At 40.4% G+C, this 57,671-nt stretch carries 52 protein-coding genes (1 of these 52 running past the window's edge); 34 read left to right on the plus strand and 18 right to left on the minus strand.

Annotated features, from left to right (window positions below; genetic code table 11):
• From BLS33_RS24830 to BLS33_RS24835, 7 genes are all read left to right on the plus strand, one after another.
• Window positions 1–1,332, plus strand: a 1,332-nt coding sequence (locus tag BLS33_RS24830; protein ID WP_176801367.1) for a hypothetical protein, incomplete at its 5' end; no start/stop codon positions are given.
• Between the two features lie 9 nt (window positions 1,333–1,341).
• Window positions 1,342–2,469 (plus strand): hypothetical protein, encoded by a 1,128-nt coding sequence (locus BLS33_RS10140; RefSeq protein ID WP_089888218.1) that lies wholly within the window; start codon window positions 1,342–1,344, stop codon window positions 2,467–2,469.
• A gap of 19 nt (window positions 2,470–2,488) precedes the next feature.
• Complete coding sequence (locus BLS33_RS10145; protein ID WP_245731378.1) at window positions 2,489–3,652, plus strand: T9SS type B sorting domain-containing protein; 1,164 nt, start codon at window positions 2,489–2,491, stop codon at window positions 3,650–3,652.
• Between the two features lie 133 nt (window positions 3,653–3,785).
• Window positions 3,786–4,247: a GNAT family N-acetyltransferase gene (locus BLS33_RS10150; RefSeq protein ID WP_089888220.1), complete on the plus strand. Its 462-nt coding sequence runs from the start codon at window positions 3,786–3,788 to the stop codon at window positions 4,245–4,247.
• A 3-nt stretch (window positions 4,248–4,250) separates the two neighbouring features.
• The gene (locus BLS33_RS10155; RefSeq protein ID WP_089888223.1) at window positions 4,251–4,988 is read left to right on the plus strand and encodes a M15 family metallopeptidase; all 738 of its coding nucleotides are present in this window, start codon (window positions 4,251–4,253) and stop codon (window positions 4,986–4,988) included.
• Between the two features lie 41 nt (window positions 4,989–5,029).
• A complete protein-coding gene (locus BLS33_RS10160) occupies window positions 5,030–5,794 on the plus strand; it encodes a M48 family metalloprotease (RefSeq protein ID WP_089888225.1) in 765 nt (254 codons plus the stop codon).
• A gap of 201 nt (window positions 5,795–5,995) precedes the next feature.
• Window positions 5,996–6,163, plus strand: a complete 168-nt coding sequence (locus BLS33_RS24835) for a DUF6747 family protein (RefSeq protein WP_176801368.1) — start codon at window positions 5,996–5,998, stop codon at window positions 6,161–6,163.
• A 113-nt stretch (window positions 6,164–6,276) separates the two neighbouring features.
• Here the strand turns inward: BLS33_RS24835 and BLS33_RS10165 are convergent, their stop codons facing one another.
• Complete coding sequence (locus BLS33_RS10165) at window positions 6,277–6,672, minus strand: ankyrin repeat domain-containing protein (RefSeq protein WP_089888227.1); 396 nt, start codon at window positions 6,670–6,672, stop codon at window positions 6,277–6,279.
• Window positions 6,673–7,047: 375 nt separating this feature from the next.
• Between BLS33_RS10165 and gpmI the strand changes: the two genes are divergently transcribed.
• Genes gpmI through BLS33_RS10180 form a run of 3 tightly spaced genes read left to right on the plus strand, consistent with a single transcriptional unit; the run spans window position 7,048 to window position 10,197 of the window.
• Window positions 7,048–8,565, plus strand: coding sequence for a 2,3-bisphosphoglycerate-independent phosphoglycerate mutase (gpmI, locus tag BLS33_RS10170; protein WP_089888229.1), 1,518 nt, complete (start codon window positions 7,048–7,050; stop codon window positions 8,563–8,565).
• A gap of 34 nt (window positions 8,566–8,599) precedes the next feature.
• Window positions 8,600–9,415 (plus strand): type I methionyl aminopeptidase, encoded by an 816-nt coding sequence (gene map / locus BLS33_RS10175; RefSeq protein ID WP_089888232.1) that lies wholly within the window; start codon window positions 8,600–8,602, stop codon window positions 9,413–9,415.
• 17 nt (window positions 9,416–9,432) lie between these two features.
• The gene (locus BLS33_RS10180) at window positions 9,433–10,197 is read left to right on the plus strand and encodes a class I SAM-dependent methyltransferase (RefSeq protein ID WP_089888234.1); all 765 of its coding nucleotides are present in this window, start codon (window positions 9,433–9,435) and stop codon (window positions 10,195–10,197) included.
• A 77-nt stretch (window positions 10,198–10,274) separates the two neighbouring features.
• Here BLS33_RS10180 and BLS33_RS10185 read toward each other — a convergent pair whose 3' ends face one another.
• From BLS33_RS10185 to BLS33_RS10220, 8 genes are all read right to left on the minus strand, one after another.
• Window positions 10,275–11,282, minus strand: a complete 1,008-nt coding sequence (locus BLS33_RS10185; protein WP_089888236.1) for an FAD:protein FMN transferase — start codon at window positions 11,280–11,282, stop codon at window positions 10,275–10,277.
• Window positions 11,275–11,643, minus strand: coding sequence for a Na(+)-translocating NADH-quinone reductase subunit F (locus BLS33_RS10190; RefSeq protein ID WP_089888238.1), 369 nt, complete (start codon window positions 11,641–11,643; stop codon window positions 11,275–11,277). Before BLS33_RS10190 ends, BLS33_RS10185 begins: the two co-directional genes overlap by 8 nt.
• Before the next feature lie 94 nt (window positions 11,644–11,737).
• Window positions 11,738–13,045, minus strand: coding sequence for an NADH:ubiquinone reductase (Na(+)-transporting) subunit F (nqrF, locus tag BLS33_RS10195; protein ID WP_089888240.1), 1,308 nt, complete (start codon window positions 13,043–13,045; stop codon window positions 11,738–11,740).
• A gap of 2 nt (window positions 13,046–13,047) precedes the next feature.
• Window positions 13,048–13,785: an NADH:ubiquinone reductase (Na(+)-transporting) subunit E gene (nqrE, locus tag BLS33_RS10200; RefSeq protein ID WP_089888243.1), complete on the minus strand. Its 738-nt coding sequence runs from the start codon at window positions 13,783–13,785 to the stop codon at window positions 13,048–13,050.
• Between the two features lie 21 nt (window positions 13,786–13,806).
• On the minus strand, window positions 13,807–14,454 hold the full coding sequence (locus BLS33_RS10205; protein ID WP_089888246.1) for an NADH:ubiquinone reductase (Na(+)-transporting) subunit D: 648 nt from the start codon (window positions 14,452–14,454) through the stop codon (window positions 13,807–13,809).
• A gap of 3 nt (window positions 14,455–14,457) precedes the next feature.
• Entirely contained in the window at window positions 14,458–15,210 is a 753-nt protein-coding gene (locus BLS33_RS10210; protein ID WP_089888248.1) for a Na(+)-translocating NADH-quinone reductase subunit C, read from the minus strand.
• 2 nt (window positions 15,211–15,212) lie between these two features.
• Window positions 15,213–16,481, minus strand: coding sequence for an NADH:ubiquinone reductase (Na(+)-transporting) subunit B (locus BLS33_RS10215; protein ID WP_089888250.1), 1,269 nt, complete (start codon window positions 16,479–16,481; stop codon window positions 15,213–15,215).
• A 2-nt stretch (window positions 16,482–16,483) separates the two neighbouring features.
• A complete protein-coding gene (locus BLS33_RS10220) occupies window positions 16,484–17,836 on the minus strand; it encodes a Na(+)-translocating NADH-quinone reductase subunit A (RefSeq protein ID WP_089888252.1) in 1,353 nt (450 codons plus the stop codon).
• Window positions 17,837–17,985: 149 nt separating this feature from the next.
• Between BLS33_RS10220 and BLS33_RS10225 the strand changes: the two genes are divergently transcribed.
• The 5 genes from BLS33_RS10225 (at window position 17,986) to BLS33_RS10245 (ending at window position 23,397) form a co-directional block, all read left to right on the plus strand.
• Entirely contained in the window at window positions 17,986–19,230 is a 1,245-nt protein-coding gene (locus BLS33_RS10225; RefSeq protein ID WP_089888254.1) for a type IX secretion system plug protein, read from the plus strand.
• 27 nt (window positions 19,231–19,257) lie between these two features.
• Window positions 19,258–20,373 carry a DUF3667 domain-containing protein gene (locus tag BLS33_RS10230; RefSeq protein ID WP_089888257.1) on the plus strand — a complete coding sequence of 372 codons (1,116 nt, stop codon included), beginning with the start codon at window positions 19,258–19,260 and terminating at the stop codon, window positions 20,371–20,373.
• 11 nt (window positions 20,374–20,384) lie between these two features.
• The gene (gene apaG / locus BLS33_RS10235; protein WP_089888260.1) at window positions 20,385–20,771 is read left to right on the plus strand and encodes a Co2+/Mg2+ efflux protein ApaG; all 387 of its coding nucleotides are present in this window, start codon (window positions 20,385–20,387) and stop codon (window positions 20,769–20,771) included.
• A gap of 83 nt (window positions 20,772–20,854) precedes the next feature.
• Window positions 20,855–22,483 (plus strand): L-glutamate gamma-semialdehyde dehydrogenase, encoded by a 1,629-nt coding sequence (gene pruA, locus BLS33_RS10240; protein WP_089888262.1) that lies wholly within the window; start codon window positions 20,855–20,857, stop codon window positions 22,481–22,483.
• 401 nt (window positions 22,484–22,884) lie between these two features.
• Window positions 22,885–23,397, plus strand: coding sequence for a DinB family protein (locus tag BLS33_RS10245; RefSeq protein ID WP_089888264.1), 513 nt, complete (start codon window positions 22,885–22,887; stop codon window positions 23,395–23,397).
• Between the two features lie 153 nt (window positions 23,398–23,550).
• Here the strand turns inward: BLS33_RS10245 and BLS33_RS10250 are convergent, their stop codons facing one another.
• The 4 genes from BLS33_RS10250 to rsmG form a co-directional block, all read right to left on the minus strand.
• Window positions 23,551–26,934, minus strand: coding sequence for a VCBS repeat-containing protein (locus tag BLS33_RS10250; protein ID WP_176801369.1), 3,384 nt, complete (start codon window positions 26,932–26,934; stop codon window positions 23,551–23,553).
• A gap of 250 nt (window positions 26,935–27,184) precedes the next feature.
• On the minus strand, window positions 27,185–29,038 hold the full coding sequence (locus BLS33_RS10255) for a RagB/SusD family nutrient uptake outer membrane protein (protein ID WP_089888269.1): 1,854 nt from the start codon (window positions 29,036–29,038) through the stop codon (window positions 27,185–27,187).
• Window positions 29,039–29,051: 13 nt separating this feature from the next.
• The gene (locus BLS33_RS10260; RefSeq protein WP_089888271.1) at window positions 29,052–32,243 is read right to left on the minus strand and encodes a SusC/RagA family TonB-linked outer membrane protein; all 3,192 of its coding nucleotides are present in this window, start codon (window positions 32,241–32,243) and stop codon (window positions 29,052–29,054) included.
• Window positions 32,244–32,787: 544 nt separating this feature from the next.
• On the minus strand, window positions 32,788–33,423 hold the full coding sequence (gene rsmG / locus BLS33_RS10265; protein ID WP_089888273.1) for a 16S rRNA (guanine(527)-N(7))-methyltransferase RsmG: 636 nt from the start codon (window positions 33,421–33,423) through the stop codon (window positions 32,788–32,790).
• Window positions 33,424–33,541: 118 nt separating this feature from the next.
• On the opposite strand from rsmG, the gene BLS33_RS10270 reads away from it, so the two are divergent.
• The 6 genes from BLS33_RS10270 to BLS33_RS10295 all read left to right on the plus strand — a co-directional run bounded on the left by BLS33_RS10270 (window position 33,542) and on the right by BLS33_RS10295 (window position 38,579).
• Entirely contained in the window at window positions 33,542–34,645 is a 1,104-nt protein-coding gene (locus tag BLS33_RS10270; RefSeq protein ID WP_089888275.1) for a fatty acid desaturase family protein, read from the plus strand.
• A 90-nt stretch (window positions 34,646–34,735) separates the two neighbouring features.
• Window positions 34,736–35,941: a pyridoxal phosphate-dependent aminotransferase gene (locus tag BLS33_RS10275; protein ID WP_089888279.1), complete on the plus strand. Its 1,206-nt coding sequence runs from the start codon at window positions 34,736–34,738 to the stop codon at window positions 35,939–35,941.
• Window positions 35,942–36,170: 229 nt separating this feature from the next.
• Window positions 36,171–36,563, plus strand: a complete 393-nt coding sequence (locus tag BLS33_RS10280; RefSeq protein ID WP_245731379.1) for a hypothetical protein — start codon at window positions 36,171–36,173, stop codon at window positions 36,561–36,563.
• Window positions 36,564–36,841: 278 nt separating this feature from the next.
• Window positions 36,842–37,336 carry a ClbS/DfsB family four-helix bundle protein gene (locus BLS33_RS10285; RefSeq protein ID WP_089888282.1) on the plus strand — a complete coding sequence of 165 codons (495 nt, stop codon included), beginning with the start codon at window positions 36,842–36,844 and terminating at the stop codon, window positions 37,334–37,336.
• The gene (locus tag BLS33_RS10290) at window positions 37,333–38,028 is read left to right on the plus strand and encodes a DUF3592 domain-containing protein (RefSeq protein ID WP_089888285.1); all 696 of its coding nucleotides are present in this window, start codon (window positions 37,333–37,335) and stop codon (window positions 38,026–38,028) included. The genes BLS33_RS10285 and BLS33_RS10290 overlap by 4 nt, the downstream gene beginning before the upstream one ends.
• Window positions 38,029–38,174: 146 nt before the next feature.
• Window positions 38,175–38,579, plus strand: a complete 405-nt coding sequence (locus BLS33_RS10295; RefSeq protein ID WP_089888287.1) for an OsmC family protein — start codon at window positions 38,175–38,177, stop codon at window positions 38,577–38,579.
• Between the two features lie 180 nt (window positions 38,580–38,759).
• On the opposite strand, the gene BLS33_RS10300 is transcribed toward BLS33_RS10295, so the two are convergent.
• Both BLS33_RS10300 and trkA read right to left on the minus strand, forming a co-directional pair.
• Entirely contained in the window at window positions 38,760–40,250 is a 1,491-nt protein-coding gene (locus BLS33_RS10300) for a TrkH family potassium uptake protein (RefSeq protein WP_089888290.1), read from the minus strand.
• A 92-nt stretch (window positions 40,251–40,342) separates the two neighbouring features.
• Window positions 40,343–41,692 carry a Trk system potassium transporter TrkA gene (gene trkA, locus BLS33_RS10305; RefSeq protein WP_089888292.1) on the minus strand — a complete coding sequence of 450 codons (1,350 nt, stop codon included), beginning with the start codon at window positions 41,690–41,692 and terminating at the stop codon, window positions 40,343–40,345.
• A 251-nt stretch (window positions 41,693–41,943) separates the two neighbouring features.
• Here trkA and ubiE point away from each other — a divergent pair, with 251 nt between their 5' ends.
• Both ubiE and porT read left to right on the plus strand, forming a co-directional pair.
• Window positions 41,944–42,672 (plus strand): bifunctional demethylmenaquinone methyltransferase/2-methoxy-6-polyprenyl-1,4-benzoquinol methylase UbiE, encoded by a 729-nt coding sequence (ubiE, locus tag BLS33_RS10310; RefSeq protein ID WP_089888294.1) that lies wholly within the window; start codon window positions 41,944–41,946, stop codon window positions 42,670–42,672.
• A 94-nt stretch (window positions 42,673–42,766) separates the two neighbouring features.
• Window positions 42,767–43,474, plus strand: a complete 708-nt coding sequence (porT, locus tag BLS33_RS10315) for a type IX secretion/gliding motility protein PorT/SprT (protein ID WP_089888296.1) — start codon at window positions 42,767–42,769, stop codon at window positions 43,472–43,474.
• Window positions 43,475–43,521: 47 nt separating this feature from the next.
• Here the strand turns inward: porT and BLS33_RS10320 are convergent, their stop codons facing one another.
• On the minus strand, window positions 43,522–44,241 hold the full coding sequence (locus BLS33_RS10320) for a TrmH family RNA methyltransferase (protein WP_089888299.1): 720 nt from the start codon (window positions 44,239–44,241) through the stop codon (window positions 43,522–43,524).
• A gap of 24 nt (window positions 44,242–44,265) precedes the next feature.
• Between BLS33_RS10320 and tamL the strand changes: the two genes are divergently transcribed.
• The 11 genes from tamL to BLS33_RS10375 all read left to right on the plus strand — a co-directional run bounded on the left by tamL (window position 44,266) and on the right by BLS33_RS10375 (window position 56,543).
• Window positions 44,266–46,866, plus strand: coding sequence for a translocation and assembly module lipoprotein TamL (gene tamL / locus BLS33_RS10325; RefSeq protein ID WP_089888301.1), 2,601 nt, complete (start codon window positions 44,266–44,268; stop codon window positions 46,864–46,866).
• A 67-nt stretch (window positions 46,867–46,933) separates the two neighbouring features.
• Window positions 46,934–48,001, plus strand: a complete 1,068-nt coding sequence (gene fbaA, locus BLS33_RS10330; RefSeq protein WP_089888304.1) for a class II fructose-bisphosphate aldolase — start codon at window positions 46,934–46,936, stop codon at window positions 47,999–48,001.
• 34 nt (window positions 48,002–48,035) lie between these two features.
• Complete coding sequence (gene accD / locus BLS33_RS10335) at window positions 48,036–48,896, plus strand: acetyl-CoA carboxylase, carboxyltransferase subunit beta (RefSeq protein ID WP_089888855.1); 861 nt, start codon at window positions 48,036–48,038, stop codon at window positions 48,894–48,896.
• 74 nt (window positions 48,897–48,970) lie between these two features.
• Window positions 48,971–49,240: a 30S ribosomal protein S15 gene (gene rpsO / locus BLS33_RS10340; protein ID WP_089888307.1), complete on the plus strand. Its 270-nt coding sequence runs from the start codon at window positions 48,971–48,973 to the stop codon at window positions 49,238–49,240.
• A 229-nt stretch (window positions 49,241–49,469) separates the two neighbouring features.
• A complete protein-coding gene (locus tag BLS33_RS10345; protein WP_089888309.1) occupies window positions 49,470–51,704 on the plus strand; it encodes a polyribonucleotide nucleotidyltransferase in 2,235 nt (744 codons plus the stop codon).
• Window positions 51,705–51,888: 184 nt separating this feature from the next.
• The gene (locus BLS33_RS10350) at window positions 51,889–52,752 is read left to right on the plus strand and encodes a sigma-70 family RNA polymerase sigma factor (RefSeq protein WP_089888311.1); all 864 of its coding nucleotides are present in this window, start codon (window positions 51,889–51,891) and stop codon (window positions 52,750–52,752) included.
• 182 nt (window positions 52,753–52,934) lie between these two features.
• Entirely contained in the window at window positions 52,935–53,177 is a 243-nt protein-coding gene (locus BLS33_RS10355) for a VF530 family protein (RefSeq protein ID WP_089888313.1), read from the plus strand.
• Between the two features lie 2 nt (window positions 53,178–53,179).
• The gene (locus BLS33_RS10360; protein WP_089888315.1) at window positions 53,180–53,632 is read left to right on the plus strand and encodes a tRNA (cytidine(34)-2'-O)-methyltransferase; all 453 of its coding nucleotides are present in this window, start codon (window positions 53,180–53,182) and stop codon (window positions 53,630–53,632) included.
• A 113-nt stretch (window positions 53,633–53,745) separates the two neighbouring features.
• Complete coding sequence (locus BLS33_RS10365) at window positions 53,746–54,798, plus strand: adenosine deaminase (protein WP_245731380.1); 1,053 nt, start codon at window positions 53,746–53,748, stop codon at window positions 54,796–54,798.
• Window positions 54,799–54,897: 99 nt separating this feature from the next.
• Complete coding sequence (gene rpe, locus BLS33_RS10370; RefSeq protein ID WP_089888858.1) at window positions 54,898–55,557, plus strand: ribulose-phosphate 3-epimerase; 660 nt, start codon at window positions 54,898–54,900, stop codon at window positions 55,555–55,557.
• Window positions 55,557–56,543: a YpdA family putative bacillithiol disulfide reductase gene (locus BLS33_RS10375; protein ID WP_089888320.1), complete on the plus strand. Its 987-nt coding sequence runs from the start codon at window positions 55,557–55,559 to the stop codon at window positions 56,541–56,543. Before rpe ends, BLS33_RS10375 begins: the two co-directional genes overlap by 1 nt.
• Here the strand turns inward: BLS33_RS10375 and BLS33_RS10380 are convergent.
• A complete protein-coding gene (locus tag BLS33_RS10380) occupies window positions 56,530–57,420 on the minus strand; it encodes a carbohydrate kinase family protein (RefSeq protein WP_089888323.1) in 891 nt (296 codons plus the stop codon). The genes BLS33_RS10375 and BLS33_RS10380 overlap by 14 nt on opposite strands.
• 60 nt (window positions 57,421–57,480) lie before the next feature.
• Window positions 57,481–57,671, minus strand: partial view of an HAD-IIA family hydrolase gene (locus BLS33_RS10385; protein WP_089888325.1) — the 3' portion only. It continues 589 nt past the right edge of the window; only the last 191 of its 780 coding nucleotides appear in the window; its start codon lies off the right edge, out of view — the gene reads right to left on this strand; it ends in the stop codon at window positions 57,481–57,483.

Consider the following 57,671-nt stretch of genomic DNA (forward strand, 5'->3'; position numbering starts at 1 on the left):
GAAGGAATGGGATTTGTCACCGGAGCGCATACAATTGATACCAATACACAATTATCAAAAACCGAAATCGAAACCATGGGCTTTGTTGATGGTGCACATACTGTTGACACCGATACCCACGCCGACCAGACCGAAATCGAAGGTATGGGATTTGTCACCGGAGCACATACTGTGGATACTAATACACAATTATCAAAAACCGACATTGAAACAATGGGATTTGTTGATGGTGCACATACAGTAAATACCGATGATCAGGAAATTGATTTTTTCGCCTTTAATGGTTCTACTTTTGAGTTACAAATTGGTATAGAATCCGTAGTCCCTCGTAGAACGGTTAATTTATCATCTTTACATGCGGATGGTACCGAAACCAAAATGGTAGCAGGTAATTCTGACATAATAATTACAGGAGATGGTTCCGCAACATTACCTTATGGTATTTACAATAATTTTACTGAAGTTGATGGAAGTATTTCGAATGAAACAAATACAGGTTTTTCCGCGGTAACCGTTTCTGGAACAGATTACTTGAGAATATCCGACGCTACTGGAGATTTAGATGTTCCGCTGTCTGATTTAGCACATTCTGGAACCACAGGTTCTGTATTTTTTGCAGGTGCTGATGGAAAACCGACCGATAATAACGGCCAATTATTTTGGAATAATAGTAGTAATAGTTTTGGTGTAGGAACTGCAAGTCCTACAAATAAACTTCACGTTTCAGGTGCTATTCGTTCTGAAGGAATTCTAAATTCAAATGGAACCGTTAATGAACCATCATATAGATTTCATGGTGACACCAATACGGGTATGTATAGACCTGCTGCTGACGAAATCGGCTTCACTGTTGGTGGAATCCAAGCTTTAAAAATTGACGAAAACTCAAGTAACACCAAAGTTATAGTGAATGAAACCTTAGAGCTGGAAGGCGCGGTATTAGATAGTAGTGACTCTCCTGGTACATCTGGGCAAGTACTTAGTTCTACCGCTACGGGAACACAATGGGTAAATTCAATGAGTCCGATCAAAGCCTTCGGAAAAATTGCATCTACAGGTACGGTTACCAAAGCAACACCTGGGGTTACCACCACTAGAATTAGCAAGGGCTATTATCGTGTTACGCTACCGAGCGGGGCCGTTTCAGATGCCAACTACATTATTCAATTGACTCAACCCGGGAGAGGTGGTGTAGGAAATGATGATCCCGGCATCTCGTACAACAACCAAACAACAACAAGTTTTGAGGTCATAATCGGGGACAATGATAATGGTGGTACCGATAGAAGCCGATTTGATTCAGAATTTATGTTTACCATTTTAGATTTATAAAAATATACCATGCAAAAAATTCACATTCTTCTATTTTTAGTGCTCTGCTGGGGTTCATCCAAAGCACAAATTGACGGTACCCTATTACTCGGTCTTACTCAGGCAACGACCACCGAGATGAATGCCATTTCAAATGCCGTAGAAGGTTCATTACTTTATAATACGACCGAAAGCAAGGTATTTCAATATAACGGGTCCAATTGGGGCGCCGTCGGAGACTCTAATTCTTGGGGTATTTCAGGAAATTCAGGAACCTCATCGGGATCGAATTTCATAGGTTCTAAAGATGCCCAAGATTTAATTTTAAAATCAAATAACACAGAAAAACTCAGATTGGTCAACAATCGTGGGCAGGTGCTCGTCAATCGCGCCAATATTTTCAATAACCATCCATTGGTGATTAGGGCCAATGGCAATGATGTATTGGCATTTCAAGACGCCGCAGGTACATCAAAATGGCACTGGAATATACTGGGCGGAGGTTTAAATTTTGTCGAAACAGGAATTGCCGATTACAGGCTTTTTTTACAATATGGGGGTAACGTCGGATTTAACACATCTACACCCGAGTATACCGCCGATATTAACGGAACTGCCCGTATTATAAATACACCAACCATATCGGCCGCAACCAAGGTCTTGGTAAAAAATCCTACTACCGGGCAAATAAGTGAGCAGGCCATTCCTGCTTTAGGTTCGGGTAAGCTATTGGAAACAATACACGGAAGGGCATATTTCTACAACAACACTTGGTATTCGACTCACGACCAATATGGTACTTCCTATCAAAATTGGAACCAGAATAAAGGCACATCGACGACCCCGTCTTATAGTACGGCCGGCCAATCAGGCATACCGATTACCTCGGATATGGAATTGGTCAAATTTACTATGAAGAACGATTTTAATTCAAATCCATCAGGTTCACAATATATAAATTTGTCAGTATTGCGTGGAGGCTCCTATACATCAATAGGTACCTACACTATAACTACTGGATCCACCGTTATTTCAATAGAATCGCATACAGTCAACTTTCAACTCCAGGAAAACGACCTGTTAGTATGGGCCTGTAGAACGGTCGGTGGGGCCAATAGGCAATCCTATACATCACTGACTTTTGAGTTCGGTTATTAAAACCTGCAAACCTAAATTCATGAAAGGAATTATATTAGCCCTGTTAACAACGCAATTGGCCATGTCGCAAGAAGCTTTGCACAACTTCGGTTCGATGCAGATTCATGGAACGACATCCGTCGGTTTTCATCTTGATGTGACCAATGATGGCCTTTTGAGTCATAATACGGGTTTGGTCGGTTTCTATGGCGACGACAGAAGTTTGACGGTATCGGGCACTACCCGACCCACACTTTACGACACTGAAATAATTGTCGACCAAGGACTCTATTTGGAAATACCCATAGATATTTTAAACAATGCCAATTTCATTACTGGAAACATATACACCCCAAGGAGTCAATCGGACACTTATTTGCATTTTATCAATAATGCCTTTTATGTAGGCGAAAACCAGGTTTCCCTGGTAGACGGGTACGCTGCAATGACGGGCAAGAGTACATTTACTTTCCCGGTCGGTGATGACGAAAGATTACGTCCGTTAAGCTTAGTCTCCGAAACAAACATACCTTTTGCCAATTGCGCCTATTTCTTTGAAAATGCGGCTTCCCCTTCGACCTTCCCTAAAAGCTTCGACCCAAGCAGTACCGAAACGGAATATTTGGCCGTAAACGCGAAGGAATTTTGGGATTTAGAGAGCGCCGTATCGGGCAAGGTTACATTGAGTTGGGACGAATGGAGCAATATCGATGCCATCGCAGGCTTCATAAGTGACTTAAAGGTGATTGGTTGGAGCAAAGACCAACAGCAGTGGATCAACCTAGGAAACACCGATGTCAAAGGCGGTATGGCCTATGGGTCGATAACCTCGGAAGCCTTTATACCCGACGAGTATGAAATTATTACCATCGGAGGAAACAATGACAAATTACAGACTTTTGCGACCATAGAACTAGACAATTATTTCCTTACACCGAACGGTGATGGTAAAAACGATTTTCTTGTCTTCGATGGTATTGAAAATTCTGCTAGCAATGAACTTCAAATTTTTAATCGCTACGGCATATTGGTCTATTCCAAAAAAAATTATGACAATGAATTTAATGGAATAGCAAATAACGGGTTGGTTATAACGCAAAGTGAAGGTTTGCCCACCGGAATTTATTTTTACATCATTACCTTCAACGACTTAAAACAGAAACATCAGGGTTACCTATATATTTCCTCCAATGAGCCAAGATAGAAATACGGGCAATGTCAAAAAAATCAATGGTAAGTACGCTACTATAGTTCCGGTACTATTGAACGAGTGAAATCTTTATTTTTATTAGTAGAGCGATAAAACCTAAAATCGCAGCTGAATACAATCAATTTCTATGGAAATCTATACGATACAACCTATTACGCACGAAGAAACATATACTGTACGTCTTCAAGAACTTCGAAAAGGCGGAACCTTGGAAGATTGCCGTTTTGAAGGTGATGAATTGCAAACTACGGTACACCTAGGCGGGTTTCATGATAATACCTTGGTCGCGGTGGGCTCATTCTTCAAAAAAGACCACATGACCCATTCCTTGACCGATGCCTATCAACTTCGCGGCATGGCCGTGTTGGAAAAGCATTGGAATAAAGGTTACGGACAACAGTTACTTTCGTTTGGTGAACAATTATTCTCCGATAGAAATATCGATTTCATCTGGATGAACGCCCGCAAAAACGCTTTTGGTTTTTACGAAAAACTGGGATATTCAAGAATTGGCAGTATTTTTGAAGTAGCTGACATAGGAACACATCAAGTTTTGTTCAAGGAATTAAATCAAAACCCTAAATTGTAACAGATGCAACGCAGATCTTTTCTCGAAAAAAGTATTTTTACAGGTTTGGCCCTCACAGTCTTGCCGAATGTAGCACTTTCACAAAAACGAGATTGGGAATACTCTATCTTGGAATTGATGGGAAAAGCCGATATTGAACTCTTTGGTAAAGGAATCAACCTTAGGGAAGCGGCACATAATGCTTTTTTGAAAATGAAAAAAGCGGCTTACAGTGACGGCATCGATATTAAGATTGTATCAAGTTACAGAAGTTTTGACAGACAGGCCGCTATTTTTGAACGCAAGTATATCTCCTATACCGATAAGGGCATGGAACCCTTGGCGGCCATTGATAAAATTATTGAATATTCTACGATTCCTGGCACAAGCAGACATCACTGGGGCACCGATATCGATATTATAGATGGATATCGCAAGGTAGATGGCGACGTATTGGTTCCCTCTAAGTTCGAGGCCGGAGGACCTTTCGAAGATTTCAAAAAATGGATGGATGAAAATTCAAAAAAATTCGACTTCTATTTGGTATATACCGATGAACCCAAGAGAAAAGGATTCAAATATGAGCCTTGGCATTACAGCTATGCACCGCTTTCCATACCAATGTTAACAGAATTCAGGGGTAAAAACATTCCTATTTTGCTTAAGGAAGAAGATTTTTTAGGCAGTGAACATTTTACCACAGGGTTTATCAGAGATTATATCCGAAATAATATACTCGATATAAACCCAGAACTTTTATAGGCTTTTCGTATATTGAAATATCATAGGTAACTACAACGAACATGAGAGGAGGCAATTGGAAAATACGCATTTTAATAGGATTGGCTATTGTCGCCTTCGCCTATGTTCAGCGCTGCAGTAACAAAGAAACAAATCCGTATACCGGAAGAACCCAGACTATTGACATGTCGGCAGAGCAGGAAATAGCCATTGGTCTGCAGAGTGCCCCTGAAATTGCCCAAGAATACGGTGGACTTTATCCTGATGAGGCACTTCAAGCCCAAGTTGACAAAATCGGAAACCGATTGGTGCAAAGTAGTATAGCCAGTGAAACACCCTATAAATATGAGTTTCATTTATTGGCCGACGATCAGACCATAAATGCTTTTGCCCTTCCCGGCGGCCCCGTTTTTATCACCTATGCCCTCTTCAAACAATTGAACGAAGCACAATTGGCTGGTGTTCTGGGCCATGAAATTGGGCATGTAATCGGGCGACACTCGGCCGAACGTATCGCCGAGAGCAGTTTTTGGAAAACCATATCGATGGGCGCTTCGGTAGGTGCCGATGCCGGTGGCATCGTTGGTAGTATCGGGCAGAACACCCTATTGAAAAATGGTCGGGGCGATGAACTGGAAAGCGATGAGCTAGGGGTTCAGTTTATGCTTCAATCAGGTTATGACCCCAATGAAATGATTCGAGTAATGGAAATTCTAAAGGCTGCCGCGGGTCCCAACCGGGCACCTGAATTTCAGAGTACCCACCCTGATCCCGAAAATCGGATAGAGAAAATAAGGGAAGCTATAGAAAAGTATAAAAATCAATAGTTTATCCGCCTTTTAATCCGATAAAAAGCTTGACAAACGAGGGGCAATACCGTTTTGGTATTTGTACCCGTTGTTCTACCGGTAATTTCGTTGAACGACCATCCATTTTAGCATAATTTCTTTACTTTTACGGCACCCAAGAATCTTTATCACCTCAGATTTAACCCTTATAGCTTTAATTAATCATTTAAATAAAACTATATGGGAACGCTAGTACATTTTAAAAACCTTTACACAGAGGCATTCGAGAATTGCAAACCGACCATTGCGGTCGTAATTTTAAAGGCCTATTCGGTATTTTGTGCCTTAATGTTGATGATGGCATTTTATGCGCTAACCGACAGAGCCATAAACGGCTTCGAATTTTAGCACTTTGACATTCGCTCTTTTACTTGAACACTATAGGAAGTGAATATTTTAATAAAAAAAACCTGAAGGCCTTGCCTTCAGGTTTTTTCTTTTGATTGATGATAATAGCAAACTTAAATACCCATGGCCGCTTCTATGACGGCAAGAGCATCGTCTGCATTTGAAAGTTCGGCATACTTTTTAACGGTAAAACCTTTATCACTTTTTATTTTCAGGTTGGCCCCATTCTCGATCAACAACTCCAAAATTTCGGCCTTGTTGTAGCGTGCTGCAAATATGGCCGGAGTCATTCCGAGCGATTTTTGGTTAACATCTTCACCGAGTTCTATCATACGTTTTACGGTATCATAGTCGCCTTCTAAAATAGCTTTACAAAAAGAAGATACATTTAACTTTTTAACCGGCTTTGTTACAGTGATAAGTTTACTTTTTTCGATTGTACTTTCTGCTTTTACGACGGTAGCCGTCAATAAACAGCAGGCGATTGCTGTAAGAATTTTTTTTTTCATGATGAATGAATTTTAATTGATGATGAATTTATGATTGTTTATTAAGAGACTTTTTTGATTCAATTTTGTTACGTCGAATCCCCTGAAATAACAAAATTTTAACATATCAAAAATGCTATTTAACGCTCATATCCACTTCATTCTAACCAGAAAACAGAATTATTTACACCCGTCAAATTTTCCGATTAAATTTTATTTCAAGTGATTCGTTTGTAGCTGTTATATCGTACGAATCGCTAAATTATCAACGATAGCCATGATTCGGCGCAAAATTCCTAGCCAAAAATTCGTAAAGAGGCTTTAAAAAAGAAAGTCCAATTATTGGCAATTCGTATCAGAACACAGTACTTTTGATACCTGATAAAAATTCATTCCATGCACAAGAAAGTGATATTGATGATTTTAGATGGTTGGGGAAAATCACCTGACCCCAAAATCTCGGCCATAGACAATGCCAAAACCCCATTTATAGATTCACTATACAACAACTACCCGAATGCCAACCTGCTGACCTTCGGCATGAACGTAGGTTTACCTGCAGGGCAAATGGGAAACAGTGAAGTAGGCCATATGAACTTGGGGGCCGGAAGAATAGTATATCAAGATCTGGCTAAAATCAATTTGGCAATCAAGGAAAATACACTTAAAGACGAAAAGGTCTTAAGAGATGCCTTTGCCTATGCCAAAAAAAATAATAAAGCTGTTCATTTTCTAGGATTGGTCAGTGACGGAGGTGTTCATAGCCATACCGAACATTTAAAAGGTCTTATTCAAGCCGGTCACGCCTATGGTCTTGACAAAATGTTCGTTCATGCCTTTACCGATGGTCGCGATGTCGACCCTCGAAGTGGCAAAGGATATTTGGTCGATCTAAATGTTTTCTGCGCTGATAAGAATGCCAAATTAGCCTCCGTAATCGGCCGGTATTACGCCATGGACAGGGACAAAAGATGGGAACGTGTAAAATTGGCTTATGATGTTTTGGTAAACGCCAAAGGCGAAAAGACAACGGACATCGCCAAAGCAATGCAGGAGAGTTATGATAATGGTGTTACCGATGAGTTTATAAAGCCCCTTGTCATGGTAGACGACAAAGGAGAACCGCAGGCCACCATACAAGAGGATGATGTCGTTATTTTCTTCAATTTTAGAACAGACAGGGGAAGAGAATTAACAGAGGTACTGAATCAAGAAGACAGGCATGAAGAGAATATGCACAAGCTTAATCTCTATTACGTGACCATGACGAATTACGATGATTCTTTCAATGGTATACACGTAATTTATGACAAGGCGAATATTTCGGAAACCTTGGGCGAAGTACTTTCTAAAGCCGGCAAAAAACAGATACGCATTGCCGAGACGGAAAAATACCCACATGTTACTTTTTTCTTTAATGGTGGAAGGGAAGTTCCCTTTGATGGTGAACAACGTATTTTATGCCCCTCTCCAAAAGTGGCAACTTACGACCTGCAGCCTGAGATGAGTGCTTATGAAATTAGGGATGCCATCATACCCGAATTGGAGAAAGGCGAAGTTGATTTTGTGTGCCTAAATTTTGCCAACCCTGATATGGTAGGACATACAGGTGATATGGCCGCAGCCATAAAGGCATGTGAAGTGGTCGATGGATGTGCCAAAGACGTTATAACCGCAGCTTCCAAAAACGGATATTCTACCATTGTAATTGCGGATCACGGTAATTGTGATACCATGGTAAACCCAGATGGAAGCCCAAATACGGCACATACAACGAATCCTGTACCTTTGATTTTGGTTGACAAAGATATCAAGGAAATTAAGGATGGGGTTTTGGGCGACATCGCACCAACAATATTAAAAATGATGGGGGTCGAACAACCCAAATTAATGACCCAGAAATCTTTGGTTTAAGACAAATAAACCAAAAGTTTTACATTTGCAAGCTATGATAAAAATTAAAACACCCGAGGAAATAGAATTGATGCGCGAAAGTGCTTTGATCGTCTCTAAGACTTTAGGTATGTTGGCTTCCAAGATCAAGCCTGGCGTTACTTCCTTACAATTGGATAAAATGGCCGAAGCATTTATTCGCGACCATGGGGCCGAACCCGGATTTTTAGGTATGTACGACTTTCCAAACTCCTTGAACATGAGTCCGAATGCCCAAGTAGTTCATGGCATACCTAACGATGAACCTTTAAAAGATGGCGATATTATATCTGTTGACTGCGGATCGTTTAAAAATGGATATTATGGAGATCATGCCTATACCTTTGAAGTAGGTGAAGTTGCAGAAGAAACCAAAAAATTGCTACGGGTCACCAAAGAATCACTTTATGCTGGTATTCGTGAGTTTAGAGAAGGAAATCGAGTCGGTGACGTAGCCTACGCCATTCAAAATTATTGTGAAAGTCATGGTTACGGCGTAGTAAGGGAATTAGTAGGCCATGGACTTGGAAAAAAACTACATGAGAGTCCTGAAATGCCAAATTATGGCAAGCGCGGAAGAGGTAAAAAGTTTGTCGAGGGTATGGTAGTAGCTATCGAACCCATGATCAATATGGGAACACGCAGAATTAAGCAACTCAAAGACGGTTGGACGATTCTTACGGCAGACGGACAACCCAGCGCCCATTTTGAACACGATGTAGCCATCGTAGATGGTAAGCCAGAGCTGCTTTCTACCTTTCAATATATTTATGATGCATTAGGCATCAAGAGTGATGAAGAGGATGAATTCCGAAAAAAAGTGAACAACTAACAGTTGGCAATGACCAGTTGAAAAAACTTTCTAAGCTCATACTTAATATCGTACCAAGACCACTGCTCATTAAATTGAGTTATTGGGCAGGTCCGTTTATTGCCTTTATTATGCGCGGGGATACATATACCGACCCCATAGACGGTAAAAGTTTTAGAAAGTTTCTCACTTACGGTTATGAAAAACCTCGGGAAAATGTACTCTCTCCCTCTACCCTATCTTTAGAGCGCCATCGGCTCCTGTGGCTCTTTTTAAAGAACAAGACAGATTTTTTCACAGCCAAGCACAAGGTATTACACTTTGCACCCGAACAAGCCTTCTATAAGCGCTTTAGAGGCCTTATCAACCTAGATTACACCACTACTGACCTCAACTCCCCTTTAGCCGATGTGAGGGCCGATATTTGTGCGCTCCCGTTTTCCGATAACTCTTTTGACGTAATTTTCTGTAACCATGTTTTGGAACATATACCCGACGACACCAAAGCCATGCAAGAATTATATCGTGTGCTAAGACCGGGTGGATGGGGTGTTTTTCAAATTCCGCAAGACTTGACCCGCGTAAAAACTTATGAAGACGATAGCATTATCGATCGCAGGGAAAGGGCAAAGGTCTTTGGACAATACGATCATGTACGTATCTATGGCAGAGACTATTTTGACAAACTTCGCAGTATTGGGTTCAAAGTCGAAGAAATAGATTTTACCGCCTCATTGACCCCAGTTGAAATCGAGAAATTCCGGTTGGCAAAAGGAGAAATCATACCTTTCGTGAGAAAATAGTTCCCCTTGTAGTTTTCCCATTTCCGAATCTTGGCATCAAAGGAAAACCATGGCGATGATACAAAACAACACTTTGTTTATTTAATCACTAAAGCTTTAAATCCTTCGGTCATAAACTCCTGCGTATTTCCTTGCTCATCGAGATATACGATATAGGCTTCAAGCTCGCGCTGCTTGGTCAAAAACTTTAGGGCATCGTCTAAATCCATAGCCATAAATGCGGTGGCATAGGCATCTGCCTTGGCGCAGGTGTTGGCCAAAATTGTCGCTCCCAACGTGTTCGAATTCTTTGTGAATCCCGTTATGGGGTCAACCGTATGCACATACTTTTTTCCCGTGACCGGATCTACCCTAAAATGGCGATAATTACCGGAAGATGCCAACGCCTTATTCTTAAGCCCGATCATCAACTTCATCCTTCGCATCTCCTCCATCTGAGGATCATCAACACCGACCGTCCAAGGTTTTTCCTTGAGCTTGTTCGAACCTCTGCCCACTAGTTCTCCACCTACTTCGATAAGATAGTCTTCTATTCCCTTTAAATCGAATAAAAGGGCCAATCGGTCTATGGCATAGCCCTTGGCTACGGCATTAAAATCAAAATAAATATTAGGATTCGATTTTTTTACCGTGCCTTTTTCGGTCATACAAACCTTATCAAACCCTACGAACTCCAACAGACTGTCGACCTGTACACTATCCATTTTAATCTGCACCCCAGGACCAAACCCCCAAGCATTTACCAATGACCCAACAGTAGGATCAAAATAGCCATTGGTTTTCTGATGGATATCTTTGGAGAGCACAAAAACATCATGAAACATATCATCAACAACAATTGTTGAATCACCGCGATTAATTTTTGAAATATCAGAATCGGGAATATAGGTCGACAACGAATGGTTTACCGCATTGAAAACGGAGTCGATTTCTGCTTGAAAATCGAGTTCTTTATCCGATAGATAGATAATATTATAAGTCGTGCCCAGCGCTTGCCCAGAATTACTATTTCTGACTATGGTGGTGCCGTTCGAAGTGCAAGAAATAAAAACCGTTATACAAAGAAAACTAAAAACGCTACGCATTGCTTATTTCAATAAGGCCGTGATACTGTACAATATATTCTTCATTCAAATATACAGGTAGTTCTTGATTTGTGGCATTATATAATCCAACTCCCGCATAATAGGTACGCGCTTCATGTTTTGAAGCGTGATCTTTCATTTTCTGCATTAACGAACGATTATATTTTGTAGGATCTTCAGGGTAACTTACACTGCGCACTACGATAAAATGAAGTTCTTTTTCTTTAAGACAAACGAACTGTGGATTCTTCTTAGGCTTGCTGTTTACCCCCATGAATTCAAACCCTTCGGCTTCCAATTCCCTACCGACAATATTCATGGCCAAATTGTGCAATTCTTGTTCTGTCAAAGGTTTGCCCATATTCTAAAATTAAGCTAAAAAAACCTGACAGGTTTGAAAATCTGTCAGGTTTGTTAGTTATGATTGTTCAACGATAAATCGGTATTCGTGATGTTTAACCACCAAAATCGTCAAAACGGATATGCTCATCAGGGATACCGAAATCTTCTCCCATTTTCTGAACCGCCTTGTTCATCAATGGAGGTCCACAGAAATAAAGTTCAATATCTTCAGGCGATTCATGAAGGCTCAAATAGTTGTCGATCACACAGTTATGGATAAAACCAACGAAGCCATCACCCGGTGCATCAATATTTTCCTTCACTTTCCAATTATCTTCTTCCATTGGCTCTGATAGTGCCAAATAGAATTTGAAATTCGGAAATTCTCTTTCCAATTCATAAAAATGCTCTAAATAGAACAATTCCCTTTTTGAACGTCCTCCGTACCAATACGTTACCTTTCTATTTGTTTTCAAAGTTTTGAAAAGATGGTACAAATGCGAACGCATGGGTGCCATACCGGCTCCACCACCGACATAAAGCATTTCAGAATCTGACTCGTTGATGAAGAATTCACCATAAGGTCCTGAAATCACCACTTTATCACCTGGCTTTTGGGCAAATATAAAAGATGAGGCCACCCCAGGATTAACCGTCATCCAACCGTTTTTGGAACGATCCCACGGTGGGGTAGCAATTCTTACATTCAACATAATCTCTCTACCTTCAGCAGGGTAAGAAGCCATTGAATACGCTCTTTCCACTGTTTCAGGATTTTTCATTACCAACGGCCACAATCCAAACTTATCCCATTCAGCTTGAAACTTATCAGGAGTTTCATGCTCTTCGGGGTGAGCCGTAATATCAATATCGGAATACTTTATCTCACATGGAGGAATTTCGATTTGAATATATCCACCGGCCTTATAGTTCATATCCTCTGGAATCTGCACTACAAACTCTTTGATAAAGGAAGCCACATTGTAATTACGAACAACGGTAGCATCCCATTTTTTAATTCCAAAAACTTCTTCAGGAATGGTAATCTCCATGTCTTGCTTCACTTTCACCTGGCAAGCTAAACGAGCACCATGGTTCAATTCCTTTTTCGAGAAATGAGGGGTCTCGGTAGGCAATGCCTCGCCACCACCCGAAAGCACATGACATTCACATTGGATACAGGTACCACCACCACCACATGCAGAAGGAAGAAATATTTTCTGGTTACCTAAAGTAGAAAGTAAAGAGCTACCTGAACCCACTTCTATTTTCTTTTCACCATTTATAGTAATGGTTACAGGTCCCGAAGGAGATAATTTTTCTTTGGTAAACAATAAAAGTGCGACCAAGAGCAGCAGTAGTATCATAAATGAGACTACGGTAATCAATATGGTTCCACCTGTACTTGCAGCTAAAATCATGTTTATTTGTTTATGACATCGTTATAAGAAACCTCTTTTTCCTCGATTTCTTTTTTAATTTCTTTTTTCTCCTCAGTTTTTACAGCAGTATTTTCCTCTACCGGTGGTGCAGCATCGTCACCTCCAGTCAACATACCCCCAAAACTCTGAAAACCAATTCCCATCAACCCGGTAATGATAAATGTAATGCCCAACCCCCTCAATGGTGGCGGAACATTGGAATACCGAATTTTTTCACGTATCGCCGCAATGGCCAATATCGCCAAGAACCATCCGATACCTGAACTCACACCGTAGTTGAAAGCGAGACCCAAAGTTTCTATCTGTCGCGATTGCATAAATAATGATCCACCAAGAATTGCACAGTTTACCGCAATTAAGGGTAAAAAGATTCCCAAGGAATTATAAAGTGACGGAGAAAATTTTTCCACAACAATCTCTACCAACTGTACCATAGTGGCTATGGTAGCGATAAAAAGAATAAAGGAAAGAAAACTCAGGTTGTAATCGGCGTATTCAGGCCCTAGCCAAGCCAAAGCTCCATCTTGCAACAAATACTTATCCAACAACCAGTTCAAAGGTACGGTCACCGCCAATACGAAAATAACTGCGGCTCCAAGACCAACGGCGGTAGCGACCTTCTTGGAAACCGCCAAGTAGGAACACATACCCAAGAACACGGCAAAAACCATGTTGTCGATAAATATGGACCTAAAAAACAATTCTACATGCTCTAGCATAATTCTTTTATTAAATTTTGTTTAGTTGTCTTCTATCAAAGCTTTGTTTCGCGAACGTTGTACCCAAATAATGATGCCTACAACAATTAATGCCGCCGGAGGGATAATCATGAATCCGTTGTTTTCATACCCTGTAGCGTAAAGTCCGGTTTTTTCAATAGGATTTCCCAAAACAGGAATACCGAATAGCGTACCTGAACCCAATAATTCCCTGAAAAAGCCGACGATGACCAAAATTACGCCGTAGCCCAAAGAGTTACCGATACCATCTAAAAACGATCTCCATGGCCCGTTGGCCAAAGCAAAAGCCTCGAACCGACCCATGATGATACAGTTGGTAATAATCAAGCCTACAAAGACCGAAAGTGTTTTACTCAGCTCATAGGCAAAAGCCTTCAATACCTGGTCAACAATAATAACCAAGGTCGCAACTACTACAAGCTGTACAATGATCCTTATTTTTGAGGGAATGATATTTCGCATCAACGAAATGACCACGTTACCCAAACCGAGTACGAACATTACCGATATGGCCATTACGATAGAGGCCTTAAGTTCGGCGGTAATCGCCAAGGCCGAACAAATACCCAAAACCTGAATGGTAATCGGGTTGTTGTCAGCTAATGGATCTAAAATCAGATTTGCATCTTTTTTTGTCAATAGTGCCATAGTTTATTTTTTTGTTCTGATGGTTTCCAAATAAGGTTTATAAAGTCGAACACTTTCCTGTATCATAGCAGACACCCCATTACCAGTAATGGTAGCCCCGGCAAGCGCATCAACCTCATTGTCGTCTTTTTCCTTGTTCAATGGGTCATTATTGCCCTTGGCTACGTTGATGCCGGCATATCGGGTACCATCCAAAATAGATTCCCCAGAAAAATCATCCATGAAGTAACGTTGTTTGATGTTGGCGCCAAGACCAGGAGTTTCCCCTTTATGATCAAAATATACGCCTTGTACCACCAAGTTATCATCCAATGAAATAAAGCCCCAAATGGCATCCCATAAACCTTTTCCGTACATAGGAATGATGTAGTACTTTTTTCCATCTTTATCACCTATGAACAAAGGCAACTTAGGAGAACCACCACTCTTTGCTATAGCCAATTGTTTCTTCAAGTCAATAAGATAGGCCTCATTGTCGGGTGTAGTTTTATCACCATCGATTACCAATTGCTCTGTGATGTATTTCGAAAACTCGCCTTCGACCACGTCGGTAGGAACAAAACTAACACTACCTTCATCGGCATTTTCGTTAACACCCATCGCATATAGAATGTTCTGTTGTTTTTCGAACCGCTCGTTCTCTTCAATTTTTTCTTTCAGGCCCGAAGCTAAAAAGGCCAGTACCGACCCAACGACCACAACCATAACGGCCGCAAAGACAACGGTGTATAAATTTTTATCTGTGTTGATCGCCATAATTAAATTGTTTCTGCTTTAAGTTCTTTTGCTGCGCCCTCAGAATCTTTGGGTAAAATAGTCGCATTTTTTAGACGTTTCATTCTGCGCTTTATATTGCCACGGATAACATAGTGATCAATAGTCGGTGCAAAAACATTCATTAAAAGAATGGCCAAGAAAACACCCTCGGGATAAGCAGGATTGAACACCCGGATCATCACCGACATAAACCCGATAAAAAATCCATAAATCCATTTACCTCTGTTGGTCTGTGCGCCTGTCACTGGATCCGTTGCCATATAGACAATACCAAAAGCCAAACCGCCTACCAATAAGTGTTTCCAGTAATCAAAGCTCATCAATCCGTAAAACTTACTTGTTTCGGTTATCCACCCCTGATCAACAACCCCGTTAAAGGCAAGCCCCATAACCAATGAACCTATTACGGCACTGAGCATAATACGCCAGCTGGCTATTTTACTAAAAATCAAGAAGAGCCCTCCCAATAGAATTAGAAAGGTAGAAGTCTCACCTACCGAACCAGGAATAAATCCGAAGAACATATCGGAAATAGAATAGGAATATTCATGACCCTGTGCCAAAAATCCTAAAATCGTCTCTCCGGAAATAGCATCGGGACCACCCGCCAAATCAACAGCTTCGTGAACCCAAACCTTATCACCACTCATCCACGTAGGATAGGCGAAGAATAAAAAGGCCCTAATAGTCAAAGCCGGATTAAGAATGTTCATACCCGTACCACCAAAAACCTCTTTTCCGATTACTACGCCGAAGACAACGGCTACGGCCAACATCCAAAGTGGTGTATCAATAGGAACAATTAAAGGCACTAACATACCGGTAACCAAGTATCCTTCTTCTACCTCGTGACCTTTGATTACCGCAAAAATAAATTCAACGATAAGACCAACCCCATACGATACGATGACCAATGGCAATACGGTTGTGATGCCTACCCAAAAGTTTTCCCAAGTAAGAAAATCATTCCATAACGAAAAGTTTTCTGGAAATCCGTTGATAGCCGAAAAGTGCTGGTACCCCGCATTAAACATGGAGAACAACAAAACCGGAACCAATGCCATGATAACGGTATTCATCGTACGTTTCAAATCATCGGCAGCTCGAACATGCGAGCCGGAGTGCGTCGTTTCATCAGGTGCAAACAAAAACGTATGAAACGCATTGAAGGCCGGGGCCATTTTCTTGTCCCGATAATGATGCTTTAAAATGTGCAATCTCTTTTTAAAAGTCAATCTTTTATCGCTCATCTTTATCCTATTTCTTTATATAATAAATCTAGCCCCTCCCTAATGATGCGCTGGTGCGGTTGCTTTGATATACAAATGAATTCAGTCAATGAAAAATCTTCGGGAGCCACTTCATACAAGCCCAATTGCTCCATTTCATCTAAATCTTGAACCATGCATGCCTTAAGCAATTGCATGGGATAAATATCCATCGGAAAAACTTTTTCGTACATTCCTGTTACCACGAATGCCCTGTGCTCTCCATTGGTATTGGTGGTCAACTCATATTTTTTATTGGGTTGCAACCAAGAGAAGGTCAAAGCACGGGTCGCCGATATTTTATTGAATACGGGTTTGTTCCATCCGAACAACTCATAATCATCACCTTCGGGAATCGCTGTAACCGTATTATTGTAATACCCTAAATAACCATCTTGTCTGCTTTTCGAACCTGTAAGCACGTCACCGTTGATGACCCGAAAGTTATCGGTATTGACACCACTGGCATACAAAAAGGTAGAAATTTCAGTTCCAATTTTAGTTCTGTAATATTTTGGCGCTTTAACCGAAGACCCTGCCAAAGCAACAATACGCTCGGCATTGAATTTCCCGGTCAATAGTAACTCCCCAATAATAACAAGATCTTGTGGGTTGACCGTCCAAACGACCTCTCCTTTATTTATGGGATCTATTTTATTTATTTGAGTACCGACCAAACCTGCGGGGTGCGGCCCAGAAACGTTGTGCAACGTTATGCCGCTTAAGCCGGTCATAGGTGAGCCTGAAGACTTTCCTATCGACACATGAACTTTGCCCGGAGTCAATTTACCTAAAGCACTCACTGCTGCCTGCAACTCCTTTTCTTTTCCCTGCAACACAAAATCGTAGTCTGCAGCCAAAGGAGCCGTACTATAGGCAGAAATAAAAATAGCCTTGGGTGTATCATCAGGATTGGCAATAATATCATAAGGTCTTTGCTTGACAAAAGGCCAGCAACCGCCCTTGAGCAAGTAAGCCTTAATATCGACGGCAGAGGCGTTCTCGAAATCGAGCTTCGCATGCTCTAATTGACCTTGGGTCTTATCTGCCAATATTTTCAATGTCAGAATACGTCTGCGGGCACCACGCTCAATTTCAACTAGCTCACCGCTGACAGGCGAAACAAACACCATGTCTTGATTGTTCTTGTTGTAGAAAAGCGCTTCACCTGCTTTCACCTCAGCACCCTGTTTAACGAGCATCTTTGGTGTTATTCCGTGAAAATCTTTGAGATTTATTGCGTAAACATTGCTTAAAACGGCTTTGGAAATGGTCTGTTCTGCTTCACCGACGAGGTTAATGTTCAAGCCCTTTTTAATTCGGATGTCTTTGGACATATCTTTGTAGACCTTATGTTAAAATTTCGTGCAAATTTAGTACTTAAAAGAAAGTTTTCATAATTATTGACTATAAATTTGGGCATTACGACGATGTTAATTTTTTAGGTATGCTTTTTGTTTACCTTTGCCCTAAAAATTGTATATAAATGCGCATTATTCTTCAACAGCTCGTGCTGCTACTTATTTCAACTGCAATTTTTGCGCAAGTTCAAGAGGAGGTCACTCCACCAGAACACATAAAATCGATAATTTTCAAAGGGCCGACCGAAGACCAATTTCCCATAGCACAAATTGGCGAATCGATATATCTTGAGTTTGATGACCTTTCGGCAAGTGAACAAGACTACTACTATAAAATTGTTCACTGCGACTATGATTGGACCCCCTCATCTTTATTAAAATCACAATATTTAAAAGGAGTCGACAACCAGCGGATCATTGATTACGAAAATAGCTACACTACTTTACAACCGTATTCAAATTACAGACTGACCATTCCCAATGACAATGTACGATTAAAAGTCAGTGGCAACTATCTTATTGAAATTTATAACAGCACCTATGAGCTTCAATTCTCAAGAAGATTTGTAATCTATAAAGATTTGGTACAGGTCGGAGGCGTTGTAAAGCGCTCAAGGGATTTTAACTTTTTGAACGAAAAACAGGTAGTTCAATTTACGATCAATGCCAATAATTTTCAGTTGGTCAACCCTAAAAAAGAGGTCAAAATTGCCATTTTGCAAAATTACTACTGGCCCACTGCGATTCATAACGTACCTCCTCAATTCACCATGGGCACCGAACTGGTCTATAAATACGATGAAGAAACCAGTTTTTTCGGTGGCAACGAATTCTTGAATTTCGATACCAAAGACCTTAGGGCCCCAAGTGCAGCCATTGCCAAGATCGAACTGCTCGATATTTACCAGCACTATCTTTTTTCCGACATGTACCGGTACAACAGACCCTATACCTACTACCCTGATATTAATGGTGATTTCGTCATCAGAACCCTTCAAGGGGACGATAATTCAAGGGAAGCGGAATATTCAAATGTACATTTCAGTTTACCCTATGATCAATTATTGAATCTAGACGATGTCTATATCTTCGGAAAGTATAACAATTACGAACTTATTGAGGAAAACAAGATGACCTACAACGAAAACAACGGCATGATGGAAGCCCAAATAAAACTAAAACAGGGCTTTTACAACTATAAATATGCCATTCGCCGTGAAGATGGAACGATAGAACTCAATACTATTGGAGGTAATTTCCATTTCACCGAGAACAATTACCTGATATTGGTTTATTACAGAAATTTCGGAGATCTTTATGACAGCATCATCGGTGTTGGTTCGGCAAATTCTAGAAACATAACTAATTGACGTATATTTATTCTTCATTCGCAATCGATGAAGAACTGGTTGAACATACCGAAAAGAGGTCGATATCAACTTAAATATCGCGGAGTAGAGTGCCTTAATTGCGGGCATCCATTGAAACTTAACGATAAATTCTGTCCTAACTGTTCTCAGGCCAACAGTACGAAGAAACTTAGTTTAAATGATTTTTTCAGTGAATTTTTTGCAAATTACTTATCCTATGATTCCAGGTTCTTGCGCACGCTATCGACCTTGCTCATTCGCCCAGGTCAGATTACTAAAGATTATATTAACGGTAAAAGGGTTTCGTACACTAACCCGTTCCGATTTTTGTTAAGTCTGTCCATCATATATTTTTTGATGATCAATTATGGCGGTAACTACAACAGTTTTGACAAGTATGGCGCTGAGACCAAAAAAGATGTGTTGACCCGTTTGGACCTATTGGAACCGAACAGTCAGGATAACAGCTTTTCAGCATTAGATTCGATTACCCAGAGTACCGGTGTAAAACAGCTCATAGATAAAATCAAGAAACAAGATTCCATAATTATGTTGGATCCGGAGGCTCATTTCCGCTCCCTGAGCAGTACTGCCTTTTTGCCACGGATAGCCGAAAAGCAAGATTTTTTCGAAACGTTAATAATTAATGACACCATCTATGACCTCGCCCAGGCCTCTCGAAAATATGATATACCGGATAATTTAGAAAATACGATTTCCTTTAATTTCGCCAAAGGCATCACAAAATTTCGGCAACAACCCGGTAGCTTCATTAGTAATTTAATTTCAAGGTTGCCATTCGCCACATTTTTCTTTCTTCCAGTCTTCGCTCTCTTCATTTGGCTTGCCTATGCCAGAAAAAAATACAATTATACCGATCATTTGATCTTTGGCTTTCACAATATGTCATTGTTGTTTATCTTGCTCATTATTAGTCATTTTACCGAAAAGATTTTCAGTGTAAACAGCAATTGGATTTTTCTAACTATTTTTTCCGTGTATCTGTTTTATGCTATGAAAAAATTTTACGGTGAAGGGATTTCTAAAACCATTGTTAAATATCTTTTTTTGAATGCTATTTTTTTTATATTGGCTGCGTTTTCGATATTAGTGCTTGTAGCCGGAAATATCATAACATATTAGACCCCATCAATATGATTACACAAGTAACCAAGGGCATAAAGATTTCAGTTCACACGAATTTTGAAGGCACGTTCTTCAAAAATTACAAAATGCATTTTGCGTTTGGCTATACTATTACCATAGAAAATCAAAGCAAAGACTCTGTTCAATTGACTTCGCGCCATTGGCAAATCTATGATTCATTGAACGATCTTGAAATTTTGGATGGTGAGGGTGTAATCGGAAGAAAGCCGGTCATCAAGCCAGGCGATTCGCACACCTACAATTCGGGTTGTCTTTTAGCCTCGCCTATCGGGGCTATGAAAGGACATTACAACATGGTAAATTTCAGTTCTACAGAAAAATTCAGGGTCTACATTCCTACCTTTAAATTTCATGCGCCCTTCGCACTGAATTGATTGTTTTTTAACCCTTTATTAGTTTTTAATCGATTTCCCTTTTTATACCTTTGAGGCCATTTCTCAACTCTAAAACAATTGATATGGGCAAAGGTTTTTTTCAAGTACCGACAGCAATAAACGAGCCGATCAAAAGCTATGCTCCCGGGAGCAGTGAGCGTGATGAAGTACTCGAACAGTATAAGGAGTACTATAACGGGAATATCGAAGTTCCACTTTATATCGGAGCGTTAGAAATCAAGACTAGCCATACCAGGCCCATGTCTCCCCCACACGACCATAAACATGTAGTAGGGCATTACCACCTTGCCGAACAAACGCATGTTGAAAAAGCCATAGAAAACAGCTTGGCTTCAAGAGCTGTATGGGCGGATCTCAGTTGGGAGCAACGTGCAGCCATTTTTCTTAAAGCCGCCGAATTGATCGCAGGCCCTTATCGGGCAAAAATCAATGCGGCGACCATGATCGCCCAATCAAAAAACATACACCAAGCAGAAATAGATGCCGCATGTGAACTCATTGACTTTCTTAGATTTAATGTAGAATACATGTCTCAAATCTATGAAGAGCAACCAGATTCGGCCGAAGGTATTTGGAATCGGGTAGAATATCGCCCTTTAGAAGGATTTGTGTACGCCATAACTCCCTTCAATTTTACTGCCATTGCCGGGAACCTTCCTGCAAGTGCGGCCATGATGGGCAATGTCGTGGTATGGAAACCCAGTGATAGCCAAATTTTTTCTGCCAAGGTCATTGTAGATGTTTTTAAGGAAGCAGGGCTTCCCGATGGGGTAATAAACGTAGTGTATGGTGACCCGGTAATGATTACCAAGACTGTTTTGGACAGTCCTGATTTTGCGGGCATTCATTTTACGGGATCTACCCATGTATTTAAAGAACTTTGGAAACAAATCGGAAATAACATTCATAACTACAAGACCTATCCTCGAATCGTAGGGGAAACTGGGGGCAAAGATTTTATTATTGCCCACCCTACTGCAAAACCACGACAGGTAGCTACGGCCATCACACGTGGTTCTTTTGAATTTCAAGGACAAAAGTGTAGTGCGGCCTCAAGAGTATACCTGCCAAAATCTACGGCTGACGAAATTTTGGACTTGGTAAAAAAGGATGTAGCCTCTTTCAACAAACCGGGTTCCCCTGAAGATATGTCGAATTTTATCACGGCCGTCATTCATGAAGGGTCTTTTGATAAGCTGGCCAAATATATCGACCAAGCCAAAAAGGATGAAAATGCCGAAGTTATAGCCGGCGGAGGGTATGACAAATCGGTAGGGTACTTTATTGAGCCAACGGTTATTTTGACCACCGATCCACACTACACGACCATGGAGACCGAATTATTCGGCCCAGTAGTGACGATTTATGTATATGATGACCAAGACTGGTCGAAAACCTTGACCTTGGTCGACAGCACTTCGGAATACGCCCTTACCGGGGCGGTGCTTTCACAAGACCGCTATGCCATAGACGAAGCGACCAAAGCACTTCAGAACTGTGCCGGAAACTTTTATATTAATGACAAGCCCACGGGAGCCGTAGTCGGGCAACAGCCTTTTGGCGGTGCTCGCGCCTCGGGCACCAATGACAAAGCAGGTTCTGCCCAGAACTTGTTACGCTGGGTATCACCAAGATTGATAAAGGAAACCTTTGTGACACCTGAAAATTATCGGTATCCGTTTTTAGGATAATGTAAAGAGTAACTAAGGGGCAACTGTGATTCAGTTGCCTCTATAGCTTTAAATCCTTCATAAAATAGGTTTTTCCAACAATCCAATATCTAACGAAATGGATACTTGGGATTGGAATGCATAATCGATTGCCTACCACCTCTCAAACGTATTTAAAAAAAGTAATACCCTACTTCACAATATTACGATTTACATACTCAAATATCTGATATACAATTATTTATAACAAGAAGGCTATTTTTGCACTTTTTCATTGTGTTTTTAGAAGGAAAACAAACCTTTGGAGCTCAATCAAAAAAAACACCGTTCTAAACCCTTGATAATGAAGTGGATTTATATTATCTTAATACACCCTTTTTGGGTAACCCTATTCATTTTCTACAAACCTAATTCTAGACACCATGAAATATTTAGTCGCATTCTTTACGTTTATTTCAGTTTTTTCACTCTGGTCTCAAGACAATTCAGTTCAAGCTACCCTACAGGGTACACTAGCCTATAATCAAGGCCAAGTGGCTTCATTGGCAGAAGCTTTTTCTGAGGACCAATACAATTGGAGACCTGCAGAAGGCATACGCTCCGTTGGGGAATCAATTTTACATATTGCCTTCGGCAACTATTATCTAGCCTCGAAAATGGGCTATGCACCCCCATCTGATGTCGATATGGCGAACCTTCAAAAAATCGAGGGGAAAGAAAATATTTTAGCGGCCCTTAAAAAGTCGAACGAATTTGTACTTGAAAAAATAATGTTGGTCGAAAACGACAAATTTAATGAAGAAATTGATTTTGGATTTGCCAAAATGAGCACCCTGGCCGGTCTTTTGTCTATTTTGGAACACAATGGCGAACATAAGGGGCAGCTCATAGCCTATGCACGATCTGTCGGTGTTACGCCCCCTTGGAGCAAATAATTACGGTAAAACAACCACGCCAAGAACTGCAAAGAAGAGCATTTACAGTTATCAAGCTTCGAAAATCTTTGTACTATTGAATAGTCAATATTGCCCATAACCATAAATGGTTATGGGCTTTTTTATGCAACCCTTTAAAAAAACATCTTCAAGCTACTGCCCACTCGAAAGAGTTAAGACCTCCAGCGCATCGTTGTTCTTAGCAAACACTATGCTTTTGACCCCGTTAATGTTTACAGGCCTAATATATTTGACATCACCTTGCACCATAACACCACTTTCGCCAGCTGTCATGGCATGAAAACCACCACGCCCATCGCCTGTCATAAGTAAGCCGTATGACGCATCGTTTCTAGGGGTTTCCACTTCTGAAGCATATAAATTTCCTGCCAACAGCAAATCTTTATAACCATCACCATCAAAGTCATCGACCAGAATATCGTTTACAGAAGAGAATTGTGCCCGATTATCCAACACATGCTTTTTAAAACCTTCATTGCTGTTCTCAAAAAAGGTAGTTGCAAAGGTATAAGCGCTTTGATGCACAGATTTTTTCAACTGATTCTCATCAAAAATATCACCGATTTCCGCCTTTCCAAAAGCATCGTAGGTCGGGAATTTTTCTTTTATAAAGGGCATTTGTTGCGAAGAACACTGACGTCCACGAACAGGAACCAGTTTTGTTTCATCGTAGTAACCCAAAACAATATCATTGCTTCCCGTATCATCAAAATCATCGGCATATACCTCAAAAGGAGCTTCTGCCGAAGCGCGATATTTATAATTGAGGCCTAAATTTCCGGCCACGATATCTATATCGCCATCTTGATCAAAATCATCGGCCGCCAAACTATACCACCAACCATTGGTATTTTTCAATCCGTAATCTTCCGTTTTCTCGATGAAATCTCTACCCCCTTCACTCTCAAAAATACGTATGGGCATCCATTCTCCTGTAACTACCAAATCTAAATAGTCGTCCTTATTCAAATCAACCCAAAGGGCATCGGTAACCATTCCAAGGTTTTTCCAATCATCGAATACCCCACCTGTTACAACGTCGAAAACAATTTTACCATTTTTACTGTTATTGCGTAGCAAATAACTTTGAGCAGGTGCAGGGTATTTTCCTGGTACTTGTCTACCACCTATGAATAAATCGATATCGCCATCATTATCATAATCGGCCGATTTAACACAAGAGCCGCTTATTGCAATATTGGGCAATGTTTCAGAAGTGTAACTAAACTCGCCCTTTCCATCATTCACATAAAGCCTATCGTTTAAGTTAGGAGAACCTTGATTATATTCATTGCCGCCACTCACCACATAAAGGTCTAAATCACCATCACCATCAGCATCAAAAAATTCGGCAGCAACATCTTCATAACCAATAGTGCCCTGCATAAGATCATCATTCGAAGGTGCAAAGCCACCGCTACTGTTTTGCACATATAGTAAACCTGAACTCTCCAAGGCACCGCCAATGTACATATCTTCCAATCCGTCACCATTTACATCACCAATAGCCATGGCCGGACCTTCATTTGACATTTTATGAGGCAGAAGGCTTTCTCTTTGAAAATCGTCAAACGCATTCTCTTTATGGACATAATCAATACCGGCGACCCTATTTTTTTTGAACAAGCGGGTCTTTGAGGGTTCGTTCTGCTTTGATTTATTAATTTCAGATTTATCGTACTCTAGCGTCAACAATTGATCTACAGACACATCAGTTAGTATCTGATGTTTATCATCTGGCCATATTACCTCAACGGTTGCTGTCTTGGCCGCACCGACACCAAAGTGTAGTTCACGGCTCATTGCCGACATAAACCCCCTGGTAAAGTAATGTTCTTGAATCTGACGACTATCGTCAGTTGTAACAATTACACGGGTACCTACGCCATCACGATTATTTTTAGGCCCATTGAATTGTAAGGAAAGATAATGACCTAACCCCAGTTCCCTAGAATTGTTCTTCAAAATGAAAGCTGGATCATCGGTATTATTAACGATAATTTCAAGGTCTCCATCATTATCCAAATCGGCATACACCGCACCATTCGAACTGGTTTCTTCGCCATCGCCCCAAACCTCGTTCATTTTTGCAAAATTCAAATTACCTTGATTTCTAAAGAAAAAGTTCTCTTTTTTTCGAGTTGGCATCTTGTTCAAAAGGTCACCAATGTACTTTTCGGCATCGAACTTTTTATTTTGGCGTATCGAATCTTGTTTCTTATTGACGTAGTTTACAAAGTCATTATTTCTAAAATCTCTTTTAATACCGTTGGAGACGAAAAGGTCTTTCAGACCGTCATTATCCATATCAAAAAATAATGGGGCCCAACTCCAATCTGTCTTTGAAACCCCGGATAGCTGTGCGATATCTGAAAATATGGGTACATTATTTTCATTTAGATAACCCGAGTTCAATTGTAAGGTGTTGTACATATATTGATGATGCAATCCCAAAGCTACCGTTTCATGAAAACGTTGGGGATTCATGCCGCTCATACTTGTTTTAATATCGTAATTGCTTTCCCCCATCATATCAACGGTCATCATATCAAGCCAACCATCATTATTGATATCGGCCATATCATTGCCCATTGCAAAAAAAGAAATGTGCTTGGTCGCTTCCAAGATTCTATCGGAGAAAGTCCCATTCTTATTATTTATATAAAAAAAGTCTTTTCCCGTAAAGTCGTTGGCTACATACATATCAGGCCAACCATCATTATTTACATCGCCCACGGCTATCCCTAACCCATAGCCCAAGCGGTTCTGCACAATACCGGCTTCTTTACTAACGTCGGTAAATCGATTATTGTCGTTTCTTAGGAGTCTGTCGTTCGAAATACCGCCATCCATCGTTATAAGTTCAGCTAGACTCTTATCGGAAGGGTAGCTTGATGGATTATGATTCAATAGAAACATATCGAGATCACCATCTTTGTCATAATCAAAAAACGTGGCCTGCGTAGAGCAATCGGCTAGATCCAAACCATATTTTGCACTTTGTTCGGAAAATGTAGGTATACGACTTTCGTTCTCCGCCCCCATATTCACATACAGTTTATTCTTTCTTTTTTCAGGATCTTTATACTTTCCTGAATTGGAAATATAAATATCCATCCATCCATCATTATTGATATCGACCACGGTAATTCCACCCGAGAACTTTTGATGGAGCAAGATTCCAGTCAAATTCGAGGCGTCTATAAACTGGAGGTTTCCTTTATTAAGAAATAATTTATGCTGCTTTAAAGCGGATACAAAAAAGATATCTTTCAATCCGTCATTATTAAAATCAACAACTGCAAGTCCACTGCCATTATAAAAATATTCATATTGAATACCATTGAATGCCACGTTCTCATCTAGCATGTTGGAAAAATCTATACCCGTTTCCGAATTTTCGAGTTTCGTAAAGAGTGCTTCACCTTCAGGATCGAGACCTGATAGTTTATATTCCTTTTGACACCCAATCAATGTTAGTAATAGAAAAGTAAATAAAAAGTAAACTTTTTTCATTTGGCACATATTAAAACTGCAATAATTGCTTTTACAATTGATCATAAAAATACAATAGCTACAAGGGTATTTCCAATTTATTTATCAAATCATTAGTAACGAGACTACATCTATTTAAACTACTCAAAAGGCTTTTACTGCCGAGCAAGCAATTAGGGCATCAGCATTCGTAGCGCAAGGAACCACTAAAAGAAAAATGACCCAATGCTAAAAACACTGGGCCATAATTCAATATAAATACAATTACACTTTATTCGTAACCGGGGTTTTGAATCAAGGCGGTATCTGCATTCAGTTCTGCAACTCGAATTGGTACGTAATACGTTTTATCCAACCATAAGCGGTTCTCAAACCCAGGGTCCACCTCAAATGGCACATAGGTATAATCATAGCTTGCCGGATCGTATTTATAGGTCGTCACATTGGCACCGGGTTTTAGGGATCCATTTATCTTAATGCCCCTTGCCTTGGCACCAAACTTCTCAGGAGCAATCATCCACCTTCTGACATCATGATAACGATGTTCTTCGTAGACCAACTCTATACGACGTTCGTTTCGGTATACCTCCACTAGTTCATCACCAGAAGCGGTTACCGCCGGCAACCCAATTCTGAATCTAATTTGATTGAGCCAGTTTATAGCTCCTGCTTCGTCTCCTGTTTCCAAAAGGGTCTCCACATAATTAAGTACCAGTCCGGTTTCCCTAAAGAAAGGCCAAGGAATCGTCTGAAAACCAGTCTGATCCACAAAGCCCGGGTCTGGCTCGACGAATTTTTTCATGTAATACCCTGTTCTGGTTCCATTCCAATCCTCAACGGGACTCTGACGCGTGTCTAAACCGAAATGAGTCTCAACCCCACTAGCGCCTATAATATCATATTCCCCAGTTTGGATTTGATTGGCAGGATCACGATCTGTTACATCTGAAGGGCGTGGCTTCCAATCGGCACCATCATAAAGAATTGTAGCGTAAAAACGTGGCTCCCTGTTCTCATATGGAGCGGCTGCATGTGCCGGATTGTCCCAGTCAAACTCTGAACCATCGCTCATGGCGTAATCGTCTATCAAATTCTGTATAGGAGCGTTTCCTGCCCAGTTATGATAACCATTGGGGCCATTGAATAACCCTATTCGACGACCTGGCCCGGTATTCTCAACATATTGACGTTCCCAAATGATATCGCTTTCACCACCGTTACGTGCTAAAAATATGTCTGCGTAATTCTGTTCGGCCTCCTCAAATGAAACCGGAGCCGTTAATCCCATCTTGTATCCAGCATTGGAATAATCCAACGCAGCCTTTACAGCATCACGGGCCTGTACCCATCGTTGTTGCTGATCACCCGATGTATAGGCAATCAATTCTGGATTGGAATAGCCTGCTATTAGCGAAGAATTGGCAGATGCTGTCGGGAAATCGTGTAAGTCACTTGCCGCATAGAGTAAAACCCTCGCCTTTAAGGCCAGAGCGGCGGCGCCATTAGCACGGCCACCATCCATTTCACGGCCATCAAGCAATTGAAACGCTTTTTCACAATCGGCTACAATAAAATCAACACATTCCGCGTACGTGTTCCGTGGTATACTATAATCCGAATCCAAATCTAAAGGTTCGGCAATTATCGGTATACCTCCATAAAAGCGAAGTAGTTGCTGGTAGTAATATGCCCTTAAATAATGGGATTCACCCAATAATCTATTTGTCAATTCCGCATCTTCAACACCTCCTTCGGCCAAGTTGGTAATCGCCAAATTGGCATCTCGAATATAGCCATACATATTATTCCAGTCCCACGTATTGTTGACCCATCCCGTATCGGCCGAATTGGTCCGAGATTCGTTAATGGTATTGATACCTCGATTGGTATGTGTAAATACGGCCTCGTCGGTCAACGATGCCAACATTTGTTCATCTAGCCCCCCTGCACCAAGACCATTATATATACCTGTAACTGCCGCCTCTGCCAGTCCGGCATCGGACCAAACACTCGATCCGGATACTTCACTCAACGGGGTAATGTTCGTAAAATCATCGTTACAACTGATTATAGCGATAAGCGGCAAAACCACTCCCCATTTATTAATTAAATTTCTAATATTCATAATATTTTTTTTTTTAAAATGAAACGGAAAATCCTACACTTAAAATCTTGGATACCGGATAGTCCCTACCACTACCGCTCAAGCCCTCAGGGTCGAACAGTGCATCGGTCCAAGTAAACAGGTTTGATCCGGTGAGGTAGAATCTTAGGTTACTAAGACCGACCTGGCCAATAATTTCTTGAGGTATGTTATAACCCAGCTCAAGATTCTTTAGGCGCATATAATCGGTATCGTTCCTCCAATAGGTGTTACCATTACTGAAATATTGGTCTCCCCTATTGGTAATCCTTGGGTGAACGCTGCTCGGATTGTCAACCGACCATCGATTGTTATAATCCCTTTCCAAATAGTTACCAATGGTTCCCGCTTCACCAAAGCTAAAGAATACTTCACCTCCCCAGGCTCCTTGAAACAACATACTCAAATCAAAATTCTTATAACTGGCCGATAGGTTGATGCCTCCTTGCAAAGTCGGATAGATATTCTTATCGTTTCTAAAGCGATCATCAGGTGTTATCTTACCATCGCTATTATAGTCTAAAATTTTCATATCACCTGGTCGTAAAGTGTTGACCAAGGCCGAATAATCCAAGCTTTCAGCATCAATATCCGCCTGTGTGGCAAAAACACCGTCATAGCCGTATATCAACTGAGCACCAATAGAACGACCGGTAACTCGTTGCCATTCGGGAGATCCTTCCGCCTCATCGTTAAAGAGGATTTTGTTTTTAGCGTAACCTGCATTCACCGTAATCCCATAGCTGAATTCTTCTCCAATGTAATCGTTCCAACCCAAAATAAAGTCAAAACCTTTGTTCTCGACTTCTCCAAAATTCTGACGTGGAGGAGATATACCTGAAAGTGATGGCAAGGATGCCGATGGTGTTGTAAGGATATCCGTTCTTTTATTTAAGAACCAATCAAATTCAAGATTCATCTTGTTTTTAATAAAACGGGCATCTAAACCTACATTGATGTTGGTGGCAATTTCCCAAGTAATACCCGGATTGGGAACCCTTGATTCGCTCAAGGTCGTTACTAGCCCATTATTGACTACATAATTACCAAAGCCATAAGTTGCCAAAAATTGGTTGGCAGGAAACTCAGAATCATCAAAAGCGTCATTACCCAACTGCCCCCAAGAACCCCTTAATTTAAGGTGGTTTAAAAAGGAATCATTATTCATTTCGCTGAACCAATTTTCCTTGGTAATTACCCAACCCGCGGAGAATCCGGGGAAAAAGCCATAGCGTGTTTCCTCTGGAAAAAGATAGGAACCATCATAGCGCCAAAGAAATTCCAATAAGTATTTTTCTTGAAAGTCATAGGAGACCCGTCCAAAATAATTTAATCTTGATGCGCGATCGCTACCGCCGCCTACATCTTGTTCTTCGGCACCACCTGCGAAGAGATCATCGATGGCTGGAGAAATAAAATACCTGCGATAGGCATTAAAACCCTCATAGGTTTTTGTTTCTTTGCTCGTACCCGCCATAAGCAACATATTATGGTCTCCAAATGATTTTTGGTATTGGAGGTTCGCCCCTAAAAGAATGCTCAAACGGTTTTGCGAATATTGTGAAAGGTTGGGTTCCGCAGGACCTCTTTGTACTGGGGTAAGCCCAGATTCATCACGATTTTCACCATCCCAAGTATACAAAAACCATGGAGTGGACCATACCTTGCCATTATTAAAGCTTTTGTCGATTGCGGCAGTGGTCTGCAAGGTTAATCCTTCTACCCATGGAATTTTGATATCCAAACTTGCATTTGATTGAAAATAATCCTGTGTATTGCGATTGTATCCGGTATCGCTAGTCGCAATTACAACCGGCTGCTGACCATTCTCAATATCAGGCCCTGGTAGACCATTGGGCCAATAGGCAGGCTCTGTAGGTCTACCCCTGGTCAACATTCTAAAAATAGCACCTACCGACTGTGTAGGATAGTTACGTTTTTCTTGTCTTCCCAAGACTCCCATTTTGAATTGGATGCCTTCGCTAATTTTTGCGTCTAGGTTTACACGAAGATCATACTGCTCATAACCCGTAGCCGAATTTTTGTAATAGGCATCTTGTTTAAGGTAGCCCAAGGAGCTGAAATAATTAAAATTTTCACTACCCCCCGTAAGCTGCATCGTATGCTTTTCTTGCGAAGAACCCCTCTTAAAAGTTTCCCCGAACCAGTCTGTATCGGGATGCCCCCATGGATCTTGGCCATTTTTAAAGAGAGCGATGTCATCTGGAGTGTAGATGGCGTTCCTTTCTGAGCCATCAGGCCTAACATAAGTTGCAGTAGGAGTTTTAAAAGCCGCAGTAGCTGCGCCCCATTCACTGGGGTCTAAATTATAAACCTCAAGTTCATTCCGTAATTCGGCATATTGCGCGGCGTTGGCCATATTTGGAATTACAGTAGGCGCCGCCCAACCTTGCTGTGATGAATAGGTGATTTTAGGTTTTCCTGTTTTTCCTCGTTTGGTAGTAACTAAAATTACCCCATTTGCCGCTCTAGCACCGTAAATCGCTGCTGAGGCATCTTTAAGAACAGAGATGCTTTCAATATCGGCGGGATTAATACGACCTAGTCCACCATCACGATCGGGAATACCGTCTACCACGATCAATGCACCCGTATTGTTATACGTATTCGTTCCCCTGATTCGAATAGTGGCATTATCATTACCGGGCTCCGCACTTGCCTGTGAGACAAATAGACCGGCCACCCTACCTGAAAGGGAGTTTGTAACGTTCACTGTAGGTGATTTGGTAAGTTCTTCACCCTTTACGGATGCCACTGCACCCGATACGGTCGCTCTTTTTTGCGTTCCATACCCAACGACTATCACCTCATCTAAACTGGCGACATCTTCGTCCATCGCCGCATCGATCGTACTTTGGTTATTTACAGCAATTACAATGGCCTTGAAACCAATGTAGCTGAATCTTAGGCTTGTCGACCCATTATCCAAAGAGATGGTATAGTTACCATCAAAATCGGTAACTACCCCTTTTGTAGGGTCGTTAACATCTACAATTGAGACACCTGGTAAGGGCGCCCCATCCGATATGGCCGTAACAGTACCTGACACCGTTACATCTTGTGCTTGTACCGTCGGCATTAAAAATACGCTGAAAATGAAAAGTACCGATAAAGTCAGATAGTTGACGATATGGTACTTTCTCTTGACCACAAATTTGTTTTTCATACTTTTTGAGTTGAGAAATTAGTTATTCAATAATTTCCAAAATTATGATTTTTTTAAGAAGAGCAAACTTATAAAGCCAGTATTTACGCAACATTTCGTTAAAATATTGGCAATCTTGGCGTTAGTAGCCCATTTAATTCACAAAAATTGATAGATCTGGTTAACAAAAAGGCGTACATTAACTTAAACCCGAAGTAAAAACATACCTGCTTACCCATTTGACATTATTTTTCTTGGAATTTTAGATGAAGTTGTAGCGAAAAAAGTTCGATCAGTCGAAATTTCAACTATTTAGATATACTTTTTTCGATTATTTGCGTTGCATTATAGCGCACCACACAATATCAATGTAAATTTAACGTTAACTAATTGTAAAATTTTCGTAACTTTACTATCCCAATATTTAAATTGTGTCAAAAAATGGAAGAAAAAAAGAAAAATAGGATTTCAAAAATGGAAAAATTGTCGCTACTTGACCGTGTTAAGAATTATGCCAAAAATTGCAGGTATTCCTTTAACCGAATGCTAAGTACCTAAGCACGAATTAACCTTTATATTTAAGGGGCAGATACACTACTCGTTTTGTTTCAAAAAACGCTTCTTCAAAGTAGTGTTTCAATTCAAAAATTTCTGCTGTCGCGTATTCTTGCAACTCCTCGGTAAGGTCACCGCCTTTTAGGTAAAGAATTCCATTACGACGCTCATGTTCTGACTTCTTTTTTATGCGTCCTTTGGTCCACCGAACGAAAGTCGGCATGGCTGCCACGGCCCTGCTCACGATAAAATCATGTTGACTATCAAGGTCTTCTACACGTGAATGAATAGCTTTTAGGTTTGTAAGCTCTAAACCATCGACTACTTCTTGAACTACCTTTATTTTTTTACCAATGGCATCTACCAAGGTAAAATCACTTTCAGGAAATAAGATAGCTAAAGGTATACCCGGAAAGCCACCACCTGTACCGACATCTAAAATCGAACTTCCCGGTTTGAACTGTTGAATTTTAGCGATTCCCAATGAATGGAGTACGTGCCGCAAATACAATTCATCAATATCTTTTCGCGACACCACATTTATTTTTTGGTTCCAGTCTTGATATAGTTTTTCTAGCAGTAAAAATCGATTTTGTTGCGTTTCTGATAAATTGGGAAAATATTTAAATATAATTTCGGGAACCATGACTATCTTTGTTTTCTAAGCAAAAATAGTATATTCATTGCCGAAAAATTTTGCTTTGCAAAAAAACAATTAAAGTTAAAAACGGCATTTATCTTATCTTTACAAAAAGATTACAATCATGGATCAGAATACCATAAAATTTTCAAGAAAAGATTCCGCTCAATTTTTTAGGACACTAAATAAGCGGGTAAACGATTATTTCAAAGAGAATCAAATTAAAAAAACGGGCAACTGGAAGCTTCATGTTAAATCGGTGATTATGTTCGCCCTGTTTTTGACCCCTTACTTTTTAATACTCACCTTAAACCTGCCCAACTGGGCAAACCTTTTGTTAACCATCGTCATGGGCGTAGGTATGGCAGGCGTAGGTATGAATGTGATGCATGACGGCAACCACGGCTCGTATTCCAATAAGAAATGGGTAAATAAAATTATGGGCAGCAGTATTTATGTGCTGGCCGGTAACGTTTACAATTGGCAAGTACAGCATAATGTACTGCACCATACATATACCAACATACATGAACATGACGAGGATATGGAAGCAGGCCGAATACTTCGTTTTTCAAAACATACAAAATGGCAAAAACATCATAAATTTCAACATTATTATTCCATTTTGCTTTACGGACTACTTACCTTCAACTGGGCCATAACTACGGACTTTCAGCAGATGTACCGTTATATGAAGCGTAAATTGTCATATGGAAAAATGCCCAGTAAAGCCTTTAATTGGAGCACCTTGGTCATCGCCAAATTATTGTACATCACCATTTGGATCATCATCCCTCTTGTTTTTATAGATATTGCTTGGTGGAAAATTCTCCTCGGATTTTTTATTATGCATTATGTTGCGGGAGTTATTCTAAGTGTAGTATTTCAATTGGCACATATTGTCGATGAGGCCGATACCCCGCTACCTGATGAAAGCGGTACAATGAAGAATACTTGGGCGATACACCAATTGTTCACCACTGTGAATTTCGGAACAAAAAACCGTGTCGTAAACTGGTTTACCGGGGGCTTGAACCATCAAGTGGAGCATCATATCTTTCCTAATATCAGCCACGTACATTACACAAAAATTTCTAAAATTGTTAAAGAAACAGCAAAAGAATTTAATTTACCGTACAACGAATATAAAACTACCAGAAAAGCTATAATTTCGCACTTCAAGCATTTAAAAGAATTGGGAAAAAGACCCAATTTACAATTGCACTAACTAAAAAACGAAGTTTTACCACCACGATGCGCAGGTATGTTTTTTGAACTAAAACGTGCTTTGCCGGTTCGTGTTTAATCCTAACTCATTATGACACCATCGCTCGCAACTCAAGAACTTTCGGACAGAATAAACAGTCTAGCACCTTCGGCAACGCTCGAAATGGCCGCAAAGGCCAGAGAACTTAGGGCCGCCGGAAAAGATATTATCGGACTTAGTTTAGGAGAGCCCGATTTCAATACCCCCGGTTACATCAAAGACGCTGCCATTCAGGCCATAAATGATGATTATAATGCCTACACGCCTGTTGATGGCTACGTAGAATTAAAAGATGCCATTATCACTAAATTCAAGCGTGATAACGGAATCAGCTATGAGCGGCCGCAAATTGTAGTTTCCACAGGTGCAAAACAAGCTTTATATAATATTGCCCAGGTTGTATTGAATAAGGGTGATGAAGTTATTCTACCATGCCCATACTGGGTAAGTTACAGCGATATCGTAAAATTGGCCGACGGTGTACCCGTCGAGGTTGCCACTTCTATCGATGACGATTTCAAAATGACTCCCGAGCAGTTGGAAGCGGCGATTACGCCCAAAACAAAAATGCTCTGGTATAGTTCACCATGCAACCCCAGTGGTTCTATTTACAGCGAGACGGAATTACGTGCCTTGGCCGATGTATTGCAGAAATACCCTCAGATTATCGTCGTAAGCGATGAGATTTACGAACACATTAACTATGGTGTAACTGCCCACGCCTCCATGGCGGCCTTCGAAGACATGTACGATCGTACGGTGACTGTAAACGGGGTAGCAAAGGCATTTGCCATGACCGGTTGGCGTATTGGTTATATTGGCGCACCTACCTATATTGCCCGTGCCTGCAACAAGCTTCAGGGGCAAGTAACCAGTGGTGCGAACTGTATCGCTCAACGTGCCGTGATCACCGCACTGACCGAATCACCGGATCGTATACAATATATGGTCGATGAATTTAAAGAGCGTCGACAGCTTATTTTAGGGCTTTTGAACGACATCGAAGGTTTCAGATGCAACGAGCCAGAAGGTGCTTTTTATGTCTATCCAGACGTAACCGCATATTTCGGAAAGACTTTAAAGGGAGCAACCATAAACAACGCTTCCGATTTTGCCCTTTACCTTTTAGAACATGCCAATGTAGCTACCGTAACCGGAGATGCTTTTGGTAACGGGGACTGTATACGTATATCGTATGCCGCTTCCGAAGCAGAGATCAAAGAGGCAATTTCAAGAATAAAAGCGGCCCTTAGTTAATAAGAGCCTGTTTCAAATTACAATACCAAGCCCGTTGCCAATGTAACGGGCTTTTGTATACCCCATAGTCAACATTCGTAATGTTTAAATTATACTTTCAATTGAAAATAATCCATAAATAAATTTTTATAGGTTTACTGCCAGAGAGCAATAAACCGAAACAAGTTTATAATACTTAGCAACTAACCGCTAGCAGAAATTTAATTTCTTAGAATAAAAACAAAAAAATATGAAAAAAACCATCTTATTCTTGACTTTATTCGCTTTGACTTTTTCCGCTCAATCTCAAAATGACAGCGTTGAAATATCGCTATTCGGCATACAGACAGGCGTTTTAGGAGTTTGGGTACACAATGAAAGCAAATTAAGCGATGAAATTGCTTTGAGAAGCGAGGTTGGACTGGACGCCGGACTTTTTGGAGGTAGTGTTTTTTATGACGGAGGAACAGGTTATTTGTTAATTCCGACAATTACGTTGGAGCCAAGATGGTATTATAACTTAGAAAAAAGAGCTTCAAAGTCAAGAAATACAGCGGGCAATGGCGGTAATTTTGTTTCTTTAAAAACCAGTTTTTTACCTGATTGGTTTGTCATTTCAAATTATGAAACCAAATCACAATAATCCCCACTTGGGGCATTAAGCGAAATATCGGAAGTCATTTCAATTATGAGGCTGGATTCGGAATTGGTTATCGCTACTCATTTGCAAAAAGTGCAGGGTTTTCAGAAAACGAAGGAGATGCGGCTGCCAATTTACATTTACGTATTGGTTATAGCTTTTAAGCCATAGAAAAAATGTGTTCTATAAAAAAAAGGTTTAGGGCTTGCAGGGTTTGTGTATTTTTATAATGTCAGTAAAACTTTATGGATTTTTCTTCTAAACGGGATAAAATTTAAAAAATGTCTAGACCTCGAACAAAAGACGAATTACTAGAATTGGGCCAAAAGAATTTTACAAAGCTCAATGATTTTGTGGACTCATTCCCGCCAGAAGCACAAATTTCCGAATTTCCGGAAGGAACAATGAACCGAAACATTCGAGACGTTCTAGCTCATTTAAATCATTGGCACTTATTGTTTTTAGATTGGTACGAAGTCGGAATGAAAGGTAAAAAACCCGAAATGCCGGCGAAAGGTTATAGTTGGAAAACTGCACCTGAATTGAACCGCATAATTTGGCAAAAATACAATGACACCCAACTCAAAAAAGTACGGGAAGACCTCAACAAATCATACCTGCAAATTCAAAAGTTAATTGAAAAACATTCGAATGACGAACTTTTCGAGAAAAAGCGTTTTAAATGGACAGGCACAACCTCTTTAGGGTCTTATCTTGTATCAACAACATCGAGTCATTATGATTGGGCGCTTAAGTTGATTAAGAAAGCAAAATGAAAAAAATATCAGAATTAGCAACAGGGATTGTATTGTTTATTGCCGGAACGGCTTTAATAGGCATAGGCATCTATTTACTAAAGGATAAGATTCAGTTTTTCACACATTCCATTAAGACGGAAGGAATAGTCATTGCTGTCGAATCTAGCGGAAATATATCCACCAGGTATTACCATCCTGTAATCTCATTTCAAGCTGTAGACGGCCATACCTATACTTTCTCACCAGATACAAGCACAAGTGCCGCATTAGACTTTAATAAAGGTGACAAAGTAACTATTAGGTATCTTAAAGAAAATCCCCTATCAGCTAAACTAGATAGTTCTATCGAATTATGGGGCCTGCCACTGGCTTTGCTAGTAGCGGGTATTGTAGTAGTATTAAGCGGGGGCGGTATGGCCTATACCTACATCAACAAAGTCAAACTCAGGAAAGAATTGCCAAGGAACGGAAAACGCCTTAAATTGGTAGGGCGAGTGACATCGAAAAGTTCGAATAACAGAACTGAGTTTGTAGTACAATCCGATTGGCTCAATCCGGCAGATTCTAAAATGTACACGTTCACTAGCGATAAAATAGCATTCGACCCCACATCATATATCGCCGACAGACTTATAGATGTCTATATAGCTCCTACGAATCCGAAAAAGAAACATTATATGGATATTTCTTTTCTACCAAAAAAAGCTTAAAACGGTATGTAATGAAATCAAAAAAACATCTGTCTTTAATTGCTAATGAGTAACTCCCTATTAGTGGAAAGGGATGAATAAAAAGGAACGAAGAACAATATTCTGCATACGTACCGAAACGTTAATCGTTAACTATCAATTAAACTATGAAGTATTCAATTAAGGCAACCGCAACATCAAAAAATAGCGCTTCGGTAAACATTAAACAAACGGAAATTAATTTTGGAATAACTCCAGATTCCGCTGATATTTTGGCGAACCCTGCCGAATTATTTTTAGCTTCATTTTCAGCTTGCATCCTCAAAAATGTTGAACGCTTTTCAGAATTAATGGGTTTTGAATATTCAGATGCCGAAATAACGGTCAATGCAATGCGACTTGAAAAACCGCCAAGGATGGATGAAATAAACTATGGATTAAAAATTTATAGTCGAGATGATAATTTAAACATCAATTTACTGAAAAAGAATATCGAAAAGTTTGGAACCATATTTAATACGGTCAAAGCCTCTTGTTCTATCACAGGTGAAATTGAAAAAATAACAACTTAAAGAACCTAATTCATAACAGCACGGGAACCCTTGGTGAGCAATAAACAGTTTTCCAAAATTAAGTAGGTAGGGCAATTGATGGAGAACGAAAGGCAAATCGAGACGTAAAAAAAATATGTCAGCGTTTTATCGAAGCACTATAAATGCGAATACAGAAATATGCTTCCTACACTAAAAGAATTAGGTTTTCTTCCAAAAATAAGGCGTTAAAAGAATGAGTACGGTAAATAGCTCTAATCTGCCCACCAGCATCAAAAAACCGCACCACCATTTTCCTAAGGCAGGCAAACCATTGAAATTACTAACAGGGTTAAGACTACCAAAGGCAGGCCCCACGTTGCCCAACGACGAGGCAGCACCACCGATCGCTGTTTCAAAATCAACACCCAGCGCACCTAAAACAAGTGCCCCAATGATAAACAGCAACATATACAATACAAAAAATGCGATTATATTGTAGACGATGACCTGGCTTATCGACTTATTATTATACCGCACAGGAATAATCGCCGCAGGATGCAACGTACGTTTGAACTCCAATAGTCCGTTCTTAATAATCAGCAAATGCCGCATAATTTTGATACCACCAGCGGTCGACCCGGCCGATCCCCCAGCGAACATTAGGCCGAAAAAGAGAACCGTCAAAAAGGGTGTCCATGTGGTAAAATCAGCGGTAACAAATCCCGTAGTGGTAATAACCGAGATAATTTGAAATAAGCCATGTCGAAAAGCACTTTCCGCAGGTCCTAAAACCATTGGGTGATAATCTGATACGGGCACGTTGGCCTTTAGGTAGATCACCACGGCCGAAACCACGCTGAAAATCAATACTAGTGCCGTGTAATATTTAAACTCTTCATCTTTCAGTACACGTTGCACTTTGCCCTTGAACGCGAAATAACTGAGTACGAAGTTACTTCCGGCCAAAAACATAAAAAAGATAACAATATACTGAATCAAAGGTTCATTGTTCCAGTAGGCCAAACTGGCATTTTTTGTAGAAAATCCACCTGTCGATAAGGTTGCCAAGGCATGGTTAATCGCATCAAAAAACGACATGCCCGCCAGTTTAAGCAATATGGTTTCTGCAATAGTGTATCCGAAATAAATGAGCCAAAGACGTTTTGCCGTATCCGTTATACGGGGGTGAAGTTTATCAGCACTTGGGCCTGGTGCTTCTGCCGCGAACAATTGCATACCGCCAATTCCCAATAGTGGCAATATGGCAATGGCCAATACGATAATACCCATTCCACCGATCCAATGGGTGAGGCTTCGCCAGAAAAGAATACCTTCGGGAAGCGCCTCGATATCATCGACAACGGAAGCCCCTGTTGTGGTATACCCCGAAATAGTCTCAAAAAAGGCATTGGTAATATCAGGTATGGCTCCAGAGAACAGATAGGGCAACATTCCGGAAAGAGACATCACGATCCACCCAAAGGTTACGATAATATAGCCTTCCCTTCGTTTTACTTCCTTATCATGACCTCGAGTATAGAACATTGAAAAAATACCCACAAACATCGTGGTAATCGATGCCAAGGTAATATCTAGGGTCGCACCATCGTCATATATACCGCTGACCACAGCGGCCAAGAGCATAAAAAGACCGTTAAAGAGCAATAAAAGCCCCATAAGGTGGAATATTATTTTGGAGTTAAGACCCATTTAAATCAATTTAGCTTAGCGAAAATTGAACATTATTAACGAAAACCGGAAATTTGCAAGTTGAATTATATGTAAAGAACCATCGCCGAGCCTCACAGAAATAGGCGTTCTATTTTCTGAATGGCTTTCGGCAAACAACAAACCACGACCCTATCACCGGCCTTAATTTCGAACCCACCCAATGCAATAATCCCTTTGTCGTCACGTATCACACCTCCGATAGTAGCCATTCTTGGAAAATCAAGTTCCCGAATCACACTGCCGGTAACTTTAGAATTGGGTTTTACAATGAACTCCAATATTTCAGCATTCAAATTGTTAAGACGCATCAATGCTACCACCTCACCCCTTCGAACATGTCGAAAGATATGGTTGGCCGCCAATAGTTTTTTATTTATCAGGGTGTCTATTCCAATGGAGTGTGACAACTGAAAGTAATTCATATTCTCGACGAGGGCTATGGTCTTTTTTATAAACTTTGACTTGGCCACCAAACACGACATGATGTTGGTCTCCGAGTTTCCGGTCACGGCTATAAACGCATCCATAGATTGCAAGCTTTCTTCCTCTAATAATTCCGCATTTCTACCATCACCATTAATAATGAGGGCATTCGGAAGTTCATCGGCAAGATCAAAAGCTTTTTCCTTGTTCTTTTCAATAAGTTTTACATTGAAATTGCTGGCGCAAAGGTCTCGGGCTGTTTTGTAACCTACCTTACTTCCACCAAGTATCATTACATTTTTGATTTCCTCCTTCTTTTTTCCCGTCAACTTATAAAGTTCATCGACGCCTTCTTTGGTTGTTATAAAATAGACTTGGTCACCTTCCTTAAAAACCGTATCACCTCTTGGAATCAAAGTAAATTGTGTTCCCATACGCTGCAAAGCAATGGGCATGAAGTTTATTTCGGAGAAAATTTTAGCTGCCTCTTTGACCATTTTACCTACGAATGGTGCCGACTTGGGCAAAGATACCCCGATCATTATCAGTTTACCATCTTCAAACTCATAAGTGTCGTTGAAGGCCGACTTGCTCAATAGCATTTGTATTTCAGTAGCGGCAAGTTCTTCGGGAGAAATAAGCTCGTCTATACCTAGTTGAGGAAAGTTTATCAACTCTTTATTATCGATAAACTCGGTATTGGAAATACGCGCTATTGTTCGTTTACTTCCCAACTGCTTGGCTAGCATACATAGCGTTAGGTTGGTCGTCTCGGAAGAAGTTACACCAATAACCAAATCTGAATCGTCTACCTGGGCATCTTTTAAAATGGATATGGAAGTAGCATCGCCACGTAACACCCGAATATCGAGATGATTGTCGGCATAGGCCAGACTCTCTTTATTGGTATCTATTAATGTTATATTCTGCGACTCGTAGGACAGTAATTTTGCCAAATGGATCCCTACTTCACCAGCTCCTGCTATAATTATCTTCATTGAACAATTACATTCGTGTAAACCTCAGGGCCGAAAACCCCATAATGGCGATTGTAAGATTAGCCGTCAAATGCATTATGGCTTGCTTAAAGCTCATTTCGTGAAAGTTTGCAATTTTCAAAGTTCAAAATTACATAAATTTATTGGGTTGCCATTTAAAACCCCGCGGTAAAACGATGTATTGATTTCTTTATTGTTCAAACGCAATGCCAACCCTTTGCTAAATTGTATCTTTGGCGAAATTTGCTGAAATGACCAAAAAAATTACCCCATATAGCGATACCGAACTTGGAAAAAAGGAGCAGGTTACCAAAATGTTCGATACCATATCGGGCAATTATGATGGACTTAACCGTGTCATATCTTTTGGAATTGACGTAAAATGGCGTAAGCGCGTTGTAGCGATACTTTCACAAAAGCAGCCCAAAAGTATTCTCGACATCGCAACAGGAACTGGCGATTTGGCTATTCATATGACAAAAACCGGCGCCGACACCATTGTCGGACTCGACATTTCTCCGGGCATGCTGGAAGTGGGCAAAAAAAAGGTGAACGAAAAAAAATTGGGCGATACCATTTCGATGGTTGTGGGAGACAGTGAAAACCTTTCTTTTGAAGACAACAGCTTTGATGCTGTCACCGTGGCCTTTGGTGTTCGTAATTTTGAAAACTTGGAGAAGGGATTATCGGAAATACGACGGGTATTAAAGCCTTCGGGGGTTCTTGTAATCTTAGAAACGGCCGTACCTGAAAAATCACCTTACCGACAAGGGTATCGTTTTTATACTAAAAATATACTTCCGCTAATTGGAAAATTATTTTCAAAAGACAAATCGGCCTATACCTATTTGAGCGAATCTGCATCGGTTTTCCCGTGTGGGGAAAACTTCAACAATATTTTACGTAAAATCGGGTTTATAGATGTAACCGACGAACCCCAAACACTTGGGGTAGCGTCAATTTATATTGCGACCAAATAACTATATGAAAGCCCATAAAGGGCATTTACTAAAAAAGGGCCGATTCCGAACAACATAAGAAAGTGAAAGTAAGGAGGCCAGGAAATTTTTGTTGATGAAAAATATTCTGCTACTATTAATTGGGCTGTTATGTTTGAACACCATGACCCATGCCCAGTTCAACGAAAATCCTATTTTAAACCTAGAAAACGAAGACAAGGCATTGCTCAATTGGGGCTATTTTCTGGGGTTTAATCAATATGATTTTAAATTCGATTATAAAAACGATACGCGAGACATTCTAGTCGACAAGGGATTAGGTTTCAATGTAGGTCTTATCGGGGAGCTTCGGCTCAATGAATTTTTAGACCTTCGATTTGAACCAGGGCTCCATTATGGAGCCAGAACCTTGGGGTTTCCCGGATTCACTGGAGAGGAGGCCACCAAAGGGAATACCATACGCGAGGTTAAATCTACCTATATCAATTTCCCCTTATTACTTAAAGTCAGCACACGACGATTTGGCAACTGGAAGCCATTTTTGATTGGAGGCCCCTCAATGTCAATGAACCTGGGGAGTAATGAGACGAATCTTGACGATAACGAAAGTGGCACTTTTCGCATGAAAAAATGGGTCTATAATTACGAACTTGGTTTTGGCATCGATTTTTATTTGGAATACTTTAAGTTCACCCCTTCCATTCGTGGTGTTTTTACCCTGAACGATGAACTGGTTCGCGATGATGACCCAAATAGTCCATGGACAGGAAATATCGATGCCTTGCGCACCAGAGGTTTGTTTATCAATCTTACATTTGAATAAGCTTCCGCTTCCTCAAAAAATTTGATTACAAGCTTAATAAAGTATAACTACCTTCTTATCTCGTTCAATAAAATCGCAGTCGCGGTTGCCACATTAAGGCTTTCGGTAGTCTTGGCGCCAAATTGGGAAATTGCAATCCTCTCATCGCACCTATTTTCTATCGCCTGCGAAATTCCATTGGCCTCATTGCCCATAACCAAAATACCCTTTTCGGGCATAGCCACTTGATGAACCGGTGCGCCATCCATAAATGTTCCGTAAACAGGAAGTTCTGTCTCCTTTAAAAATTCGGGAAGATTGGTATAGATCAAATTTACCCGAGTAATCGATCCCATTGTTGCTTGAAGCACTTTTGGGTTGAAACAATCTACCGTATTCGATGAACACACCAAATGGCGAATACCAAACCAATCGCACAAACGAATAATAGTACCTAAATTTCCGGGATCTTGAACATTATCCAGTACCAATACCCAATCATTAAAATCAATTACTTTTGCCTCTGGAATATAAAAAACACCTAACGCACCACTGGCATTCTTCAGACTACTCATTTGCTTCAATTCATTTCGAGAGGCAGGTTCAGCATGCTCCGGTGAAAATGCCAATAAATCCTCATCATCGGAAAAGATCTTAAACACTTTAAAATCGGAGGCTAACAATTCTTTGACTGTTTTTATGCCTTCGACCACGAACATGTCATTTATAATTCGGTACTTTTTTTGCTGTAAGCTTTTTATAAGCTTTATTTGGCTTTTGACAACCATACAAATAATGTATTTTTGATTTCTATGAGAATCCCTTTGCGAATTGAGAACAACATCGCTAAAATAAGCCTATTATTTTTAGCCATTGTGATTGCCTCATGCAATAGTCTTAGAAGGGTTGATGATGATGAACTTCTGTTGACCAAGAACACCATTCATGCCAATGACAAAGTTGTTTCTGATGAGGATATCGAAAGTCTTATTGTTCAAATTCCGAATAGCTCACTCTTGGGTTATCACCTACGGCTCAACCTCTACAATCTTGCCAAGAAAAATCCGGATTCTTCCTATCAAAACTGGCTACACAAAAAGGAAAAGAGAGAGCAGCGTCTGACCAACCTCTTATCTAAAAAACAAGTCGACAGACTAGGTGAGTCATTTTTGGTAAAGGGGCTCAGCGAATGGCTTAAAAAAATTGGCGAAGCACCTGTAATCATTGATACCTCGCAGACCCGAAGAACACTGGAACGTTTGAGCGCATATTATGGCAGCAAAGGATATTTCAACAATGAGACTACCTTTAAAATAGATAGCACAAAAAAAAGACAAAGGGCTCATATAGATTACAGAATTACGCTTGGCGAACCCTATATCATCGACTCGCTCAGCAATGATATTTCATCAATAGCAATTGATTCTATATACCAACAAAACATAGAAAATTCTTTTATTAAAAGTGGCGACCAATTCGATTTAAACAATTTTACTCTTGAACGGGAACGTCTGACCGCAATCTTTAGAAACTCAGGAATACACAACTTTCAGGAAAGCTCAATCGGCTACGATATTGAAAGGGATACCATCAAATCGGGGGTTGACAAAAATATGAATATCGAGCTTAACATTGACGACCTCAGAATTCGAAATGACAGTTCGCTGACCTCCTCGAAATACAAAGTTCACCGTTTCAGCAATATAAATATCTACACCGATTACCTATTTGATGAAACCAATTCTGAACAAAAATTCATCAGGCATGGCGATTATACCATTTTTTACAGGAATAAATTACGCTTTAAACCCAAAACACTCGCCGATGCCATTTTCTTTGAAAAAGATAGCGTCTACCGTGACCTCGATAAACTTCACACCTATAGACAACTCACGAACTTGAATGTCTTTCGTTACCCGAACATCACCTTCGAAGCAGATAGTGTAGAAACAAATTTGAACGCTAATATTTACTTGGCGCCAAGACCCAAATATTCCTTGGGGACCGATTTTGACATCACCCATTCGAATATTCAACGTGTAGGTTTGGCCTTTAGCCCATCATTACAAGCTAGAAACCTCTTTAAAGGAGCAGAAAACCTAAGCTTATCGGGGCGACTTAATATTGGCTCCTCCAGCGACCCTAATATAATAGATAACCGATTCTTTAACATCTTGGAATTTGGTGCAGATTTGAACCTTGACATTCCAAGAATTTGGTTCCCCTTTATAAAGACTACGAAGATAATCCCCAGTTACACCTTGCCCAGAACCCGCATCACTTTAGGAAGCAGTTTTCAGCAAAACATAGGGCTTGATAAACAAGCCTTTAATGCGATCCTAGGATACAACTGGACCCCCTCGGATTTCAAAAAAAAGAATGTCGAACTCTTGAATGTAGAATTTGTCCGCAATGTAAAACCTGAGCAGTTCTTCAATGTATACAGTAATACCTATAACCGATTAGACTATATAGCCGGCTTCTATGAAAATAATTCTACGGTTACCGATTTTTTTGAACCGGCCGCAGGTTCCGATGAGGCCAGACATCTGATTATCCCCACGGGTACTACAGGTTTCATTAATGAGGTACTGAACAACAACCTTATTCCTGAGGAAGCTGAACAATACGGCGAAGTAGTGCGTATAGAGGAACGCAGAAAACGCCTAACGGAAAACAATTTGATCTTTGCCAGCAATTACAGCTTTACCAAGAACAACAGAAATGGAATCACCGATAATAATTTTCACCAATTTCGATTCAAGCTTGAAGGTGCGGGCAATCTGTTATCAGCATTGTCGGAAATAATCCCCTTTAACAAAAACGCGGATAAAGACCTACTTGTTTTTAGTGTACCCTTTTCGCAATATATAAAAACAGAGCTCGACTATGTAAAATATTGGGACCTCTCCCACTCCAATGTTCTGGCCTTTAGAAGTTTCTTCGGTATTGCGATTCCCTATGGCAATTCTGATAACATTCCTTTTGTACGTAGTTATTTCGCGGGGGGATCGAACGATAATCGGGCGTGGTACCCGTATTCATTGGGACCAGGCAGCACGGCCGCAATCAACGATTTTAACGAGGCAAATTTAAAGCTGGCTTTTAATCTTGAATATCGTTTTCCTATTGTTGGCGATGTTAACGGAGCATTGTTTGCCGACGCAGGCAATATTTGGAATGTTTTTGACAACGTTGATGATCCTGCAGCTACTTTTGAAGGTTTTGATTCATTGGGCGACATAGCTCTAGGCAGCGGTTTCGGGTTACGGTATGATTTCACTTATTTTTTATTCCGAGTAGACCTAGGCTTTAAAACTTATAATCCAGCGGAAATACCTTCAAAAAGATGGTTCAGAGATTACAATTTTGCGAATTCCGTACTTCAGATAGGTATTAATTATCCTTTCTAGACTCTCTCAGACCTAATTATTTTATTACTTTTGTGCCATTAATTTCAGAAACGAAAAGACTAAAAATATGGCTCACACTATCAAACCCGGCGTTGCCACAGGCGATGAAGTACAGAATATATTCAATTATGCCAAGGAAAAAGGTTTTGCCCTTCCCGCGGTAAACGTTATCGGATCGGATACTATCAACGGAGTTCTTGAAACTGCAGCAAGTTTAAATGCGCCCGTAATCTTACAATTTTCAAATGGCGGCGCGCAGTTCAATGCTGGCAAAGGTCTTTCCAATGAAGGACAAAAAGCTGCAATACTCGGTGCTGTTGCAGGTGCCAAACACGTTCATGAGCTGGCCGAAGCTTACGGTGCCACAGTGATTTTGCATACCGACCATTGCGCTAAAAAATTATTGCCCTGGATAGATGGCCTATTGGATGCCAGTGAAAAGCATTTTGCAGAAACCGGAAAATCATTGTTTAGCTCGCACATGATCGACCTATCGGAAGAACCGATTGAAGAGAACATTGCCATCTGTAAAGAATATCTAGCTCGAATGAGCAAAATGAACATGACCTTGGAAATCGAACTCGGCATCACCGGAGGTGAAGAAGATGGCGTAGACAATTCAGATGTTGACGATTCAAAACTATACACCCAACCCGAAGAAGTTGCATATGCCTATGAAGAGCTTTCAAAAGTAAGCCCTAGATTTACAATTGCGGCAGCTTTCGGAAATGTTCACGGAGTATACAAACCTGGGAACGTAAAATTGACCCCGAAAATCCTTAAAAATTCGCAAGAATATATCACGGAGAAATATGGTGTAGAACATAACCATATCGATTTTGTATTTCACGGTGGATCTGGATCTACGGTAGAAGAAATACGTGAAGGTATCAGTTACGGGGTTATCAAAATGAATATCGACACCGATCTTCAGTATGCATTTTTAACAGGCATCAGAGATTATATCCAAGAAAAAAAGGATTATCTTCAATCGCAAATTGGCAACCCTAAAGGAGCAGACGAACCTAACAAGAAATTTTACGACCCGAGAGTATGGTTACGTGAGGGCGAAAAAACTTTTGTAGAGCGTCTAAAAAAGGCCTTTGCAGACCTTAATAATGTCAATACTCTTTAAGTAATTTAGCTCCCTACTAATTAATATGGATAATATGTCGTCTTGGTTCAAAAGAAAAGAAAAAGGAATTCAGACTTCCACCGAACAAAAGAAAGATACGCCGCGGGGGCTTTGGTACAAATCTCCAACCGGTAAAATTGTTGAATCGGAAGAACTGGCCAAAAACTTTTATGTTAGCCCCGAAGACGGTTACCATGTAAGAATTGGAAGTAAAGAGTATTTTGAAATTCTATTCGATGACAATAAATTCACCGAATTGGATGCAAAACTAACGTCCAAAGACCCATTGAAGTTTGAAGACACCAAAAAGTATGTCGATCGACTAAAAGCTGCACAGAAAAAAACAGGACTAAAAGATGCCGTGCGAACGGGAGTAGGCAATAGCCTAGGTAAAAGTATTGTAATCTGCTGTATGGACTTCAATTTCATTGGAGGCTCGATGGGAAGTGTGGTTGGAGAAAAAATTGCCAGAGGCATCGATCATGCCATTAAAAAGAAAATGCCCTTTTTAATGATATCCAAGTCTGGCGGTGCCCGTATGATGGAAGCTGCGTTATCATTAATGCAATTGGCCAAAACATCGGCCAAATTGGCGCAACTTGCCGAAGCGGGTCTTCCTTATATATCGTTATGTACCGATCCGACCACCGGGGGAACAACGGCATCATACGCCATGCTCGGGGATATCAATATTTCAGAGCCTGGCGCCTTAATTGGTTTTGCCGGACCTCGAATTGTTAAAGATTTCACCGGAAAGGATTTGCCAGAAGGCTTCCAGACAGCTGAATTTGTAAAAGAGCAAGGCTTTTTAGATTTCATTGTTCATCGTGGAGAACTTAAGAAGAAGATCAATCTTTATATCGATCTTATTCAGAACAATCCGATTAGGTCGTAAAGAAAATAATCTTATCTTTGCCGCCTGATTGAAAGACAGTCAGATACATAAAAATCATTTAAATTAATATTGGAATGTATTTAACAAAAGAAGTGAAGAGTGAAATCTTCAAAAAACATGGTGGAAAAGCGGAAAATACCGGTTCTACCGAAGGACAGATTGCATTGTTCACACACCGTATCAATCACCTTACCGGACATCTTAAAAATAACAAGAAAGACTTTAACACTGAACGTTCTTTGGTTCGTTTGGTAGGTAAACGAAGAAGTCTTTTAGATTATATGATAAAGAATGATATTGTAAAATATCGTGAGCTTATCAAAGAATTAGGTATTAGAAAGTAATTATACTTGGAGGGAGCTACGCTCCCTCTTTTTATATAGATTACGCCGAATCTGTTTCGGCATCCACAGTACGCACACAAGACCCTGTCACAAATTCAGGGCAACACACAAAAAGCTGCACACAGTTTTTCATTGGTCACACGACAACACAACACACGCTCCGACCAGAAAAAATGGCGGAGAGACCATTGTTTAACAATCCCGAAGCGTTCGGGATAAAATCAAATTTATGATTCCAAAAGTATTTAAAGAGGTCATTGACCTTGGCGACGGTAGGGAAATTTCTATCGAGACCGGAAAATTGGCAAAACAGGCCCATGGTTCTGTTGTTGTCCAATCAGGAAAATGTATGCTATTGTGTACAGTAGTTTCCAATTACGAACAAAAAGATTTAGATTTTCTTCCTCTTACGGTAGATTATCGTGAAAAATTTGCCGCATCAGGGCGTTACCCTGGTGGTTTCTTCAAAAGAGAAGCAAGACCAAGTGATGGCGAAGTATTGACCATGCGTTTGGTAGACCGAGTTTTACGTCCACTTTTCCCTAAAGATTATCATTCCGAGACTCAGGTAATGATTCAGTTAATGTCTCATGACGAAGACGTTATGCCCGATGCCATGGCCGGTTTGGCAGCATCTGCAGCTATTCAACTATCAGATTTTCCATTCGAATGTGCAATTTCTGAAGCAAGAGTAGGTCGTGTAAACGGTGAGTTCGTTATTAACCCGACAAGAGCACAGTTGGCAGAATCCGACATCGATATGATGATTGGGGCATCCGCTGATTCTGTGATGATGGTTGAGGGTGAGATGGATGAAATCTCAGAAGAAGAAATGGCAGATGCCATCAAATTTGCACACGAGGCCATTAAGGTACAATGTGCTGCTCAATTACGCTTAGCTGAAGCTTTCGGAAAAAAAGAAGTACGTGAGTACCCCGAAGAGAGAGAAGATGAAGATCTTGCGAAAAAGGTTTACGATATGGCATATGATAAAGTATATGCAATCGCAAAAGCAGGTTCCGCAAAGCACGAAAGAAGTGCTTCATTTTCAGAAATAAAAGAAGATATAAAAGCTACTTTTTCTGAAGAAGAATTAGAAGATTTTGGAGGTTTGGTTTCTAAGTATTATCGTAAAGCCGAAAAAGCAGCGATTCGCGACCTGACCTTGAATGAAGGGCTACGATTGGATGGTCGTAAGACCGATGAGATTCGCCCTATCTGGTGTGAGATTGATTATTTACCTTCTACACACGGTTCAGCAATCTTTACCCGAGGTGAAACGCAAGCATTGGCTACGGTTACCCTAGGAACTTCAAGAGATGCCAATAAAATTGATATGCCGTCTTACGAGGGTGAAGAAAATTTCTATTTGCACTATAACTTCCCTCCTTTTTGTACTGGAGAAGCTAGACCTATTCGTGGAACATCACGTAGAGAAGTTGGTCATGGCAACTTGGCACAACGGGCGTTGAAAGGAATGATTCCAGCAGATTGTCCTTATACCGTTCGTGTTGTTTCTGAAGTATTGGAATCTAACGGTTCTTCTTCTATGGCAACCGTTTGTTCGGGTACAATGGCCTTGATGGATGCCGGTGTTCAATTAAAGAAACCTGTTTCAGGTATTGCCATGGGATTAATTTCTGATGCCGATTCTGGAAAATATGCCGTACTTTCCGATATCTTGGGTGATGAAGATCACTTGGGGGATATGGATTTTAAAGTAACTGGTACTGCCGACGGTATTACCGCTTGTCAAATGGACATTAAGGTAAAAGGATTATCTTACGAAATTCTGGTAAAAGCATTAAAGCAAGCTAGAGATGGTCGTCTGCATATTCTTACGAAATTAACCGATACGATTGCTTCACCAAATGCCGACGTGAAACCACATTCTCCGAAAATGGTTACACGTACGATTCCTAACGAGTTCATTGGTGCCTTGATTGGCCCCGGTGGAAAAGTAATTCAGGAACTTCAAAAAGAAACAGGTACTACTATTGTAATCAATGAAGATCCTGTAACCGAAGAAGGCATTGTTGAAATCTTAGGAACCGATCAAGACGGTATCGATGCCGTATTGGCAAAAATCGATTCGTTGATGTTCAAACCCGAAGTAGGTAGCGTTTACGAGGTTAAAGTTATCAAAATGTTAGATTTTGGCGCTGTAGTCGAGTATATGGATGCTCCAGGTAATGAGGTACTGTTACACGTATCGGAATTAGCATGGGAACGTACAGAGAACGTATCTGACGTAGTGAATATGGGTGATGTGTTCGATGTGAAATACTTCGGACTTGATCCTAGAACACGAAAAGATAAAGTTTCCCGAAAAGCATTGTTACCAAAACCCGAAGGCTATGTCGAAAGACCACCAAGGGACAACAATCGCGGAAGAGATAGTCGTGGCGGCAGAGATAGTCGTGGCGGTAGGGATAATCGCGATCGCAAACCAAGAAGAGATTAGAACTTAATCTTACATATAGCGAATGCAAAAGAGCCTCAATAGTAGTATTGGGGCTCTTTTTTTTCTCAAAAAACACCCTACCCAGCGAAAAAAAACAAAACTTTCGTATTTCATTTGTAACATTTCTATCTTTTTTACGTATAAGTATATGCAGCTTATGTAGCATGAATTTAATTTACCGTAAATGAGACAGTTAAAAATTACAAAACAGGTTACCAATAGGGAAACCGCTTCGTTGGATAAATACTTACAAGAAATTGGCAAAGTAGACTTAATTACAGCGGATGAAGAGGTAGAGTTGGCCCAACGAATAAAAGCAGGCGATCAACTTGCCCTTGAAAAATTGACCAAGGCCAACCTTCGATTTGTGGTATCGGTAGCCAAACAATATCAAAACCAAGGATTAACACTTCCTGACCTTATCAATGAAGGCAACTTGGGATTGATCAAGGCAGCACAGCGTTTTGATGAAACACGTGGATTTAAATTTATATCGTACGCTGTTTGGTGGATTCGTCAGTCTATTTTACAAGCATTGGCAGAACAGTCAAGAATTGTTCGTTTGCCTTTGAATAAAATTGGATCGATAAATAAAATCAACAAGACCTTCGCTTTCTTGGAGCAAGCACATGAGCGTATGCCATCTGCCGAAGAAATTGCCAAGGAATTGGATATGACCGTCGAAGATGTAAAACAGTCCATTAAAAATTCAGGTCGCCATGTATCTATGGATGCTCCTTTGATCGATGGTGAAGATTCTAACCTATACGATGTACTTCGTAGTGGTGAGTCTCCCAATCCTGATAGAGATTTGTTGCACGAATCTTTGAGAACTGAAATTGAAAGAGCTCTTGAAACATTGACCCCTAGGGAAGCCGATGTTATTCGTTTGTATTTCGGTTTGGCCGGACAGCACTCCATGACTTTGGAAGAAATTGGAGAAACTTTTGACCTTACACGTGAAAGGGTACGCCAAATCAAAGAAAAAGCGATCCGAAGGTTAAAACATACTTCACGAAGCAAGATATTAAAAACCTATCTCGGCTAAATCGAGGCGCAACTTGTACGTTAAATTTTCCATAAATTGGAAATACGGCATATAAATTGTAATTTTACTTTTAACAACAGTTATCATGACTGTTCGTTTTTTGATTGATGAATAAACTCCGGCTGATTACCGGAGTTTTTTCATTTATGGTTTTAAAACCGATCTAAATTTTAAATTTAAGTATGGCCAAAAAAAATTCAACAGACCAAGAACAACCCAACAACCCATTACATGGTATAAAATTGGCGGATATACTTGAACACCTCACCCAGAAGTATGGTTGGGAAGAATTGGCGATGCGAATAAATATAAACTGCTTTAAAAGTAATCCTTCTATAAAATCATCCTTAAAATTTCTGAGAAGAACTCCTTGGGCCCGTGAGAAAGTAGAGCAATTATATCTTAAATCACTAAGAAAAAAGTAGGTATGCCGTTTAATATCGTTCTTATAGAACCAGAAATACCCAATAATACCGGAAATATTGGCAGATTGGCATTGGCAACGGGATCTACGCTACATCTTGTAAAACCTTTTGGTTTTGAGCTAGATGACAAACGCCTAAAACGTGCAGGTCTTGACTATTGGCCCCATCTCTCATTATGTATTTATGAAAACGTAAATGATTTTCTTTCACAGCATAGCGAAAAGAATATGGTATTTTTTTCCAGTCGTGCTGAGAAAAGCCACTGGTCGATTGATTACGAGGATGGTCAATTTCTAGTTTTTGGCAAAGAATCAGTTGGCCTGCCCCCTACGCTAACCGAATTAAATAAAAGCAAACTATACCAAATTCCACTTTATAGCGAACATGTTCGAAGTTTGAATCTAGCAAATGCCGTTGGTATTGCAGTTTATGAAGGTTTGAAACATTTAGTTTAGAACTGACGGACAAAATAGAAATCAAAATTTGACCCATTGTATCCTTATAAATTTAGGCATGCACATAATTTACCTCATGTAAATTCATAGAAAGTGTCTAAATTGTGGCTGCATTGCCATTTATAAAATTCAAGGAACATTCAAGAATGAAAGACATTTCTATCGAAAAGTTTATTGCGGGCATACCCAAAGCGGAACTCCATCTGCATATTGAAGGTACTTTTGAGCCCGAATTAATGTTTACTATTGCCCGTAGGAATAATTTGAAAATTAACTATTCCAACGTTGATGCCCTTAAAAAGGCGTATCGTTTTAACAACCTTCAAGAATTTTTAGATATTTATTATGCCGGGGCAAGTGTACTCATTCACGAGCAAGACTTTTACGACCTGACTTGGGCCTACATTACCAAGGTAAATGAACAAAATGTAAAGCATGTAGAGATTTTTTTCGACCCACAAACCCATACAAATCGAGGCATTTCTTTTGATGTGGTTATCAATGGTATTCAACGGGCTTTAATTGATGGCCAAAGAAAACTTGGCATAAGCTTCCGGTTAATCATGTGTTTTCTAAGGCATTTGGATGAGTCCTCCGCTTTTAAAACCTTGGAGCAGGCATTACCTTATAAAAAATGGATTTCTGGCGTCGGGCTCGATTCTTCGGAGGTAGGAAATCCTCCTTCCAAATTTCAAAAAGTTTTTGAAAAAGCCATCGAAGAAGGCTTTTTGACCGTTGCCCATGCGGGTGAAGAAGGTCCCTCGAGTTATATTTGGGAAGCCATTGACCTGCTCAAAGTTATCCGTGTAGATCACGGCAACCGTTGTCTCGATGATGACATCTTGGTGAAAAAATTGGCAAATCTTCAAATACCACTGACATTATGTCCATTATCAAACCTCGAACTAAAAGTAGTTCCAGACCTCAAAGAACACCCCTTGGTTAAAATGATGGAACGGAACTTATTGGTTACCATAAATTCAGACGACCCAGCCTATTTCGGGGGTTATATGAACGAGAATTACTTGGCCGTGGCACAAGCCTTGCACCTTTCCAAAAAACAAATCGTTCAACTTGCCAAGAATAGTTTCGAAGCAAGTTGGCTATCTAAACCTGAGAAGCAAAAAATAATGCTACAGATCGAAGAATATTTTCAAAATAATTAGAGGTGGTGCTCAAAAGATAGAAAGTCTTTTACGTACTGTCTTGCACACGATAAAGTGGCAATTCATTACTTTTGTACAAAAATCCACGAGTAGATGAAAATGAGCAAAACTAAAATTGCCCCCTCCCTCCTAGCTGCCGATTTCGGAAATCTACAACGCGATATAGAACTCGTAGACCGTAGCGAAGCCGATTGGCACCATATCGATGTTATGGATGGTGTATTTGTGCCCAACATTTCCTACGGCATGCCAGTTATAAAAGCCATTGCCAAGTATGCGACCAAACCGTTAGACGTTCATTTGATGATTATCGATCCGGATCGCTATATAAAGACTTTTGCAGACCTGGGAGCAAATAACCTCACTGTACACTACGAAACCTGCCCTCATTTGCACAGAACCTTGCAAGCGATAAAAGCAGCGGGAATGACTGCCGGAGTGGCACTAAACCCTCATACTAATATCAATGTATTGGAAGACACCATACGAGATATCGACTTGGTATTATTGATGAGCGTGAACCCAGGATTCGGGGGCCAGACGTTTATTGAAAACACTTACAAAAAGCTGCGTGATTTAAAAGCGCTGATCTTACATAAAAAAACCAATACCCTTATCGAAATCGATGGTGGGGTTACTTCAGAGAACGCCAAAGCTCTGGCCCATGCCGGTGCAGATGTTCTGGTAGCCGGTAGTTTCATTTTCAAAAGTAAAAACCCAATTCAAACCATCCACGAACTAAAGGAAATAACTGAATAATGAAGCATTTTGATCTTGTTATCATCGGAGGAGGGCCTATTGGCATTGCTTGTGGCCTGGAAGCAAAAAAGAAGGGCCTGAATTATCTTATTATCGAAAAAGGACCTATTGTCAATTCGCTTTTTAACTACCCCTCGAACATGCAGTTCTTTTCGTCCTCAGAACGATTGGAAATCGATGAAATTCCTTTTATCAGCAAAGAAGCCAAACCAAAACGCAATGAGGCGCTAGAATACTATCGTAGAATCGTAACGAGCAACCACTTGAATATTCAGCTGTTCGAAAAAGTGGAAAGTGTACGTAAATCGGAACATCTTTTTACAATCAAAACCAAAAAAGGCACCTACACGGCACCACACGTGGTCGTAGCTACCGGATTTTACGATTTGCCAAATACACTTAATATTCCTGGAGAAGATTTGCCAAAAGTTGCGCACTATTATAAAGATCCCCATTTTTATGCCAACCAGAAATTGGCCGTAGTCGGCGCTAGCAATTCGGCCATAGATGCCGCCCTGGAATGTTGGCGCAAAGGTTCTGAAGTTACCTTGATTATTCGGGGAGCCGAAGTGGGGCAGCGTGTGAAATATTGGGTTCGGCCCGATATCATCAATCGTATCGAAGAGGGCAGCATCAAAGCCTACTACCACTCTACATTGAAGGAGGTCAAAGAAAATGAAATTATCATAGACACCCCTGAAGGTGACGTTCACTTAAAAAATGATTTCGTTTTAGCCCTCACAGGATACAAACCAAATTTTGAATTTCTCGAAAAACTGGGTATTGAACTGTCGGATGATGAAAAGCGACTTCCCAATTATGATCCGGAAACGATGGAGACCAATATTTCTGGACTTTACTTGGCCGGTGTCATTTGCGGAGGTATGGAGACCCACAAATGGTTTATCGAAAATTCTAGAATACACGCCAAGGTCATTGTTGCTGATATCTTGACCAAAAAATTCGTAGAATCTAAGGATTCATAAATTTTGCAATATCCTCGGGTGCCAATACCGGATTGGCCCCTTCACTGCCAGCAACTAGGGCTCCTACGGCACAACCATAGTCTATGGCCTTCTGAGGGTCTTCTCCCGTGAAGAGTTTATAGATGACCGATGCCAAAAAAGAATCTCCCGAACCAACGGTATCGACTACTTTAATGCGATATCCGCTATTGTAATAAAATTTCTTGTTCTTGTACAACACGGCACCGAAAGCCCCTTTGGTAACGCATAGCGTTTTGGTTTGTGTCTCTTGGGCAATAAAGACAATATTTTGTTCCATATTATTGTATTTCGACCCTAAATAACCAGCAATCTCATACAATTCATCATCATTAAGTTTTATAAAATCGGCAGCTTGCATCAACTCTACCAACACTTCTTTTGTATAATGAGGAGCTCTTAAGTTGGCATCAAATATTTTGTAAGGAGCCCATTTCAAAAGTGTATTTAAAGTTGCCCTTGAAACCTTATCCCTACAGACCAAACTCCCATAAACCAATACATCAGAGGATTCAACTACACCCCGCATGGACTCTTGCAGTTCTATTTTATCCCATGCTACCGGATAAGCAATATCATACGAAGCCACTCCCTTATCATTGAGCACCACGTTTACAACGCCAGTGGCATACGCCGTTTGAATTTGGATACCGTCGGTATCTACGCCAGAATTTCTCAAATAATTGATAATTTTGATTCCATTCTGATCTTCCCCCACACTACTCAACATTGCAGCATCCGATCCTAATGATTCCAATCGTACACACACGTTCAAAGGAGCACCACCGATTTTGGAATGGGTCGGAAAGACATCAAATAACACTTCTCCGAAACAAACTGCTTTTATTTTGTTTTTCATTTATCTAAATATTTATTGTGGGGTACAAGAATCAGCTTTCCTCTAACCCCTTTTAAATTCCTATTGTAATTCGAGTGCCTCTTTTAAATTTAATGTAGCCACGGAATCAATAACTAGATCTGGCTTAAAGGGATAATCGTCCAATACTCCTCTTTTAGATACACCCGAAAGTGTCAAAATAGTTGTGTACCCTAATTGCACACCGCCCAAGATATCGGTATCCATGGTATCGCCAATGATGATGGTCTCAC

It is taken from the genome of Kriegella aquimaris (assembly GCF_900103215.1).
In the GTDB taxonomy this organism is placed as follows: domain Bacteria; phylum Bacteroidota; class Bacteroidia; order Flavobacteriales; family Flavobacteriaceae; genus Kriegella; species Kriegella aquimaris.

Coding starts and splice junctions, on each gene's coding strand:
- BLS33_RS10140 (WP_089888218.1), top strand. CDS start 1,342: ATGCAAAAAATTCACATTCTTCTATTTTTAGTGCTCTGCTGGGGTTCA.
- BLS33_RS10145 (WP_245731378.1), top strand. CDS start 2,489: ATGAAAGGAATTATATTAGCCCTGTTAACAACGCAATTGGCCATGTCG.
- BLS33_RS10150 (WP_089888220.1), top strand. CDS start 3,786: ATGGAAATCTATACGATACAACCTATTACGCACGAAGAAACATATACT.
- BLS33_RS10155 (WP_089888223.1), top strand. CDS start 4,251: ATGCAACGCAGATCTTTTCTCGAAAAAAGTATTTTTACAGGTTTGGCC.
- BLS33_RS10160 (WP_089888225.1), top strand. CDS start 5,030: ATGAGAGGAGGCAATTGGAAAATACGCATTTTAATAGGATTGGCTATT.
- BLS33_RS24835 (WP_176801368.1), top strand. CDS start 5,996: ATGGGAACGCTAGTACATTTTAAAAACCTTTACACAGAGGCATTCGAG.
- BLS33_RS10165 (WP_089888227.1), bottom strand. CDS start 6,672: ATGAAAAAAAAAATTCTTACAGCAATCGCCTGCTGTTTATTGACGGCT.
- gpmI (WP_089888229.1), top strand. CDS start 7,048: ATGCACAAGAAAGTGATATTGATGATTTTAGATGGTTGGGGAAAATCA.
- map (WP_089888232.1), top strand. CDS start 8,600: ATGATAAAAATTAAAACACCCGAGGAAATAGAATTGATGCGCGAAAGT.
- BLS33_RS10185 (WP_089888236.1), bottom strand. CDS start 11,282: ATGCGTAGCGTTTTTAGTTTTCTTTGTATAACGGTTTTTATTTCTTGC.
- BLS33_RS10190 (WP_089888238.1), bottom strand. CDS start 11,643: ATGGGCAAACCTTTGACAGAACAAGAATTGCACAATTTGGCCATGAAT.
- nqrF (WP_089888240.1), bottom strand. CDS start 13,045: ATGATTTTAGCTGCAAGTACAGGTGGAACCATATTGATTACCGTAGTC.
- nqrE (WP_089888243.1), bottom strand. CDS start 13,785: ATGCTAGAGCATGTAGAATTGTTTTTTAGGTCCATATTTATCGACAAC.
- BLS33_RS10205 (WP_089888246.1), bottom strand. CDS start 14,454: ATGGCACTATTGACAAAAAAAGATGCAAATCTGATTTTAGATCCATTA.
- BLS33_RS10210 (WP_089888248.1), bottom strand. CDS start 15,210: ATGGCGATCAACACAGATAAAAATTTATACACCGTTGTCTTTGCGGCC.
- BLS33_RS10215 (WP_089888250.1), bottom strand. CDS start 16,481: ATGAGCGATAAAAGATTGACTTTTAAAAAGAGATTGCACATTTTAAAG.
- BLS33_RS10220 (WP_089888252.1), bottom strand. CDS start 17,836: ATGTCCAAAGACATCCGAATTAAAAAGGGCTTGAACATTAACCTCGTC.
- BLS33_RS10225 (WP_089888254.1), top strand. CDS start 17,986: ATGCGCATTATTCTTCAACAGCTCGTGCTGCTACTTATTTCAACTGCA.
- BLS33_RS10230 (WP_089888257.1), top strand. CDS start 19,258: ATGAAGAACTGGTTGAACATACCGAAAAGAGGTCGATATCAACTTAAA.
- apaG (WP_089888260.1), top strand. CDS start 20,385: ATGATTACACAAGTAACCAAGGGCATAAAGATTTCAGTTCACACGAAT.
- pruA (WP_089888262.1), top strand. CDS start 20,855: ATGGGCAAAGGTTTTTTTCAAGTACCGACAGCAATAAACGAGCCGATC.
- BLS33_RS10245 (WP_089888264.1), top strand. CDS start 22,885: ATGAAATATTTAGTCGCATTCTTTACGTTTATTTCAGTTTTTTCACTC.
- BLS33_RS10250 (WP_176801369.1), bottom strand. CDS start 26,934: ATGAAAAAAGTTTACTTTTTATTTACTTTTCTATTACTAACATTGATT.
- BLS33_RS10255 (WP_089888269.1), bottom strand. CDS start 29,038: ATGAATATTAGAAATTTAATTAATAAATGGGGAGTGGTTTTGCCGCTT.
- BLS33_RS10260 (WP_089888271.1), bottom strand. CDS start 32,243: ATGAAAAACAAATTTGTGGTCAAGAGAAAGTACCATATCGTCAACTAT.
- rsmG (WP_089888273.1), bottom strand. CDS start 33,423: ATGGTTCCCGAAATTATATTTAAATATTTTCCCAATTTATCAGAAACG.
- BLS33_RS10270 (WP_089888275.1), top strand. CDS start 33,542: ATGGATCAGAATACCATAAAATTTTCAAGAAAAGATTCCGCTCAATTT.
- BLS33_RS10275 (WP_089888279.1), top strand. CDS start 34,736: ATGACACCATCGCTCGCAACTCAAGAACTTTCGGACAGAATAAACAGT.
- BLS33_RS10280 (WP_245731379.1), top strand. CDS start 36,171: ATGAAAAAAACCATCTTATTCTTGACTTTATTCGCTTTGACTTTTTCC.
- BLS33_RS10285 (WP_089888282.1), top strand. CDS start 36,842: ATGTCTAGACCTCGAACAAAAGACGAATTACTAGAATTGGGCCAAAAG.
- BLS33_RS10290 (WP_089888285.1), top strand. CDS start 37,333: ATGAAAAAAATATCAGAATTAGCAACAGGGATTGTATTGTTTATTGCC.
- BLS33_RS10295 (WP_089888287.1), top strand. CDS start 38,175: ATGAAGTATTCAATTAAGGCAACCGCAACATCAAAAAATAGCGCTTCG.
- BLS33_RS10300 (WP_089888290.1), bottom strand. CDS start 40,250: ATGGGTCTTAACTCCAAAATAATATTCCACCTTATGGGGCTTTTATTG.
- trkA (WP_089888292.1), bottom strand. CDS start 41,692: ATGAAGATAATTATAGCAGGAGCTGGTGAAGTAGGGATCCATTTGGCA.
- ubiE (WP_089888294.1), top strand. CDS start 41,944: ATGACCAAAAAAATTACCCCATATAGCGATACCGAACTTGGAAAAAAG.
- porT (WP_089888296.1), top strand. CDS start 42,767: ATGAAAAATATTCTGCTACTATTAATTGGGCTGTTATGTTTGAACACC.
- BLS33_RS10320 (WP_089888299.1), bottom strand. CDS start 44,241: ATGGTTGTCAAAAGCCAAATAAAGCTTATAAAAAGCTTACAGCAAAAA.
- tamL (WP_089888301.1), top strand. CDS start 44,266: ATGAGAATCCCTTTGCGAATTGAGAACAACATCGCTAAAATAAGCCTA.
- fbaA (WP_089888304.1), top strand. CDS start 46,934: ATGGCTCACACTATCAAACCCGGCGTTGCCACAGGCGATGAAGTACAG.
- accD (WP_089888855.1), top strand. CDS start 48,036: ATGTCGTCTTGGTTCAAAAGAAAAGAAAAAGGAATTCAGACTTCCACC.
- rpsO (WP_089888307.1), top strand. CDS start 48,971: ATGTATTTAACAAAAGAAGTGAAGAGTGAAATCTTCAAAAAACATGGT.
- BLS33_RS10345 (WP_089888309.1), top strand. CDS start 49,470: ATGATTCCAAAAGTATTTAAAGAGGTCATTGACCTTGGCGACGGTAGG.
- BLS33_RS10350 (WP_089888311.1), top strand. CDS start 51,889: ATGAGACAGTTAAAAATTACAAAACAGGTTACCAATAGGGAAACCGCT.
- BLS33_RS10355 (WP_089888313.1), top strand. CDS start 52,935: ATGGCCAAAAAAAATTCAACAGACCAAGAACAACCCAACAACCCATTA.
- BLS33_RS10360 (WP_089888315.1), top strand. CDS start 53,180: ATGCCGTTTAATATCGTTCTTATAGAACCAGAAATACCCAATAATACC.
- rpe (WP_089888858.1), top strand. CDS start 54,898: ATGAGCAAAACTAAAATTGCCCCCTCCCTCCTAGCTGCCGATTTCGGA.
- BLS33_RS10375 (WP_089888320.1), top strand. CDS start 55,557: ATGAAGCATTTTGATCTTGTTATCATCGGAGGAGGGCCTATTGGCATT.
- BLS33_RS10380 (WP_089888323.1), bottom strand. CDS start 57,420: ATGAAAAACAAAATAAAAGCAGTTTGTTTCGGAGAAGTGTTATTTGAT.